Source organism: Lyngbya sp. PCC 8106 (genome assembly GCF_000169095.1).
Lineage (GTDB): Bacteria > Cyanobacteriota > Cyanobacteriia > Cyanobacteriales > Microcoleaceae > Capilliphycus.
On the sequence record NZ_AAVU01000010.1, the window covers coordinates 1 to 57,671 of the forward strand.

The 57,671-nt window shown below is 41.5% G+C and carries 57 protein-coding genes and 1 tRNA gene (1 of these 58 running past the window's edge); 24 read left to right on the top strand and 34 right to left on the bottom strand.

Annotated features, from left to right (window positions below):
* Window positions 1-603: DUF1499 domain-containing protein (locus tag L8106_RS08615; protein WP_009783872.1), on the top strand; the 603-nt coding region annotated here is incomplete at its 5' end.
* A gap of 122 nt (window positions 604-725) precedes the next feature.
* Here the strand turns inward: L8106_RS08615 and psbD are convergent.
* Window positions 726-1,784 carry a photosystem II D2 protein (photosystem q(a) protein) gene (psbD, locus tag L8106_RS08620; RefSeq protein ID WP_009783873.1) on the bottom strand — a complete coding sequence of 353 codons (1,059 nt, stop codon included), beginning with the start codon at window positions 1,782-1,784 and terminating at the stop codon, window positions 726-728.
* A 123-nt stretch (window positions 1,785-1,907) separates the two neighbouring features.
* Between psbD and L8106_RS08625 the strand changes: the two genes are divergently transcribed.
* From L8106_RS08625 to L8106_RS08650, 5 genes are all read left to right on the top strand, one after another.
* Window positions 1,908-2,474: a photosystem I assembly protein Ycf4 gene (locus L8106_RS08625; protein WP_009783874.1), complete on the top strand. Its 567-nt coding sequence runs from the start codon at window positions 1,908-1,910 to the stop codon at window positions 2,472-2,474.
* A gap of 8 nt (window positions 2,475-2,482) precedes the next feature.
* Entirely contained in the window at window positions 2,483-3,268 is a 786-nt protein-coding gene (locus L8106_RS08630) for a peptidylprolyl isomerase (protein ID WP_009783875.1), read from the top strand.
* A gap of 135 nt (window positions 3,269-3,403) precedes the next feature.
* The gene (locus L8106_RS08635; protein WP_009783876.1) at window positions 3,404-3,679 is read left to right on the top strand and encodes a hypothetical protein; all 276 of its coding nucleotides are present in this window, start codon (window positions 3,404-3,406) and stop codon (window positions 3,677-3,679) included.
* A gap of 224 nt (window positions 3,680-3,903) precedes the next feature.
* Complete coding sequence (locus L8106_RS08645) at window positions 3,904-4,287, top strand: hypothetical protein (protein ID WP_009783877.1); 384 nt, start codon at window positions 3,904-3,906, stop codon at window positions 4,285-4,287.
* Window positions 4,288-4,293: 6 nt separating this feature from the next.
* Window positions 4,294-4,689 (top strand): hypothetical protein, encoded by a 396-nt coding sequence (locus L8106_RS08650; protein WP_009783878.1) that lies wholly within the window; start codon window positions 4,294-4,296, stop codon window positions 4,687-4,689.
* Between the two features lie 96 nt (window positions 4,690-4,785).
* Here the strand turns inward: L8106_RS08650 and L8106_RS08655 are convergent, their stop codons facing one another.
* Window positions 4,786-6,771, bottom strand: coding sequence for a peroxidase family protein (locus tag L8106_RS08655; protein WP_009783879.1), 1,986 nt, complete (start codon window positions 6,769-6,771; stop codon window positions 4,786-4,788).
* Window positions 6,772-7,163: 392 nt separating this feature from the next.
* Here L8106_RS08655 and L8106_RS08660 point away from each other — a divergent pair, with 392 nt between their 5' ends.
* Complete coding sequence (locus tag L8106_RS08660) at window positions 7,164-8,303, top strand: beta-ketoacyl-ACP synthase (RefSeq protein ID WP_009783880.1); 1,140 nt, start codon at window positions 7,164-7,166, stop codon at window positions 8,301-8,303.
* Between the two features lie 28 nt (window positions 8,304-8,331).
* Here L8106_RS08660 and L8106_RS08665 read toward each other — a convergent pair whose 3' ends face one another.
* Complete coding sequence (locus L8106_RS08665; protein WP_009783881.1) at window positions 8,332-8,628, bottom strand: Txe/YoeB family addiction module toxin; 297 nt, start codon at window positions 8,626-8,628, stop codon at window positions 8,332-8,334.
* A complete protein-coding gene (locus L8106_RS08670; protein ID WP_009783882.1) occupies window positions 8,612-8,902 on the bottom strand; it encodes a type II toxin-antitoxin system Phd/YefM family antitoxin in 291 nt (96 codons plus the stop codon). The genes L8106_RS08665 and L8106_RS08670 overlap by 17 nt, the downstream gene beginning before the upstream one ends.
* Before the next feature lie 155 nt (window positions 8,903-9,057).
* Here L8106_RS08670 and L8106_RS08675 point away from each other — a divergent pair, with 155 nt between their 5' ends.
* Window positions 9,058-9,534 carry a hypothetical protein gene (locus L8106_RS08675; protein WP_009783883.1) on the top strand — a complete coding sequence of 159 codons (477 nt, stop codon included), beginning with the start codon at window positions 9,058-9,060 and terminating at the stop codon, window positions 9,532-9,534.
* Between the two features lie 88 nt (window positions 9,535-9,622).
* Here the strand turns inward: L8106_RS08675 and L8106_RS08680 are convergent, their stop codons facing one another.
* On the bottom strand, window positions 9,623-9,964 hold the full coding sequence (locus tag L8106_RS08680) for a helix-turn-helix domain-containing protein (RefSeq protein ID WP_369748097.1): 342 nt from the start codon (window positions 9,962-9,964) through the stop codon (window positions 9,623-9,625).
* A gap of 252 nt (window positions 9,965-10,216) precedes the next feature.
* Here L8106_RS08680 and L8106_RS08685 point away from each other — a divergent pair, with 252 nt between their 5' ends.
* Window positions 10,217-10,834 carry a hypothetical protein gene (locus tag L8106_RS08685; RefSeq protein WP_009783885.1) on the top strand — a complete coding sequence of 206 codons (618 nt, stop codon included), beginning with the start codon at window positions 10,217-10,219 and terminating at the stop codon, window positions 10,832-10,834.
* 44 nt (window positions 10,835-10,878) lie between these two features.
* Here L8106_RS08685 and bchB read toward each other — a convergent pair whose 3' ends face one another.
* Window positions 10,879-12,405, bottom strand: coding sequence for a ferredoxin:protochlorophyllide reductase (ATP-dependent) subunit B (gene bchB, locus L8106_RS08690; protein WP_009783886.1), 1,527 nt, complete (start codon window positions 12,403-12,405; stop codon window positions 10,879-10,881).
* Window positions 12,406-12,756: 351 nt separating this feature from the next.
* Here bchB and L8106_RS08695 point away from each other — a divergent pair, with 351 nt between their 5' ends.
* Window positions 12,757-13,212 (top strand): DUF29 family protein, encoded by a 456-nt coding sequence (locus L8106_RS08695; protein ID WP_232228447.1) that lies wholly within the window; start codon window positions 12,757-12,759, stop codon window positions 13,210-13,212.
* Between the two features lie 28 nt (window positions 13,213-13,240).
* On the opposite strand, the gene L8106_RS08700 is transcribed toward L8106_RS08695, so the two are convergent.
* Window positions 13,241-14,143, bottom strand: coding sequence for an alpha/beta fold hydrolase (locus tag L8106_RS08700; RefSeq protein ID WP_009783888.1), 903 nt, complete (start codon window positions 14,141-14,143; stop codon window positions 13,241-13,243).
* Window positions 14,144-14,504: 361 nt separating this feature from the next.
* Between L8106_RS08700 and L8106_RS08705 the strand changes: the two genes are divergently transcribed.
* The 3 genes from L8106_RS08705 (at window position 14,505) to L8106_RS08715 (ending at window position 16,356) form a co-directional block, all read left to right on the top strand.
* Window positions 14,505-14,810 (top strand): Mo-dependent nitrogenase C-terminal domain-containing protein, encoded by a 306-nt coding sequence (locus L8106_RS08705; RefSeq protein WP_009783889.1) that lies wholly within the window; start codon window positions 14,505-14,507, stop codon window positions 14,808-14,810.
* Between the two features lie 272 nt (window positions 14,811-15,082).
* Window positions 15,083-15,280, top strand: a complete 198-nt coding sequence (locus L8106_RS08710) for a heavy-metal-associated domain-containing protein (RefSeq protein WP_009783890.1) — start codon at window positions 15,083-15,085, stop codon at window positions 15,278-15,280.
* Between the two features lie 53 nt (window positions 15,281-15,333).
* The gene (locus L8106_RS08715; RefSeq protein WP_009783891.1) at window positions 15,334-16,356 is read left to right on the top strand and encodes a cysteine hydrolase family protein; all 1,023 of its coding nucleotides are present in this window, start codon (window positions 15,334-15,336) and stop codon (window positions 16,354-16,356) included.
* A 45-nt stretch (window positions 16,357-16,401) separates the two neighbouring features.
* Here L8106_RS08715 and L8106_RS08720 read toward each other — a convergent pair whose 3' ends face one another.
* Both L8106_RS08720 and ribD read right to left on the bottom strand, forming a co-directional pair.
* Entirely contained in the window at window positions 16,402-17,076 is a 675-nt protein-coding gene (locus L8106_RS08720) for a hypothetical protein (protein ID WP_009783892.1), read from the bottom strand.
* A 93-nt stretch (window positions 17,077-17,169) separates the two neighbouring features.
* Entirely contained in the window at window positions 17,170-18,276 is a 1,107-nt protein-coding gene (gene ribD, locus L8106_RS08725; protein WP_009783893.1) for a bifunctional diaminohydroxyphosphoribosylaminopyrimidine deaminase/5-amino-6-(5-phosphoribosylamino)uracil reductase RibD, read from the bottom strand.
* Between the two features lie 193 nt (window positions 18,277-18,469).
* Here ribD and L8106_RS08730 point away from each other — a divergent pair, with 193 nt between their 5' ends.
* A complete protein-coding gene (locus L8106_RS08730) occupies window positions 18,470-19,075 on the top strand; it encodes a Uma2 family endonuclease (RefSeq protein WP_009783894.1) in 606 nt (201 codons plus the stop codon).
* A gap of 155 nt (window positions 19,076-19,230) precedes the next feature.
* On the opposite strand, the gene eis is transcribed toward L8106_RS08730, so the two are convergent.
* From eis to L8106_RS08750, 4 genes are all read right to left on the bottom strand, one after another.
* The gene (gene eis / locus L8106_RS08735; protein WP_009783895.1) at window positions 19,231-20,412 is read right to left on the bottom strand and encodes an enhanced intracellular survival protein Eis; all 1,182 of its coding nucleotides are present in this window, start codon (window positions 20,410-20,412) and stop codon (window positions 19,231-19,233) included.
* Window positions 20,413-20,576: 164 nt separating this feature from the next.
* On the bottom strand, window positions 20,577-21,002 hold the full coding sequence (locus L8106_RS08740) for a ferredoxin (protein WP_009783896.1): 426 nt from the start codon (window positions 21,000-21,002) through the stop codon (window positions 20,577-20,579).
* Complete coding sequence (locus L8106_RS08745; RefSeq protein WP_009783897.1) at window positions 21,002-21,388, bottom strand: DUF1257 domain-containing protein; 387 nt, start codon at window positions 21,386-21,388, stop codon at window positions 21,002-21,004. Before L8106_RS08745 ends, L8106_RS08740 begins: the two co-directional genes overlap by 1 nt.
* A 43-nt stretch (window positions 21,389-21,431) precedes the next feature.
* On the bottom strand, window positions 21,432-21,641 hold the full coding sequence (locus tag L8106_RS08750; protein ID WP_009783898.1) for a DUF2997 domain-containing protein: 210 nt from the start codon (window positions 21,639-21,641) through the stop codon (window positions 21,432-21,434).
* Window positions 21,642-21,960: 319 nt separating this feature from the next.
* Here L8106_RS08750 and L8106_RS08755 point away from each other — a divergent pair, with 319 nt between their 5' ends.
* Window positions 21,961-22,962 carry a hypothetical protein gene (locus tag L8106_RS08755; RefSeq protein ID WP_009783899.1) on the top strand — a complete coding sequence of 334 codons (1,002 nt, stop codon included), beginning with the start codon at window positions 21,961-21,963 and terminating at the stop codon, window positions 22,960-22,962.
* Between the two features lie 141 nt (window positions 22,963-23,103).
* On the opposite strand, the gene L8106_RS08760 is transcribed toward L8106_RS08755, so the two are convergent.
* From L8106_RS08760 to L8106_RS08780, 4 genes are all read right to left on the bottom strand, one after another.
* Window positions 23,104-23,742, bottom strand: coding sequence for a hypothetical protein (locus L8106_RS08760; protein WP_009783900.1), 639 nt, complete (start codon window positions 23,740-23,742; stop codon window positions 23,104-23,106).
* 193 nt (window positions 23,743-23,935) lie between these two features.
* Window positions 23,936-25,066 carry a type II secretion system F family protein gene (locus L8106_RS08765; RefSeq protein WP_009783901.1) on the bottom strand — a complete coding sequence of 377 codons (1,131 nt, stop codon included), beginning with the start codon at window positions 25,064-25,066 and terminating at the stop codon, window positions 23,936-23,938.
* Window positions 25,067-25,198: 132 nt separating this feature from the next.
* A complete protein-coding gene (locus L8106_RS08770) occupies window positions 25,199-26,302 on the bottom strand; it encodes a type IV pilus twitching motility protein PilT (protein WP_009783902.1) in 1,104 nt (367 codons plus the stop codon).
* 356 nt (window positions 26,303-26,658) lie between these two features.
* Window positions 26,659-28,665 carry a GspE/PulE family protein gene (locus tag L8106_RS08780; protein WP_009783905.1) on the bottom strand — a complete coding sequence of 669 codons (2,007 nt, stop codon included), beginning with the start codon at window positions 28,663-28,665 and terminating at the stop codon, window positions 26,659-26,661.
* A 499-nt stretch (window positions 28,666-29,164) separates the two neighbouring features.
* Here L8106_RS08780 and grpE point away from each other — a divergent pair, with 499 nt between their 5' ends.
* From grpE to L8106_RS31345, 6 genes are all read left to right on the top strand, one after another.
* Window positions 29,165-29,932 carry a nucleotide exchange factor GrpE gene (gene grpE / locus L8106_RS08785; protein WP_009783906.1) on the top strand — a complete coding sequence of 256 codons (768 nt, stop codon included), beginning with the start codon at window positions 29,165-29,167 and terminating at the stop codon, window positions 29,930-29,932.
* 174 nt (window positions 29,933-30,106) lie between these two features.
* Window positions 30,107-32,191, top strand: coding sequence for a molecular chaperone DnaK (dnaK, locus tag L8106_RS08790; protein ID WP_009783907.1), 2,085 nt, complete (start codon window positions 30,107-30,109; stop codon window positions 32,189-32,191).
* 110 nt (window positions 32,192-32,301) lie between these two features.
* Window positions 32,302-33,441, top strand: a complete 1,140-nt coding sequence (gene dnaJ / locus L8106_RS08795; protein WP_009783908.1) for a molecular chaperone DnaJ — start codon at window positions 32,302-32,304, stop codon at window positions 33,439-33,441.
* A gap of 67 nt (window positions 33,442-33,508) precedes the next feature.
* Complete coding sequence (locus L8106_RS08800) at window positions 33,509-33,766, top strand: sulfurtransferase TusA family protein (RefSeq protein WP_009783909.1); 258 nt, start codon at window positions 33,509-33,511, stop codon at window positions 33,764-33,766.
* Window positions 33,763-34,932 carry a small ribosomal subunit biogenesis GTPase RsgA gene (rsgA, locus tag L8106_RS08805; RefSeq protein ID WP_009783910.1) on the top strand — a complete coding sequence of 390 codons (1,170 nt, stop codon included), beginning with the start codon at window positions 33,763-33,765 and terminating at the stop codon, window positions 34,930-34,932. The genes L8106_RS08800 and rsgA overlap by 4 nt, the downstream gene beginning before the upstream one ends.
* Window positions 34,933-35,278: 346 nt before the next feature.
* Window positions 35,279-36,916 (top strand): adenylate/guanylate cyclase domain-containing protein, encoded by a 1,638-nt coding sequence (locus L8106_RS31345; protein ID WP_009783911.1) that lies wholly within the window; start codon window positions 35,279-35,281, stop codon window positions 36,914-36,916.
* A gap of 85 nt (window positions 36,917-37,001) precedes the next feature.
* On the opposite strand, the gene L8106_RS08815 is transcribed toward L8106_RS31345, so the two are convergent.
* The 5 genes from L8106_RS08815 to L8106_RS08835 form a co-directional block, all read right to left on the bottom strand.
* Complete coding sequence (locus L8106_RS08815; RefSeq protein WP_009783912.1) at window positions 37,002-38,234, bottom strand: ATP phosphoribosyltransferase regulatory subunit; 1,233 nt, start codon at window positions 38,232-38,234, stop codon at window positions 37,002-37,004.
* A gap of 91 nt (window positions 38,235-38,325) precedes the next feature.
* Window positions 38,326-39,219, bottom strand: coding sequence for a DnaJ domain-containing protein (locus L8106_RS08820; protein WP_009783913.1), 894 nt, complete (start codon window positions 39,217-39,219; stop codon window positions 38,326-38,328).
* A 293-nt stretch (window positions 39,220-39,512) separates the two neighbouring features.
* A complete protein-coding gene (locus tag L8106_RS08825) occupies window positions 39,513-40,343 on the bottom strand; it encodes an inositol monophosphatase family protein (protein ID WP_009783914.1) in 831 nt (276 codons plus the stop codon).
* The gene (locus L8106_RS08830; protein WP_009783915.1) at window positions 40,340-40,915 is read right to left on the bottom strand and encodes a thermonuclease family protein; all 576 of its coding nucleotides are present in this window, start codon (window positions 40,913-40,915) and stop codon (window positions 40,340-40,342) included. Before L8106_RS08830 ends, L8106_RS08825 begins: the two co-directional genes overlap by 4 nt.
* Complete coding sequence (locus L8106_RS08835; RefSeq protein ID WP_009783916.1) at window positions 40,905-41,273, bottom strand: 2Fe-2S iron-sulfur cluster-binding protein; 369 nt, start codon at window positions 41,271-41,273, stop codon at window positions 40,905-40,907. The genes L8106_RS08830 and L8106_RS08835 overlap by 11 nt, the downstream gene beginning before the upstream one ends.
* Window positions 41,274-41,468: 195 nt before the next feature.
* Between L8106_RS08835 and L8106_RS08840 the strand changes: the two genes are divergently transcribed.
* A tRNA-Ser gene (locus L8106_RS08840) sits at window positions 41,469-41,555 on the top strand.
* 349 nt (window positions 41,556-41,904) lie between these two features.
* Here L8106_RS08840 and L8106_RS08845 read toward each other — a convergent pair.
* The 8 genes from L8106_RS08845 to L8106_RS08880 form a co-directional block, all read right to left on the bottom strand.
* A complete protein-coding gene (locus L8106_RS08845) occupies window positions 41,905-42,825 on the bottom strand; it encodes an NF038130 family PEP-CTERM protein (RefSeq protein WP_009783917.1) in 921 nt (306 codons plus the stop codon).
* 512 nt (window positions 42,826-43,337) lie between these two features.
* On the bottom strand, window positions 43,338-44,513 hold the full coding sequence (locus L8106_RS08850) for an LL-diaminopimelate aminotransferase (protein WP_009783918.1): 1,176 nt from the start codon (window positions 44,511-44,513) through the stop codon (window positions 43,338-43,340).
* A 277-nt stretch (window positions 44,514-44,790) separates the two neighbouring features.
* Window positions 44,791-45,282, bottom strand: coding sequence for a BON domain-containing protein (locus tag L8106_RS08855; protein ID WP_009783919.1), 492 nt, complete (start codon window positions 45,280-45,282; stop codon window positions 44,791-44,793).
* 136 nt (window positions 45,283-45,418) lie between these two features.
* Window positions 45,419-46,858, bottom strand: a complete 1,440-nt coding sequence (locus L8106_RS32890; protein WP_009783920.1) for a general stress protein — start codon at window positions 46,856-46,858, stop codon at window positions 45,419-45,421.
* 335 nt (window positions 46,859-47,193) lie between these two features.
* Window positions 47,194-47,805, bottom strand: a complete 612-nt coding sequence (gene hpsU / locus L8106_RS08865; protein ID WP_009783921.1) for a hormogonium polysaccharide biosynthesis acetyltransferase HpsU — start codon at window positions 47,803-47,805, stop codon at window positions 47,194-47,196.
* Between the two features lie 49 nt (window positions 47,806-47,854).
* Complete coding sequence (locus L8106_RS08870) at window positions 47,855-48,814, bottom strand: glycosyltransferase family 2 protein (protein WP_009783922.1); 960 nt, start codon at window positions 48,812-48,814, stop codon at window positions 47,855-47,857.
* 228 nt (window positions 48,815-49,042) lie between these two features.
* Window positions 49,043-49,975: a glycosyltransferase family 2 protein gene (locus L8106_RS08875; RefSeq protein ID WP_009783923.1), complete on the bottom strand. Its 933-nt coding sequence runs from the start codon at window positions 49,973-49,975 to the stop codon at window positions 49,043-49,045.
* A 41-nt stretch (window positions 49,976-50,016) separates the two neighbouring features.
* Window positions 50,017-50,676 carry a heme-binding protein gene (locus L8106_RS08880; RefSeq protein WP_009783924.1) on the bottom strand — a complete coding sequence of 220 codons (660 nt, stop codon included), beginning with the start codon at window positions 50,674-50,676 and terminating at the stop codon, window positions 50,017-50,019.
* A 237-nt stretch (window positions 50,677-50,913) separates the two neighbouring features.
* Between L8106_RS08880 and L8106_RS08885 the strand changes: the two genes are divergently transcribed.
* Both L8106_RS08885 and L8106_RS08890 read left to right on the top strand, forming a co-directional pair.
* Window positions 50,914-52,164: a retropepsin-like aspartic protease gene (locus L8106_RS08885; protein ID WP_009783925.1), complete on the top strand. Its 1,251-nt coding sequence runs from the start codon at window positions 50,914-50,916 to the stop codon at window positions 52,162-52,164.
* Window positions 52,165-52,230: 66 nt separating this feature from the next.
* Window positions 52,231-54,306 (top strand): pentapeptide repeat-containing protein, encoded by a 2,076-nt coding sequence (locus L8106_RS08890; RefSeq protein WP_009783926.1) that lies wholly within the window; start codon window positions 52,231-52,233, stop codon window positions 54,304-54,306.
* 200 nt (window positions 54,307-54,506) lie between these two features.
* Here the strand turns inward: L8106_RS08890 and L8106_RS08895 are convergent, their stop codons facing one another.
* The 4 genes from L8106_RS08895 to devC all read right to left on the bottom strand — a co-directional run.
* Complete coding sequence (locus L8106_RS08895; RefSeq protein WP_009783927.1) at window positions 54,507-55,046, bottom strand: DUF421 domain-containing protein; 540 nt, start codon at window positions 55,044-55,046, stop codon at window positions 54,507-54,509.
* Window positions 55,047-55,180: 134 nt separating this feature from the next.
* The gene (locus tag L8106_RS08900) at window positions 55,181-55,717 is read right to left on the bottom strand and encodes a DUF421 domain-containing protein (RefSeq protein ID WP_009783928.1); all 537 of its coding nucleotides are present in this window, start codon (window positions 55,715-55,717) and stop codon (window positions 55,181-55,183) included.
* Window positions 55,718-55,955: 238 nt separating this feature from the next.
* A complete protein-coding gene (locus L8106_RS08905) occupies window positions 55,956-56,666 on the bottom strand; it encodes a DevA family ABC transporter ATP-binding protein (protein WP_009783929.1) in 711 nt (236 codons plus the stop codon).
* Between the two features lie 142 nt (window positions 56,667-56,808).
* Window positions 56,809-57,671: the 3' portion of an ABC transporter permease DevC gene (devC, locus tag L8106_RS08910; protein ID WP_009783931.1), read on the bottom strand. 214 nt of this gene lie beyond the right edge of the window; only the last 863 of its 1,077 coding nucleotides appear in the window; the start codon falls outside the window, past its right edge — the gene reads right to left on this strand; it ends in the stop codon at window positions 56,809-56,811.

Below are 57,671 nucleotides of genomic sequence, written 5' to 3' on the forward strand. Positions count from 1 at the left end.
GCGATCTGTGTTGCATCTATCTCACGTTTTTGTATAACCCTTCAACAACACCCATCAAATCATCACATGAAGATCTTCTCTCTCAAACTCTCTCAGACTAATATTTTCACCTTTATTGTGGCTATAGTGCTGGTAATCTCCAGTTTTTTTGGGCTAATTCCAACTGCGGCGGCGCTTACGACTTCACCTCCTCCAATGATCGCGAGTCTTTTTTCTTTTTCTGGAACTCGACCCAATAATCTAGGGATTCAAGAAGGTCAATTAACAAATTGTCCAGATTCACCCAACTGCGTTTCTAGCCAAAGTACAGATGCGGTTCATCAGATCGCTCCCTTGGTCTATGAAGACTCGGCTACTGAAGCATTTGAGCGGCTAAAAACGATTATTCAAAATATGGATAATGCCAAAATTATTCGTGAGAGTAAAGATTATCTTTACGCTGAATTTACTTCAGCAATTATGGGATTTGTGGATGATGTGGAATTTAGTCTTTCGGAAGCGGATCAAATTATTAATGTGCGTTCAGCTTCCCGTTTAGGACAGTCAGATTTAGGGGTTAATCGGAATCGAGTGGAAACAATTCGAGCTGTTTTTCAGTCTTAAGTCTAACTCACTTGTCAAGAGATATAGCGTTTGCAAACATTAAAACCCCCTACTAACTTAGAGGGGGTTTCTGATAATTCGAGTTTTAAACTCGTTTCAAACGGTGAAGAGTATTCATACCCTTACAGTGCGTTACCACGAGGTAGAACCTCTTCAGGGAATACAAAGTTTTGGTGAGGTTGATCGACGGGAGCCATCCAAGCACGAATCCCTTCGTTCAACAAAATGTTCTTGGTATAGAATGTTTCAAATTCGGGATCTTCAGCCGCCCGCAATTCTTGTGACACGAAGTCATAAGCCCGCAGGTTGAGTGCTAATCCGACAACACCGATGGAACACATCCACAGTCCAGTCACGGGGACGAACAACATGAAGAAGTGTAACCAACGCTTGTTGGAAAAAGCAATCCCGAAGATTTGTGACCAGAAACGGTTTGCGGTCACCATGGAATAGGTTTCTTCTGATTGAGTCGGTTCAAACGCACGGAAAGTGCTGGCTTGTTCGCCGTCTTCAAACAGGGTATTTTCCACCGTTGCTCCGTGAATCGCGCACAGTAGCGCACCACCGAGTACACCCGCAACACCCATCATGTGGAAGGGGTTGAGTGTCCAGTTGTGGAATCCTTGGAAGAACAGAATGAAACGGAAGATTCCAGCGACCCCAAAGCTAGGAGCGAAGAACCAACCTGACTGTCCTAAAGGATACATCAAGAACACGCTGACGAACACAGCAATAGGTGCGGTGAAGGCGATAGCGTTGTAAGGACGGACACCAACCAAACGGGCGATTTCGAGCTGACGTAGGCAGAAGCCAATCAGTGCAAACGCACCGTGTAGGGCGGTGAAAGCCCACAAGCCACCGAGTTGACACCAGCGAGCGAAGTCCCACTGGGCTTCAGGTCCCCACAGGAACAGCAGGGAATGTCCCAGACTGTTAGCGGGGGTACTGACAGCGGCGGTTAAGAAGTTGCAGCCCTCTAGGTAGGAGCTAGCTAAACCGTGGGTGTACCAAGAGGTAACAAAGGTGGTTCCGGTTAACCAAGCACCTAAAGCCATGTAGGCGCAAGGGAATAGCAGGATACCAGACCAACCCACAAATACAAAGCGATCGCGTTTCAGCCAGTCATCGAGGACATCAAACCATCCTCTCTGTAACTGAGGGCGTTCGACTGCTATAGTCATTTGAGAACGATCCTTAGTTGATTTACTAAAAGACTATGCTTTCTAAGCAAGTTAACATAACTATATATTACAGTTAACAATATTTGCAAAGATATTCAAGTCTCAAGATTTAAGATTTTTTTTATGAGCATACAAACCCAAAGCACCAGTGACCGCATCATACACAAGACCATTTTAGGCTCCCGTCGCACCAGTAACTACTTCTGGGCAAGCGTTATCGCCGTCGGAGGCACTGGTTTTTTACTGTCTGGAATCTCTAGCTATACCCGAGTTAATTTACTCCCCTTTGCGGATCCGACCCAACTCATCTTTTTACCCCAGGGCTTAGTGATGGGACTTTATGGTTCTGCTGCCCTATTATTGGCTTTGTACCTCTGGCTGGTTATCCTTTGGGATGTGGGCGGTGGCTACAATGAATTTAGCAAGGATACAGGCAAAATTCAGATTTTTCGGTGGGGCTTTCCGGGGAAAAACCGCCAAGTTGAGTTTACTTGTAAAACCGAAGATGTACAATCAGTGCGAGTAGACATTCAAGAAGGGTTTAATCCTCGACGCGCTCTGTACCTCAGACTCAAGGATAGACGAGAAATACCTCTAACTCGTGTGGGTCAACCGATGCCCTTGTCTGAGTTGGAAAATCAAGGCGCTGAACTCGCTAAGTTTTTGCAAGTGCCGTTGGAAGGATTATAGGATTTAGCATGAAGCGATTGAATATTCGACAGTTGTTACTGTCTATACTGTTAGCGGGTGCGCTGATGGTAGCCGGATGTAACGGAACGGCAACAGAGTCAACCCCTTCAGATAATGTAAATGCAGTGGGTGATTCTCCTTCGGAGACGCTTGGCGAACAAGCAATTTCACCCGTGGCTCAAGCTCAAAATTCATCAATGAGTAATCTACCCAAATTAGAAGGCAAAGCAACAGTCGTGATGACGGTCAACGGATCGCCGATTACGATTGAAGTAGACGGAACGGCGGCTCCTGAAACCGCAGGTAATTTTGTGGATTTGGTTAACCAAGGGGTTTACGATGGGGTCGCATTTCACCGAGTTGTACGTGAACCTCAACCCTTTGTGGTTCAAGGCGGTGATCCCCAAAGTAAAGATCCCCAGGTGCCGATGGCTCGTTTGGGAACTGGCGGGTTTATTGATCCGACAACTTCCCAAGAACGCTACGTCCGCCTAGAAATTCAACCAGAAGGCTCTGATATGCCCGTCTACAGCCAAACTTTTGATGAAGCTAAGATTAAAGCTCAACCGAAGTTAAAGCACTCTAGAGGCGCAGTCGCGATGGCTCGTTCTCGTTTACCGGATTCTGCATCTTCTCAGTTTTATTTTGCTCTAGCCGATTTACCTTTCCTCGACGGCAGTTATGCTGTTTTTGGCTATGTTACCGATGGCATGGATGTGATCGATAATATCCAACAAGGCGATCGCATTGAATCAGCTAAAGTTGTGTCTGGATTAGACAATCTTAAAAATTAATTAAGATTTCCCAGATGGGTTTGGGGGCAAGTTAGATAATTTGTCCCCTTTTGGGTTACTTACGTCAAATGAAAGGAAAAGGCTATAAGACCAGGGACTAGAGAGGAAAAGACTATAAGCAGGGGAGTTAAATAGTTGAGCAATAATGAGCAGTTATCGAAGCTGTATCAAAAGCTGCACGAGCAGAATGTTCAAGACCGCCGTGATCGCGAAGCTTGGGAGAAAGTTAATTGGGAGGTCAAGGAAGTTCTAGCAGAAGCTAGAAACGTCACAAACTTCCGTAAATCCTTTAATCGGTGGATTCGGACTAAGGAAGGTCAAACTGTTAAGAAAAGCTTTTCATTTCTCAGCAAGAAAATGTGCTTACTGCAAAGCTCTCTTGAACTACAAGAAGAGTCGGCTTATCTGTGACCATTCAGAGGTACATCATTTAGCACCATTGGCACTTTTACAGAGATATGCTGAAGCTAATCTAGATGATGTCAAGTTAGAGACTTTAATGGATTTTGTGATATCCCCTAAGTACCTTTGGCTAGTTCATCCCAAATGTAATAAGAAACTGGGAGAACAGATTGCTGATTTACCTGAGTTACAGTTTTTGAGAGATTTCTTGTCATAGGAGAATAAGTTAAGAAATGACTGATAAAGAAAGATGGATTAGAGAAGTAGCTCAAGAAATAGGATGCACAATAACCTCTGTAAGACAAGCTGTCAAAAATATAGGAGCAGAAATTAAATCTAAGTATGATGTTGTACTCTGCTATGCACAGTGGTCGGTTCCAAAACTCAAGGATATAGACAAACAGGAAGCAGCTTATAAGAGGAGGATTAATTATTTAGAACAGCTACTCCGTGATGTTACATCTTCTACAGACAAGATGAAAGACGAGTATAATGAACAAATGCAGAGAAAAAATCAATTGCTTGATACGCAAAATGAAATAATTGCTGACAGAGATAGAAAAATAGCAGAGATGCAGGAATTACTTAGAGGATTGCCTAAAGCTAGTGGGGAATAACGAATTATGGATAAAGTACCTTTTTTTGTCACTCAAGATGATTTGAGAAATCATGGATTGTCTGACTATTTAGTAAGACAAATTGTGAAAGGGCTAGATTTTGTCAGAAGAAAAAATGGTCTTAGGCTTTATTCTACACTAGATGTAGTTGCAGCAATAGAGAATAAGCTTGCTCAACCTAAAACTCGCAACACAACCCACGAGAAGCTCAAACCTGTGCTTGCAAAGTTAAAAGGGGAATCAAATGTGATTAAAGTAGATTTTCTACAGAATCTATCCCTGGAAGAACGAGTGAAGGTTCTTCAATCTCGCATAGAAGCTGCTGATCAAGATCTGGAAAACACTGTGTTGAAAGAATACGAAGAAGTTAGACGAAAAATTCAGGAAGCTCTATCGAATTAAAATTAGCTTGAGGAACACTTCAGATAAGCAGGAAGAGGCTTCTTTTCAAGTAGAACGGAGTAACCTGGCATTTATGCTACTCCTTCCTCAAATCCCTTACACTAAGAAAGCGTTGCTTTGAATACTACTAATCGCAGAATTGGCAACAATTACATCAGAAAGGGTTGTTTCGGCGACATCAGGAGCAAGTACCGATAACAAGTTGTCATTTTCATAATAAAAGCGATCGCCATCTCGTAAGCGAGTAAATTGATCCACAACAATGACTTGAAACGTTTCTCCAAATAACGATCCATTAACATGATCTTCGGCGAGTCCTCCCACCCACAAATCAATATTATCAACATCAGTATAAGCACTTTCTAATTGCGCTTGTACAATCGGATCAGAAGTAATCTCACCAAAATTGGTAATCGGATCTAAACCCAATTCTTCACGAACTTCAGTATAACTCGGTAAACCATGATCACGTCCTCTTTGAATATTTAGTGAAACTAAGTCTAAACCGCCCGATCCCGGTGCGCCAAACAGAAAATTCCGCACATCATCAATAACTTGAGTATCAACTTCTTGTGCTTCTTGAGAGGCTAATCCTAACAACAGAGAATCAACTCCACCTTCAACAACTAAATCGGGATTAAAGAAGGTGTCTCGCAGCGATAAACCCTCATTGGTTCCGTTTTGCAAAGTTGGCGAAAGCATCGTATGTCCAAAGCGAAAAGCTGCTGTAGAAAATTCATTGCTAATTCCGCTATCAACCGTTACATTGTAGCCGTCATATCCATCTAAAGCGTTAGAACCGACTAATAATGGTACAAATTCATTGTAAGTAATCGCTTGAATTTCTGCACCCACAATTCGACGAGCAGACTCATAAATAAAATCACCTTCACTCAGTCCAGATTCTGCAAATAAGTCCAGTAATTCTGCATCTCCATTATCCAACCTAGTCGCAATATCATCGGCGAGTCGATTGTGTTCCCGAACAAATAATGTATGAGTCGCCGTTAACCCCACTTGTTCGTTAGCGCGAACATCTCCAGCAACAAAAATAGAATCATTTGCAATCCCAAATGGATTATCATTGTCTAACCCATCAGTATTAAAAGGAAGTAAAACCTCTCCACTCTCACTAACACTCGTTTTCAGCTTCCCAGTACCATCATTGGTGCGTAATGCTTCGGCTCGTTCGCTATCAGATCCATACACATTAGAACCATCAATATAAGCAGTTATTTCATTAATTTGTTCTCTGGGACTATCTATTCCGGTATCGAAATCATAAATAGATCGAGTTAAGGGAATTTCTTGAGTTCCGCTATTAAATGGATCAAAAGATGGATCACCAAGAGGAACAGAAATATTAAAAGATTCACCAGAAGTTCCTGGAGTTAAATCCATATCATGATCAATAAACTGTCCCCATTGCCAAAACCAATCACTCACCCCTGTTTCATTTGGAATGGACTCAGATTGATCAAAAATTGTATTACTAACTTCCCTCGGACTTACTAACGAAGACGGATCGCCCCCTCGGGGTTCAGAAATTTCATCATTATAAGCCGATTCACTTAACCGAATTAACTGCGAGTCTGGAGTTCCCCAATCAGGATTTACTAGATTATTATTTAAACCCTCAATTGAGCGAAATTCAATAGGAACAATATCATCCCAAACTAGATCATAAGAATTTCCGGGCTTACCAATAGACTTGACTTTAATATAATATACACCCGCAGTTGGAGAGTCGAAGTTAATACTTTCGTTGTTAGTTTGTGAAGTTGAACTCGCAATTTCATTACCATTAGCATTATGAAGGAAAAGATCAATATTTCCATCTGCATGAGTAAATTGTAAGTCAACCGATAAACTCGTTGTACCTGGACTTACTTGAATTTTATACCAGTCGGGGTTTTTGGCGATCGCAAGTCCTTGAATTTCACTCAAAGGGGTTTGTTCAAGACTCGTTAAATCATAGGCTTGTCTGCGAGAATTATTATTTTCATAGACATCATCATTACCGGAACCCTTAGAAGAACCGTTGCCATTTCCATTTCCATTTCCATTTCCATTGTTTTGCATCTGCTTCTCCTCTTGGATTTATAACTTGATCTGTGGCTTGATCTAACATATGTTTAGACAAGAGGAAGATATGCAAAAATTGGGAGTTGATCTTAAAATCAGGTGACTGAAGGAAAATAAAAAAACGCTCAATCATCCGTTATATAAGACTTTAGTCAATCGATATTCATCAAAAAAACTTTGTAACAATTTGTAAACCGCGTCAGCTCGCAAATGGACTGAGGGATCAATCTCAACAAGCGTTAACAGAAGTTAATAAAGGCTCCGCTATGTTGAAAATAAAATCAATAATTTAGCCCCTTAAGTCGATATAATAATAACCAAGTTAAAATACAATAATTTTGACTGGAACAGTTAGCGTATCATCAATTTTAGGAAATATTTGACTCAGCGTGAACGAGCAAGTTGTAGTTACAGGTATTGGTGTAAAGTCGGCTTTGGGAACACTCCAGACTAGCTGGAAAAAACTTCTCTTAGGTCAATCTGGAATTAAAACCTATCAACCTTTTCCTAAACTAAAATCTAGACCTTTAGCATTAATTAACCCCAAACCCTCTCATCTCACCGAATTAACTCAAGCAATATTAATAGATACGCTAAAAGATGCGAATTTAACGCCTCCTTTACCTGATTGTGGGGTGGTGATTGGTTCGAGTCGAGGATATCAAACCCAATGGGAAGAATTTGCAACTCAACAATATACTCAACAAAAATCTATTAATTCTTCTGTTCCTATTCCTAATTATTTCCATCACATGGCGGCAATTAATACCGCTCATTATATAGGTTCAAACGGGCCAGTATTAGCACCAATGGCGGCTTGTGCAACGGGTTTATGGACTATTGCTCAAGCTTATGAGTTAATTCAAATGGGATACTGTGAACAAGTGATTGTCGGTGCAGTAGAAACACCAATTACTCCGCTAACTTTAGCAGGTTTTGAGAAAATGGGTGCTTTAGCGTTAACAGGATCATATCCTTTTGATCGACAGCGAGAAGGCTTTATTTTAGGCGAAGGAGGTGCTATATTTGTATTAGAATCAATGGAGTCAGCAAAACGTCGTTCTGCTCGAATTTATGGTCAAGTTTTAGGGTTGGGATTAACGTCTGATGCAAGTTCTAGTAATCGACCGAATTTAGACGGTAAAAGTGCGATAACTGCGATTAAAAATTGTCTGAGTCGGAGTGATTTATTCCCTCAAGATATTGATTATATTCACGCTCACGGCACCGCAACTCAACTCAACGATCAACATGAAGCCAATTTAATTCAAAAAATATTTGATAATCATGTTGCGGTGAGTTCAACCAAAGGCGCAACAGGTCACACGTTAGGCGCATCGGGAACGTTAGGAATGGCGTTTTGTTTGATGGCGTTACAAGACCAAGTTTTACCGCCTTGTGTGGGATTAAAAGAACCAGAATTTGAGATTAATTTAGTCAGAGAAGCAAAAACAGCTAAAATACAAAATGTGTTGTGTTTGAGTTTTGGCTTTGGGGGACAAAATGTGGCGATCGCACTGGGGAAATAATAGTTTTTTAGAATTTATTTGTGCTAATTTAATAATAATATCTGGCTTGAATAAAATCAATTCTGTCGTTACTAACGAGGTAAACAATACGGTGTTCCTGTGTCAGTCGCCTTGACCAAGCATTTGAGTCCAAATACTTTAAAGGTTCTGGTTTACCTATTCCAGTAAAAGGCTCGCGAATAATAGCTTCTATTAGCTTAAAAGCACGCAAAGCAATTTTACGATCTGTCTCAATCCAATAAACAATATCTTCTCTAAAATTAGGATGAAAGACAGCATCTCGAATAGGAGGGTTTTGAGGAGATTGTTTATCCTTCTTCGCCAATCTCTAACTCCTGATATAAATCATTAATATTTTGAGTTTTAAGAGTTCTTGACTTGGCATTTTGTAATGCTGTCAGTAAACGTTCTGCGTTTTTTGGCGATCGCAATAAATGTGCTGTCTCCATTAAACTACTGAGTTCATCAGCAGCAATTAAAGCAACCTTTTCGCCATCAGAGCGAGTAATAATGACAATATCTCGATCATCAACCACTCGATCGCAAAGTTGACTGAGATTAGCAATTGCATCATTCAAGGCGATTTGATGGAAGGTCATAAGATAATTGCTAAATGGCACTTTGATTCCTATTCTATTATAGCTCAATCTTTGCAATTGACTTTAGAAAAAGCGATCGCACTGGGGAAATAAACAATTTTAGGATAGATTGTCTAGAGTTTATTGTAAAATAGATCAGAATTTTTATAAAACTGATGGAAAACAAGATTAACACTCCTTCTCAATTCACCTTTTTAGAACGCATAGAATCTTTAAAAGCCGGAATACTCTCCGGGAGTATGACGTTTTTAACATTTAGTCTGTTAATTGGTTTTAATATTTTAATTCTTGCTAATCAGTTTGAGGTAATTGAGGAAATAAAAATCACCGTTGATATTCGCTTAATTATTCGAGGTGCAATTGCATTTATCAGTGGTTTTTTATTTGGGGTAACTTATCGTTATGTTGTGCGATCCGATCACAACCCTCACCTCAATTCGGGGGCGGTTTTAGCCTTTGGACTGGTGCGGGGTTTGGGTGAACTGGATGGGGGACTCAATACATCAGAAAATGGGTGGTTTTTTGTGGTTGTTGTCGCCGAAAGTATTTTGTTATTTGCTGCGGCTAGAATTGTCTTAGATTGGGCGTTAAAACAGGGTTGGGTAAACACCTTTAATTCTAACTCAAATTAGGGATAGTTTTTTTCTCACTTGTTGTCGTTGCTCTAGCCCTCTTTTTAAGCGCTAAAGCGCAATAACGAACTGAGGGCTTTATATTTGTTTATTTTTGAACACCTAATGAGTTGTAGTCTGGAAAACAAAAATCCGGAAATTCAGCATCCTTTTCTTCCAATTTCGACAAAGAAGCTTTAACTTTTTCTCGCTCTGCTTCTAACTCACTGTCACGTTCTATTTCTTTCCATTCTTCTCTATTAGTCAACTCATAAACATCTGTTTTACCTTTGCGAATTGTTTTCTTTATCATACCGAGACTTTCCAACTCTTTTAAGCCGTACTGTGCTTTTCGGACACTCATTTTACAGATACGAGAAATAGTTTGTAGGCTAGAGTAACACTGACCACGACGAGCAATATGTGCGTAGAGTCTGAACTGATCACAGATCCGGTTATCCTAAAATCCTTTTATAGCAAGGGCTTTGAGTTTTTTTAAGATTACCTGGGTAAAGCAGATTTGGTATGATACAGATTTACTTTATATGTCTGCTATGCGTGTGTTCAAACTTTCCTACAGGACTTGCTTGCAAAATCACGATCAGTAGGTTATAGTAAAAATGTAGTTAACTGAATATTACAGTTAATTATTTTAATTTATTATTTTTTGAATTTACTATTTTATTATAAGGACTATTATAGCATGGTTAATTATAACTCTAATTCAAACGAATCGCAAACGCTTGCAATTCAAGCACTCTACTCTTTGCTGAAAGCGGAAACTCATCTACTGAAAGCTTTACGGGAAGCTGCGAAAAACTCAAGTGAGATAGAGGTTAATTCTGTACTTCAAATCATTGAGGAAGTGTTAAAAACTCAGCAAGCTGAATCTAAGAAAATTGCTGAATTTTGTGAAAATCGGAAAAAAGCATTAATTCTTGCTCAGATCGAAAAAGAAGGTATTAATATATCATCTCCGGGCTTGAAAATTTTGATTCAAGATGCCAATTTTCAAAACTTAAAAGATGCTCTTTTAGAGTACAAGGAGTATTCGAGCAATAAGAAAGTTTGGAATCCAGAAGGTTTATTCTACTATTATCTTAAGCAAAAAATTATTTATGCTGAGGTAAAGAAAGCGGGTATTAATCTTACTTCCGATATCCAGGATTTGATTAACAATAAAGAGGTTAAGTATTCCCGCCTGAAAGAAGCACTTTCGGAATACAAGCAGTATTCAAAGAGCCATCAAGTTAATGATTCAGCAGACTTATTTTACCGGATTGTGACCAAGAAAAATCAGGGCGGTGCAGCTTTGGCATAGGTTGCTCTAAATTGAGGGTGGGCGATGAACCCACCCCAACACAATTAAGCCCCAACCGATTCTTTTGCGGCGTACATCACCTCTAACGTAATCTCAGATAAACCGCGTTCACGGGCGAATTTCTCGGTATTTCGCTTCACTTTACCGCGAACAAACCCCGGAACTTTGTTTAATTCTGCTTTCGCATCTTTCGCCCAATTCAAATCAGATTCTGCTGAAATTCCTTTGTGAATCACTTCTTTTGTATCGTGTCCGCCAAAGATTTCTAACAGGTGATCTTCCATTCCCAACGTAAAGGAATTATAGACCAAATCAACCACCTGATTTGCGCCTTCGTATCCCACAAACGGACGATAACCAACCGGGAAGTTTTGAATATGAATGGGCGCCGCAATTACCCCACAAGGAATATTTAAACGCTTCCCAACATGACGTTCCATTTGAGTTCCAAAAATTGCCGAAGGTTCCAACCGGGCGATCGCATCTCCAATCTCACCATTATCCTCACTAATCAAGATTTCATCGCAGTATTCACCCACTTGTTCTCTGAACCATTCCGCGTCATATTTGCAGTAAGTTCCCGCTAATACCACCTTAATTCCCATTTCTCGCGCCAGAATTTTAGTTAAAGCTGCGGCGTGAGTATTATCCCCAAATACAACTGCTTTTTTACCCGTTAAATTCTGACAGTCAATGGAACGGGAGAACCAAGCCGCCTGAGAAACAAACCGAGTTTGATTGTCAATATAGTCTTCATAATTTACATTCGCCCCTTGTTCATTTAACACCTTTTGAATCATCCGAATACAACGGGCAGTTTCTACAATTCCCATCGGTGTAATATCAATATAAGGCATGGCGAATTCTGCTTGTAAATATTTCGCCGCCATCACACCCACTTCTCGATAAGGCACCAAATTAAACCAAGCGCGAGGTAAGTTTTTCAGGTTATGAACGGAAGCGCCTTCTGGGATAACTTCATTGACTTCAATTCCCAAGTCAGCCATCAACCGTTTTAACTCAGTACAGTCATGGTTATTATGAAAACCAAGGGTTGTCATTCCCCAAATATTAACAGAAGGTTTTTCGGTTTTTCCTTCGGGAAGTTCGCCTTTTTTTCGAGCTTTTTTGAGATAAAATTCAACAATTTGATGTAACGTGCGATCGGCAGCTTGCAATTCATTCGCACGATAATGATTGACATCCGCGAGCATTACATCGCCTTTAGAATCAATTTGAGCGCGTTCTACAAAATTTTGTAAATCTTCTTGTAAAATACTAGAAGTACAAGTCGGAGTCAAAACAATTAAATCTGGTTTTTCTTCTTGATCCTTGCGAATAATATTATCAACGACTTTTTCTTGAGAACCCCGTGCTAAAACGTTGCGATCAACAACACTCGTCGTTACTGGGGTATAGTTCCGTTCTCGTTCAAGCATCGAACGCATGACGTTAAAATAGTCATCTCCCAAAGGGGCGTGCATAATGGCATGAACATTTTTAAAAGAACTGGCAATGCGAAGAGTACCAATGTGAGCGGGGCCTGCATACATCCAGTAAGCCAATTTCATAAAATTTTTCTCCGTGTTTGTGTGATTTGAGAATAGCCTGTTGTGATTTTCTCAAATATTATGCTCATCAAAGTCGAGAATCATAAAACTTTAAATTTCCCCTTTGATGACAAGTTGATTTGTACTCAGGATTTAGTGTGCCACTAAAGCAATACTTTTATTGTTTAATGACAAAAATCTTAATCTTTGACTCAGTTCTGTAAACTTAAGTATCATAATTGATACAAAACGAAAAATAAGCTAAAAATTTTAAGATTTTAGAAATTTCTACGAAACTATAATTTTTTATATCATCTCAAGATCAAGTTTTCTAATTTGTTATCCTAGAAATCGCATATTTCTGAAAAATTAATGATGAAAACCAAAATAGATTGGGATAATTTAGCGGCCGCTTCTGAATATCAGACGGCGATTGAAATTCAAAAACGATTACAGGAGGAAAAGTGGATGGAAGCAGATGTTGGTTTAGGTGTTTTAATTGAATCAATGGGAAAATCTAAGAAATTAGCATTAAAAAGCCAACTGATTCGATTAATGAGCTATGTGATAAAATGGAAATGTAAACCCCAACGCCGTTCGCCAACTTGGGCGGTAACAATTTTATCCACTCGCAATGAAATTGAAGATATTCAAGAAGAAATTCCCAGTTTAAATCGAGACTATTTAGAATTAGTTTGGGAACAATGCTTTGATAAAGCCGCCAAACAAGCTGAAGTCGAAATTGGGAAAAAATGTGGTTTAGCTTCACTCTCTTGGGAAGAAGTGTTTGAACGAGAATACAATTTATTTTACCTGTATGAGAATTGACTGCGGACTAAGTTCAAGGTTATTCCTGTTAATTTTTTGACGATGAACGCTCAGATGTTAAGATCCAATTTAATAAAATCGGATTCACTAATTCTGGCGCTTCATCTTGCGGACAATGACCGACTCCTTCCAAGGGAATAAATTCTTTTACTGTGTCAAACTTTCCATATTCACGGCCTAATTCTATCGGTTCCCACGGATCATCTGTTCCCCACAACATAATCGCTGGACAGGGTAAAATCGGTAATAAATCTTCAGGTAAAGGCCCTTGAGAATAGCTTGTAAACGCTACAAATACATCCACTGCACCTTGATCCTGTGCTGGAACTAATAACATTTCTACCAATTCATTTGTTACCGCCTCGGGTCGTTTGTAGGCTTGTAATAGAATTCTTTTGACTGTTCGAGGAGTCGCTAACTGTTTAAAAAATAACTGACTTACCCATTTTAGACCCAGAACTTTTTGAGCAATACCCGCCCCAAAACTCCGATACCAGGGAATTTCTGATCGTTTACGTTCATGGAGAAGTCGAAGGGAACAGTTGAGTAACGCGACTTCAATCACAAGATCAGGATAATCAACCGCAGCCTGCATCACCGCAATACAACCAATGGAATTCCCGACTAAAAATGCCGGAGTTCCAACCACTTCTCGACAAAAATCAGCAATTTGTTCAGCCCATGTTTCAAAGGTATAAGAGAGTTCTGGCGTCGGAGTGGGTTTTGCTGAACCGCCAAACCCTAACAAATCGATAGCAAAAACACGACAACTCGCCGCTAATTCGGGGATATTTTTACGCCAATGTCCCCACGATGCGCCGAAGCCATGCACCAAAATCACCGCAGGGCCAGTGTTTCCTTCCGTGTAGTAACAAATCGGAAAGCCTTTCCACGTCCAAGTTTGCGGTTGAGACAACGTTGAGAGCATCATCAGGACTTAATTGCAGACAGAGCAACAAACTATAAACCTTCTTTATTATTCCACAAATTGCTTTGATCAGGTTTGCTTATGATTATTTTCAGTATAAACAAGACTAAATTTATTGATTAGGTTTCATTAATTCATGTTCGGCTCAAGTCAAAATCTATGAATTTAGAGATAGAATTTGCCCAAACATAAGCATAACTCATCTTATACTTTTGCTCAACAATGACTGATTTATAAAACTTTTACAATAGTTAGAAAATTTTTGTTGGTTTCTTTACCCATTTTCAGAAAAATGTTTGTATAGTAGTTAATAGAGAACAGAAAAAAGCAAATTTGAGTTCATTTTAAACAGTTAGAGATAGCCATGAATAACACAGCCATCAACAACACAGCCTACAATAATACAACGGTTAATCATCAAGTTACACGTTTGTTGAATCCTCTGCGTCAATGGCTTGACAGCTTAGAAATTCAAAATCAAAAATTAGCTTTACTTCTCTATAAAGCAATTCCTGCTCAATGTCCGTTTGAACGAGAATTCAAAATTGCAGGTCGGACTTTTCTGAAAATTCCGCCATTATGCAAACTCAATCCTCTTTATGATCAAGTTGTGGGTTTGCGTTTTCGAGCGATGTGTTATTTAGTCGATGAATGTGGAATGAGCATCTAACTTTGGCTCTGGAAACAGTGAGATCAATTCTGATTCCATCAATTGAGTTAGATTGAGAACCAAAACAAAGATTAGAGATTTGAATAGATACCATTAGGGAAGTTTAATTTAGAGTGGATCATCGATTTCACGATATAACTTAAGGTGAGTCGAGACTTAGAGGAGATAAAAATCAGCTTCATTCCCCTTGTTTACATTTTTGTCTAAAGAAAGATGGCAGCGATCGCAAATTCTGCTATTTTAGAAAGTATGTTGAGTTCATACTTGAAATTATGTCACTAGAACTTAAAGTCCCGAGTATGGTTTGTAATGGCTGTGTAGACACTGTTACCAAAGCAATCAAAGGTTTAGATTCAGACGCCAAAGTGGAGATTGATTTGTCCACAAAAACAGTCAAGGTGGATGGGAAACCCACGGACGACTCTATTAAAGAAGCAATTACCTCAGCAGGTCATACGGTAGAAGGTTAAATCATCTCTAACAGCTACACTTGTTGATCACTTGCTGATTTTTCCGAAAACCGATGACATCATCCACTCGCCAACAACTCCCCATTCCTTCCCATTTTGATGCGAATAAGGTTGGAGAGGTTTGGCGTGTCCCCTACCAACAACGGGCGATAGAGGCTCAAAAATGGACAACACAACACAACATTCAACCCGCAGCTACAGATGAAATGCGAGTCTGTTTGTTGTTGATTGATGTTCAAAATACCTTTTGTATTCCCGAGTTTGAGTTATTTGTTGGCGGAAAATCGGGTCAAGCCGCAGTCGAAGATAATGTTCGTTTGTGTGAGTTTATTTATCGCAATTTAGGAACGATTAGCAAAGTGATCGCTACCTTAGATACTCATCGGGCGATGCAGATTTTTCACCCAATTTTTTGGGTAAACGACAAAGGAGAACATCCCGAACCTGCGGTGACATTAATTCAATTTGAAGATGTCAAAAATGGAGTGTGGAAGGTTAATCCGGCGATCGCGGAAAGTTTAGCAGATGGAGATTACCAAACCCTAGAAAAACACGCCTATCATTATACCAAACAATTGAGCGATGAGGGTCGATTTCCCCTCACGGTTTGGCCTTATCATTCGATGTTTGGAGGAATTGGTCATGGGTTAGTTTCCGCAGTCGAAGAAGCCATTTTTTATCATACCATTTCCCGCCAAAGTCAAGCTGATTTTGAACTCAAAGGTGATCATCCTTTAACCGAGAATTATTCAGTCTTTAAACCCGAAGTTTTAGACAGTTTTGGAGGTCGTTCTATTGCTCAGAAAAATGATCGTTTAATCCAAAATGTTTTAAACTTTGATCGAGTCATTGTCGCCGGACAAGCCAAAAGTCATTGTGTCGCTTGGACAGTAGAAGATTTACTCGCAGAAATACAACAACGAGATTCCAATCTCGCCCAGAAAATCTATCTGTTAGAAGATTGTACCTCGCCTGTCGTTGTACCAGGAATCGTTGATTATACCGAACAAGCCGAAACTGCTTTTCAACGCTTTGCAGAAGCGGGAATGAATCGAGTTAAATCAACAGAAATTTGATCATGGTGGTGATTGATTTCACCGAGAGTTTAAAGATCAAAACTTCTAGATTCCCTGCGGTTCAGTCTCCAATTGCTCAGGAATTTCTTCCGGTAGTGGTTCCTCTTGTTCAACTTCAGGTGTAACCTCTGGAGGTGGATTTAAAAGCGGAATTCGAGGTAAACTATTCGGGAGATTATTCAACGTTGCAGAAACCAAAGCATAGCCCAAATAAGCAGGTAAAACAATAGCCGTTAAAAAAGCGATCGCCGCTAACCAAGAGGTAAAATCAAGAGAAGATCCATAATGAGTTCGATAGGGATCAAAGCGAGGTAATTCGTCACTACTTTGATCATACTCGTGATCGCGTAAATTGGCAGGCCGTTTAAAGCGAACTCTGCGATCATCCAATTTTTCCAACATTATCCAACCCACTTCTGCTTCTTCTTCACACAGTTTATGAAAAATAGCCGGATTCCGAAATAAATCACGATTTGCTCGTACTATTTTATACTCAGATTCAGACAAAGCCGGATCATCAAGCTGTTTTTGATGCTCGGAATGACTATTAGGTTGTAACGGTTTGGATGCTTTTGCATTAGCGGATTCGTAAGGTGTCAAGGTTTCCTCCTCAATTTGTTGCTTTAACGTTTTTTGTTCCGAGTAGATCCAACTGCTAATTAAAACGGCTTCAAAACCCAAACTACTCACCAATAAGCTCAGAAATAAAACTTCGATCATAGGATTTCATTGTTAATCATCATTTTTGTTCCTGAGTCAAAAAGGAATGATTGATAACATTAATTTCTATTCATTATCTGCATCAAAAGGGGATCAGAGATAACCTTCAATTAAATAATCTGAGCCAATGGAGTGTAGGGTAACTCGTTTTAAAGTTAACGCCTCATTCATCTGAGTTAAACCCAAATCTCCCACGGGAGAGGAAGCCGTTTTTCCCCCAATAATCTTAGGCGCAATAAACGCCAAAATTTTTTGAATCGCACCCTCTGCAATCGCTTGTGCGGCGAGTGTCCCTCCACATTCCCACAACACGCTTAAAAATTGACGTTCATACAAATGAGCCATCACGGTTTTAGGCGTTAAAGGAGACAAAACAACCACTTCAACTCCTTTTTTCTGTAACTGTTCTTGACAATCGGGATCAGCATCCTTTGTTGTAAAAACTAAAGTATTTGCTTCTGTAATATCCCATAAATTCGCTTGTAGAGGGAGATCCAACTTGCGACTCATCACCACTCGTAGAGGGTTGGGTTCACCCTGATTATGAGTGGTTAAATGAGGATTATCTCGACGCACCGTATTTCCCCCAACAATCACCGCATCACAAGCCACCCGCAATTGATGAACCTGTTGTCGCGCCGTGGGACTGGTAATCCAAGCACTATGACCTGTTGTCGTGGCGATTTTGCCATCAAGAGTCATCGCATACTTGAAAATACCCAAGGGTTGATGATGAAGAATACGATGAATAAATCCTTCATTTAACTGTTGACAAGCCTCCTGTTCTACACCCACAATTACCTCAATTCCAGCTTGTTTTAATCGTTCAACTCCCTGACCTGCAACTAAAGGATTGGGATCAATCATTCCCACGACAACTTTAGCCACCTTCGCCTTTATTAAAGCTTCAGTGCAGGGAGGGGTTCTTCCGTAATGATTGCAAGGTTCGAGGTTTACATAAACCGTCGCGCCTTTCGCCTGTTCTCCGGCGTCTCGCAACGCAAACACTTCTGCATGAGGTTGACCTGCTCCCGGATGAAATCCCTCTCCGATAATATTATAATTATCTTGAACAACAACAGACCCCACTAATGGATTCGGTGCCGTTTTTCCTAACGCCTGACGCGCCAGTTCCAGACACCGAAGCATCATCTGGCGATCAAATTCTGGGGATATCAGGGAAGCGTTCAAGGGGGTCATCGGTTCGTTTACAAGAATTTTTAATTAGAGTGTAGCGAATTCTGAGAAAGTAGAGGAAAATACAGTCACCAGTCTTTAATTCAGTTTACAGTGAACAATAACCACCTGACCAAGTACCGTGCAGTACCATGCTACTGATAACTGATAACTGATAACTGATAACTGCCTTTTGCCGATTGCATGGTTGCCTCTTATGACCTACACTCCATCTAAACTACTAACCTTTGAGGAGTTTATTACCCAATATGGGGATAATACTCGCTATGAACTCATTGACGGAGAACTCCGAGACATGGACCCAACTGGGCCTCACGAAGCAGTTGCAGGAAATATTGCAGGTAGAATCTATGTCGAAATTTTTCATGGGAATTTAAACTGGTTAATACCCAAAAATTGTTTGATTAAACCTCTATCTGCTGAAGCAACAGCACTGCGTCCTGATGTTATTGTTTTAGATCAAGCACAACTTAGTCAAGAACCCCTTTGGCAAAAAGAACCCGTAATTTGTAATGGGAATACCATTAAGCTTGTTGCTGAAGTTGTCAGTACAAATTGGCAAGATGATTATGCCAGGAAAGTAGAAGAATATGCTTTTTTGAATATCCCTGAATATTGGATTGTGGACTTTCGGGGTTTGGGTGGTTTGCAATTTATTGGCAATCCCAAACAACCCACTTTCACCGTTTGTCAATTAGTTGATGGGGTGTACCAGCAGCAACAATATCGCTTAGGAGATCGGATTTATTCTAACCTGTTTCCCAATTTACAACTGCAACTCGACAACATTATGCCAACTTAATTTCATTTACTTTTTCCACGGCCATCTAGTCCCCATCTCTGTTAACGCTGAAAAAATCAGGTAAATCACCAAAATTCCCACACCCATTAAAAATGGAATCAAATCATCAGGCATAATTAGATTAATAGAATTGGGTTAATCATCTCAAGATTAGTCTAGAAAAAATCAGGCATTGCTGGGGAAGTTGTCATCGGAAACAAATACTCAGCAATTCGCAATGCTGAATCTGTACATTCGAGCCAACCCATTTTTTGTAACTGTCGAGGCCCTAGTAATCCGGCATAAAGTGGAGCTAATGACCCGATTTTCAGGTGAAATTCTCCTCGACCTCCTCGCTTAACCTGTGCGTTTCCGGCAGCAACTTCTAGCACAAAATTGCCTTGATTTTCTTCAAGCAAATCATCAATAACTGATAAATGTAATTCCGTTTCAAGATTGACTGAATAGGCGCGAGACTCCAACGCCGTCACTAAATCAACAATTCTCAACATCCACTGTTCATAGTTTACCAGTTTGGCATTTTGTTCGGCGAGTAGCATCAGTTTGGGTTCTACAGCACCCCCATACCATCGACATTGATCAACTTGAGAACGATGACTTGCCAAAAATGAAAATAGACAATTTGTGGCATCCGCACTCAACGTTACCCAGTCGCGAATTTCTAGAGATAAACTACCCAGAACTCCTTTTTGCTGAAAAATCACATAACCTTGAGGCAAACTAGACGAACCGATCCAATATCCATAAACTTCTTCACCTTCTGCGGCTTTAATAATATTTTTCCAAAAAGCTGGATGCCGATCTAAATAACCATTCATGTGATTAACTTGTTGGTTATACACATCAATTAACGCCTCTATTTCTAGACGCTTCATTCTCTCTAATTTCAGTTGAGAGGGTCTAGATTTTAGCGTTGATAACGGTAATTCCCATAAACATCGAGTTCCGCCATATTCATATCCCACGCCACGATAAAGCGATTGAACCGCAGGATAAAGCGTGGAAATTGCCACCTTTTCAGCGTGCAGTTCTTTGAGGGTTTCCCGCAACAACTCTAAAGCCATTCCTTGACCTCGATATTCCGGCGCTATCCCCACCGCAGCAAGTCCCGCCATCGGAATACAACGATCCCCAAACCATTGACCCATGCGATAGATTGCCAGTCCTCCAGCTACTTTTTTGTTGTGGCGAATTAGGCGAAAATTATCTAATCCAATACTACTTCCATAATCTTCCCATTCCGTCTGAGGAAAACCAAAACATTGACAAAGTATTTTTCCTAAAAGTTGGCTTTCATCGTGATCGCTAGCCACCGAAACTTCCCGCAAATTTTCCATAAAAAAGTTTTCTAAAATAGCAGCTAAAAGTTAAACAGCAGAAGTGAATACTGATCACTGAAATCAATGTAAACAGTCTTTCCAGAAAAAACACCAGACCTCACCTGTGGGTGTTGCTGGTGTATCAATATCAATCAGCATAATTGCAAATCGGCGGGGCGATTTTATTCTTTGCGTTTTCGATTAGCAATAGAAGCCTCAACTGGAAATCCCACCACTGGGATCACTTGATGCTGACGTTCCGCTTCGAGGTTTTTCAACTCTTGATAATCGACCCAGTGAATGCAATCGACAGGACAAGTCTCTATTGCTTCCTGAATCATTTCTTCGGGATCACCATCTTGCCGAAATACTCGACTTCGCCCATAATCAGGCTCCAAATAGAAGGTATTACGGGCAACATGGGCGCAGTGTTTGCAGCCAATACAAGTCGGTTCATCAACATAAACCCCCTTTTGCCGCAAGACACCCCCCAACTCTGGCTCTAAGCCTGAACGCTCTGGTACATCCCGCAAACCCCCTCCAAGTTCCGGTTCCAACCCCGAACGTTCTGGTGTTGAGTTAATCGACGATGCAGACCATTGAGACATTATGCACTCCAGCGTTGGACAACGAGACGAATTGAACCGTCTTGATTTTGCTGTTGTTCAGCAATTTGAAAACCTTGTTTGTTGCTTTGGCTGACAACTGTTTGATAAGCATAGCGTTGAGTGACTTTGTTCACAAACAATTGAACCGGGATAGGCTGCTGCCAAAATTGTAGGTCAGCAACTAATTCATATTCGCTGCCATTCCAGCAAAAGCCGATATCATATCCATTGTCTTGTTCAATGGTAATCTCAGCCGGACGAGTTTGACCTTGGTAGCCTCGAACTTCTTTTGAGCCAGATTTCCAATCAATTTCTAAATCAGATAAAGCCGCTTTTAAAGAAGTCAGATTGCGAATTTGTGTTTTGATTTGACTAAAGTGTGACATAGACGCTAATGTTGAACGAATTGAATGAATTCGTCGGTAAAGTTTACCAATTGCTAAAGTTAACCTGGGCAGTCGCCGTTTGAGATTGATTCTGAGTTTGTGCAAAATATTCAGAAGTTGTCTCCTGATTTAGCACTACACCCAATTCAGCTTCAATGGCTTTCGTAACCTCCTCACAGGAAGCACCGACAATGCCAGTGACTTTTTCCTGGACTCGGCCATCGGGATAGATCACGAACTCTAAGGTTTCCATAGATTGAGCAGACTGCTACAAGAGTTGCGGGACATTAATCGACACTGCTCGGGCAGTGACAACTGTTTTGGCGATCGCTTCATTATTTTAATGACTGCAACATCCCTACATCAATTTTGACGAATGGATCTAAAGCGAGTCATAGGTTCACAAAAGTTATTAATAGCTGAAGCAATCCGAGAATTATATGTTAAGTTTCGCGTACATTTCTCCCAGAGTCAAGGGAGTAAGGTATGAGTCTTCCTTGCGTTGTATTCCCAATGATCACCGATAATAAAAGATTGTCTGATCCAAAAATTCTGTTATGAGTCAAAGACCAATGACCAATTTCACTTCATCTCCCATGCGGGTTGGTATACTCGGATTTGGAGGTTTAGGACAAGCAGCGACAGCCGTGTTAGCTCCCAAACAGGAAATGCTTTGGGTGGCAGCAGCCGATCAAAAAGGCTATGCTTATTCTCCAACCGGACTCAATCGCGATCGCTGTGTTGGTATCTACCGAGATCAAGGTTCTCTGGGTTATCTCGAACCGAATGGCACCCTCAGCAACCAAAGCATCGAAGAATTAGTCAAAACCGCCGTTGGAGTTGATGGCTATTTTCTCGCCCTACCGAACCTACCGAACAGCTTCATGGCGTCTGTGGCGCGTCAGTTTATCGAACTGGGTTGGCGAGGGGTGTTGGTAGATGCCATCAAACGCACATCAGCCGTCGAATTATTGCTCGAACTTCAAGAAGACCTGCAACAAGCCGGAATCACCTACATGAGCGGTTGTGGTGCCACTCCAGGGCTGTTAACCGCCGCCGCCGCTTTAGCCGCCCAAAGCTATAGTGAAATTCACAGCGTTAATATTACCTTCGGTGTAGGAATCGCCAATTGGGAAGCCTATCGCGCCACCATTCGCGAAGATATTGGTCATTTAAGCGGCTACAATATCGAACAAGCCAGAGCCATGAGTGATGCCGAAGTCGAAGCTTTACTCGATGAAACCAACGGCTTACTTAAGCTCGAAAACATGGAACACGCCGATGATATCATGTTAGAATTAGCCGGAATTTGTAGCCGCGATCGCGTTACCGTTGGCGGAATTGTTGATACTCGCAATCCGAAAAAACCTCTGAGTACCAACGTCCAAATTACAGGCCGCACCTTTGAAGGAAAAATCTCAACTCACACCTTCACCCTTGGCGATGAAACCAGTATGGCGGCTAACGTTTGCGGGCCTGCGTTTGGTTATCTCAAAGCTGGAATTCAGCTTCACGAACGAGGAATTTACGGCTTATTTACCGCAGCAGAAATTATGCCTCAATTTGTCCGTTAATTCACCTTAAAACTTAACCTAGCTTTTACATAAGTAGGAGAGTTTTACAGTTTACAATTATCAGTGACCTGTGTTGTCGGAGCAATTCATAAATTGCCAGTACCAGTTATGCAGTCGTTTTCACGGTTTATTATTGACTGGTCACTGGTCACTGTTAATATCTCCCCAAGATTTCCACTCCGGATGATGTTCAAGATCAAACTCATCGAGTTCATCAATAGACTGATAATCTGAAGGATCTACCGTTGTATCTAATGCCGGAATGACAAACGGTAAATTTGCACCTTGTAATCCTCGTTTAATGCGTTCAGGTGTTTCTGAAAAGAGTACAAACAAAGGATAAATCTTCTCAGCCTCTTGGGAATAAATATGGCTATAATGATGAGGCATCACCCATTCATAGCCTTGATCTAAGCAAACTTGAGTCAGTCGCCAACGCATCAATAAGTCTGAAAAATCTTCATTGGGGTGATGAATAAAGATAAAAATTTCCACCCCAATTTTGACTTTCCACTCCGGATCACACATAATAATCCCTAAATCACAGGGTAAACACATTGCTTGTCCGGGTGTAATACTAACTCCAGATTTTCCGGTATAAGAAACCCCATCTCGTAAACGGACAATCGGTAAAGGGATAGTAATTAAACTTTCATCGGGGCGACGCATACTCGGAATCATTTCCAAGTAAGTTCGATGCTGCTTTAAAAGTGCGATTGCTGCTTCTGCATTACTGTATTCAGCAAGCAGGGTTTCATAATGAGATTGTTGAACAGGCATCTTAATTTAAAGTAAAGGGCAGTCAAAAAGTAAGGTGGAGTTTGTTAAGAGATTAAGCTAATTTAAGATAAACCGATCATTTTTACTCTGTTTGTTCTCTCAAATTAGCTTGTTTTTTTAGCTCCTATTCTCATTTTAACTTCTACACAATTACGATGAGAGTTGTCTAAACTTAAATTAGGTTTTTTGAAATTTACAACGCCTCGAATACTTTAAACATGGGCAAATACATAGACAGCAAAACCGATGCTACAATTCCACCCACAACCACAATCATCATCGGTTCTAATGCACTGGTTAAACCTTTTACAGCTTCTTCAACTTCTGTCTCATAAAACGCCCCCACTTTCATCAACATTTTATCGAGTTCCCCCGATTCTTCTCCAATCGCAATCATCTGAATCGCTAAGTTTGGGAAAACGTTACCTTCTTGCAGGGCTAAACTAATTAATCCCCCTTGTTGAATTTCAGTTCTCGCGTGTTCAATCGCATTGGCAATGGCTTGATTTCCAGCTACATCTCGCACAATTTCTAGCGAGTTCATAATCGGTACACCTGCCCGAGTTAAACTTCCGAAAATTGTACAAAAACGAGCGACCGCAGACTTCTCAATCAGTGGCCCAAACAAAGGAAGTTTCAGAAAAATCTTATCCATCGCTAGATGGCCAGCCGGGGTTTTATAAAAGGCTTGATAAGCCAAAGAAAGTCCAAATAAACTCCCAATGACCATTGCTTGAGGAATCGGCGGCCAGGTTGTACAAAAATCACTAATACTCAACATAATGACCGTAAACAATGGCAACTCAGTCCCAATTTGCTCAAAAATCCCTGCAAAGGTTGGAAGGAGGAAAATTGTCATCGCAAAGAAAACGGCAAGGGCAATAAATAAAACCGTTTTCGGGTAAGACATAGCGGATTTAATTTCACTTTCGGTTTTGTGGTTTTTCTCCATCATCACCGCCAGACGTTCTAAAACTTCATCGAGTACACCCCCAACCTCTCCGGCTGAAACCATACTGATAAACAACATATCAAAGACATCAGGAAACTTCCGCATCGATTCTGAGAGGGCATTTCCTTCTTCTACATCCGCTCGAATCGTAGTTAAAGCCCGTTTTAGACGAGCATTATCACATTGTTCTGATAACACACTCAAACAACGAGCCATCGCAATTCCGGCGTTAAACATCGCCGCAAATTGACGGGCAAAAATCGCTAAATCTTTAACCGTAATCTGGGCGAGAGCCACGTTAATATCTTCTTCAAGTTTTTTGAGATCAAAACCTTGCTTTCTCGAGTGAGTCCGAAGTTTATTAGTGGTCATTGCTCCCCTTAAATCCAACTTTTTTTTGAGCTAAATTCTATTATAAATTGGGATTTGGGATTAGAAAATCGGCAATTATAAGGCTCAACTTTTGACCTGAACGGCTTCTAATCCTGATCCCGAGTTCTAAAATTAACGAGCTTTAGCTTTTTGTGCTGCTGCTTTCGGCGCAGGGCCGATTAAACGTTCAAGTTCTTCGGGTTTTGAACTCTTACTCATCGCGGCATCCCAACTTACTTTTCCTTCTTGGAAAATTTTAGCTAATGCCATTTCCATTGTTTGCATTCCCAATTTTGCCCCCATTTGAATTTGAGAGTAAATTTGAGTTGTTTTTCCTTCCCGAATTAAGTTCCCCATCGCTGGAGTATTCAGCATAATTTCTACCGCCGCACAACGACCTCCGCTCAGAGTCGGAACGAGGTTTTGGCTACAAACTCCGACTAAAGACCCAGAAAGTTGCGCTCGAATTTGCGGTTGTTGAATTGGAGGAAATACATCCAACATCCGGTCTACTGTTGCAGAAGCAGAGTTTGTGTGTAGTGTGCCAAAAACTAAGTGACCTGTTTCTGCGGCAGAAATTGCCAAACCAATAGTATCTAAATCCCGCATTTCACCAACCAGAATAATATCTGGATCTTCCCGCAAAGCAGCTTTCAAAGCATTGGCAAAAGTTTTTGTATCTTCCCCTTTTTGTCGTTGGTGAAACAAGCTTTTAATATTGGGAAAAACATATTCAATTGGGTCTTCAACAGTGAGAATATGTTCGCTACGGGTACGATTAATTAAATCCAATAACGCCGCCATTGTTGTCGTTTTACCCGAACCCGTTTGACCTGTGACCAAAACCATTCCCCGAGGTCTTTCAGTCATATCACGAATCGTTTGGGGAACTCCCAATTTATCCGCGTTCGGAATTTTCGACGCTAACGCCCGCAAACAAGCCGCCCAACAGCCCCGTTCTCGATAAACATTCACCCGAAACCGAGCCAGTCCTTTTACCCCATAAGCGCAGTCAAGTTCCCATTCCTGTTCAAGTTGCTTCCGCTGCATATTATTCAGCATTTGAAAGATGAGAACCTGCACATCTTCAGGAGCAAAACATTCTCCAAACTGAGTTTGAGGGGTGAGTTTACCACTGATACGGAAAAAAATTGGCGCACCTGCTTGGATGTGCATATCAGAGCCACCTTGTTCAATCAAGGACTCCATCACATCTTCAATCATCAAACCAGCCATAATATTGAATCCTCCAAATGTAAAAAATCAAAAGTTAAAAGGTAAAAGGCAAAAGCTCATGTGGCAAAAGGCAAAAGGCAAAAGGCAAAAGCGCAAACTTGCGGCCCGGCGGAATAGTCGCGAGCAAAGTTTGCAAGAGAGGCAAGAGGCAAAAGGCAATAGCTCATGTGGCAATAGGCAAAAGGCAATAGCTCATGTGGCAATAGGCAAAAGGCAATAGCTCATGTGGCAATAGCTCCCCATCTCCCCATCTCCCCATCTCCCCATCTCCCCATCTCCCCATCTCCCCATCTCCCCATCTCCCCATCTCCCCATCTCCCCATCTCCCCATCTCCCCATCTCCCCCTATCCCTACTCTAATCGGTAAAACGGGGCGTCATGCAATAGGGACAATCGAGCCATTCGGGTTTGAGTTCGGCAGAACAACCTTTACAAGTCAAGCCCTGCTTGCGTTTAGCCTTCAGTTCAGCTTCTAAACCGGAATCGGTGAATGTTACCCGTTCCACTTCTTCAAAGGTGGTATAGCCTTCACGCACCAGTTGTAAACTGTAAGCCAGCAAAGTTTTCATTCCTTCTTCGACTGCGGCTTCCTTAATTTGTTCAGTGGGGGCGCCTTTGGTGATTAACGTTTGCAGGCGTTCAGTGACTTTCAGGAATTCGTAGACCCCAACCCGACCTTTATATCCTAAACCGCTGCACTTTTTACAGAGTTCACCGCGATCACTTAGACTTTTACGTTGGTCAGCCGCGATGGTATTCGCCCGAAAGAACTCAACATTCAACTCTCGCGAAGCCGATAAGCCATACCGTCCGAGTTCTTCAGGGTGGGGAGTATAGGGAACCCGACATTCGCTACAAACGCGACGCATCAGACGTTGGGCGAGGATTCCCAGTAACGCCGCTGACACCATGAACGGTTCAACGCCCATTTCATCTAAACGGGCAATCGCGCCTGCTGCGTCGTTGGTGTGTAGGGTTGTTAAAACCAAGTGTCCAGTCAAAGCCGCTTCAATCGCCGTTTTCGCCGTTTCTAAATCTCGCGTTTCTCCTACTAGCAACACATCAGGGTCTTGTCGTAGGAAAGCCCGGAGAATATTGGCAAACGTTAAGTTTTTTTCACGAATCACCTGACATTGAGTAATCCCCGGAAGGGCGTATTCAATCGGATCTTCGGCGGTACTGATGTTAATTTCGGGGTCATTGAGTTCAGAGAGCATCGAGTACAACGAGGTTGATTTTCCCGAACCCGTTGGCCCTGTGACTAAGATTAATCCAAAAGGTCGGCTTGCGGTTTCCCGAACCATTGCTAAGGTTTCTTCATCGGTAATCATTTTGTCAAGTCCCAACTGAGTTGAGGAACTATCCAAAATCCGCAGTACAATTTTTTCACCGTAGCGGCTCGGTAAGCTATTCACCCGAAAGTCTACAGTTCGGCCCTTAAAGCGACGACGAATCCTGCCGTCTTGGGCTTGGCGACGTTCAGCGATGTCTAGTTCAGCCAGAATTTTAAAGCGAGAGGTAATTGCGGGAATGACTTTTTTCGGAAATTTGAAATATTCTTGCAAAACCCCATCTTTCCGCATCCGAATCCGCATTTCGTATTCTTGCGGTTCGACGTGAATATCAGAGACTCCTTCAGATAAGGCTTTGGCTAAGATCACGTTCACCGCTTTAATCACCGGGGCGGTTTCAGCTTGTTCGATTTCATCGGCTAAATCAGCACCACCGCCTTCATCGGTGACATCTTCTAAGTCCATCTCCTCAAAGTCGCCGGAGGTAAACTGAAGTTTTTCGTCTTCTAGACGGGCGGCGGCGGCTTGTTTGCGTTTGAGATCTTCTTCGCCATAGGCTGAGATCAGTTTGTCATAGTCTCCTTGGGTGATGACTTGGCGCTTGAGATGCCAACCTTTCGGACGCAACAGTTGGTTTTTGAGTTCGTCTAAAGCGTTGAGGTTGTCCGGATTGACCATTGCCATCAAAATCATCGGAGGTTCAGTTTCGAGGATTTGTAATGGAATGAAGCGATGGCGTTTGCAGGTTTCAACCGTGGTTTCTAGCGTGTTGAGCATTTGTTCGATTTGCTCGACGGAAACCTGTTCGACTTCGAGGTCAAACGCATCAACACCGTAGATAATTTTTTGCTCAAAAAGCTGTTGTTTTTTATACTGACGTGCGAGTTCTGGCGGTAGAGGTTTCCCGGTCACCGATTCCAAAACTTCTGTTAACGGTTTCCCGGCTTGGCTGGCTTTCAGGGCTTGCTGAAGTTGTTCTGGGCTGATGTATCCCGATTGAATTAACTTATTACCGAAAGGCGTGGTGCTGGTCGCAACTAGGGCGGTACGTCGCCGAGATGTATTAGTCATATCTGAGGTAACAATCTCTTAAAGATATAGGATTCCCAAAAAGTTTGAGAAAGTTTCTAGAGCTAGTCTCGAACGGCTTGTATCTTCACTGGTTTAGCGAACTTCAGAAAAAGAGCAAGCCGAGAGTATCGCTGCGGTTAAATCCCTGATTCTCAGCCAGTTCATGTGCTAATTGTTACCCGACTTCAGCGCGGATTAATTAAGCCCTGTCAGTCAACTTCTCAGCCCAATTGGGGATCTCTTCGCAGAGCTGAGGGTTCCGATTGCCAATTTCGGTTGATCATTGTTAATCATGACAAGCTGATTAGGGTACGATCTAGATGACTGTGCTAAGTTCAGAGAAACCTCTTCTCAGATGATAGCTTTTGCTAACTTCCATCGCTGTGATTTACGATATGATTTTGGTTAAAATTTTTGAATAGATAGAAGCGAATTGGAGGATTGCGAGGGCGAACTCAGCACAGACAACAAGTATTGAAGCTCCATCGCTCAGTTTTCTATGATCAACCAAGACCAGCAAGAAGAGATGATGTCAAATCCAACTACTGATACCCCAGAAGCCACAACCAATCAAAATGGTATTCCGTCAGAGGCTGAAAATGTATCGCCTGAAGTCGTCGAGGATCAAGCCGCGACCCCTGTTGAGGTTCAATTAGACGACCACACCTCCCAGGAGTTACCTCCCGATTTTCCTGAATCCCAAATGCAAGAAGAATCTAGCACAAGTGAGCAAATCCAGCAGGAATTAGTCGCTCTAGCCCAAGCCAATCAGGCGCTAACCGCTCAACTCGACGAGATCAACACCCAGTATCGACGCCTCGCTGCGGACTTTGAGAACTTTCGCAAACGGACTCAAAAGGAAAAAGAGGATTTAGAGGTACAAATTAAGTGTAATACCATCAAAAAACTATTACCCGTGATTGATAATTTTGAGCGGGCTAGATCTCACATTAAGCCTCAAACTGAGAGCGAAATGAATATTCACAAAAGCTATCAGAGTGTTTACAAGCAGATGGTCGAAAGCCTCAAGCAGTTGGGTGTATCGGCGATGCGTCCTGATGGAGAACCCTTTGATCCCAATCTACATGAAGCGGTGATGCGCGAAGCTTCAGAGACTCACCCGGAAGGTACAGTCATCGAAGAAATGATGAGAGGCTATATGATCGGTGAACGGGTTCTCCGCCATGCGATGGTGAAAGTTGCCACCGCTCCGGAGTCTTCTAGCTCATCGGAAACGGACTCAGAAGCCCCTGCTCCACAGGAATAGGGTTTATGGGCGGGTGTTCTGTCAGCACTCGTTCTCAGCACTCAATTTCTGTCGTCAACAAAACCTCAATCATTGCTAACTTAGCCTGGGTTAGCTAATGTTGGTTTTGTAAAATCCTCAAGACATTGAATATTCTCGAAGGCAATCTTTGCACACTTTCATCGCCGAGACGTTATGGGAAAAGTCATTGGCATCGATCTAGGCACAACAAATAGTTGTGTGGCTGTTCTAGAAGGCGGTCAACCCACGGTGATCGCCAACTCCGAGGGCGGACGTACAACTCCGAGTATTGTGGGATTTGGGAAACACAATGAACGCTTAGTCGGTCAACTCGGAAAGCGACAAGCCCTGACGAATGCCGAAAATACAATTTACAGTATTAAACGCTTCATCGGGCGTAGATGGGAAGACACCGAACAAGAACGCAAAAGGGTTCCCTATGAATGCGTTTCGGGAAAAGATAACACGGTAAACGTCCAGATTCGAGACCAAGTTTACACCCCGCAAGAAATTTCGGCGATGGTGTTGCAAAAGCTCAAAGAAGAAGCGGAAAGCTATTTGGGAGAGTCGGTTGATCAAGCTGTGATTACGGTTCCTGCTTACTTCACTGATGCTCAACGACAAGCCACCAAAGATGCGGGAACCATTGCGGGTTTAAAAGTCCTGCGGATTATCAATGAACCCACGGCTGCGGCTTTATCCTATGGTTTAGATAAACAAGATCAAGACCAGAAAATCTTAGTCTTTGATTTGGGAGGGGGGACATTTGATGTCTCGATCTTGCAATTGGGGGATGGTATTTTTGAAGTCATGGCGACGGCTGGAAATAACCATCTGGGCGGAGATGACTTTGATAATTGTCTGGTTCTCTGGATTGTTGAGGTTTTCCGTGAACGGGAAGGTATTGATCTTTCGAGCGATAAAATGGCGCTCCAACGGATGCGTGAAGCCGCAGAAAAAGCCAAAATTGAACTATCGAGTCGCACAACAACTTCCATTAATCTTCCGTTTCTGACGGCAGATGAATCTGGCCCGAAGCATCTCGAAGTTGAATTGAGTCGCAGCCAATTTGAGGAATTGGTCAAGGAGTTGATTGACAACACGATTCAACCTGTAACGCAAGCTCTGCGAGATGCGAGTCTCCAACCCGATGATGTGGATCGGATTATTTTGGTGGGGGGTTCCACTCGTACTCCGGCTGTCCAACAAGCAATTAGCAATTATTTTTCGGGGAGAACTCCCGATCGCTCTGTGAACCCGGATGAGGCGGTGGCGTTGGGCGCTGCTATTCAAGCTGGAGTCTTGGGCGGTGAGGTCAAAGATCTGTTATTGCTGGATGTAACACCCCTGTCTTTGGGTTTAGAAACTTTAGGTGGCGTCTTTACTAAGACAATTGAGCGTAACACCACCATTCCCACCAGTCGCGCTCAAATGTTTTCAACAGCCGTTGATGGACAAACTTCAGTGGAAATTCATGTTCTTCAAGGAGAACGGGCGCTCGTTAAAGATAATAAAAGTTTGGGTAAATTCCTCTTAACGGGAATTCCTGCCGCTAAACGGGGGGTTCCGCAAATTGAAGTGGCTTTTGATATCGATGCCAATGGAATTTTAAAGGTTTCAGCCATTGATCTCGGTACCGGACGAGAACAAAGCATCCAAATTACCAATACAGGCGGTTTGAGTGAAGCCGAAATTGAGCGGATGCGACAAGAAGCCGAACTATACGGGGATGAAGATGAACAACGCCGACAAATTGTTGATCTGAAAAATCAATGTGCAACTCTGTTTGAAAACTGCAAAGAAACCCTCAAACAAAACCCGCAACTCCTGACTGCCGAACTCAAAGAGCGTATTCGGACTGAAGCTGCGGCTCTGAAAAAAGCAGTTGCTAACCCCGATGTGACTTACGACGAAATGAAGGAACGGGTAGATGCTTTCCAAGAAATGCTCTACGATCTCGGTGCGGCGATTTACGAGAAAACCGAACCTGAGTCTGGGGTTGCACATTCCCCCGAGGAAAGCTTGCCAGTGGTAGACTTAGAAGAGGATGAAGCCGTCTCTGAAGATTTATCCTCTGAGGATGATGTGATCAGTACCGAATCAGCTTTTGGGCTAGAGGAGGTTTCTGAGGAGGATAATGCGATCGCCGCCGAACCTGCTTTCGGGCTAGAGGACATTTCTGAGGAAGTGGCTTCTCAAGCCGGAGAGATTTTAGATCCAGATCCGGGCAATCCTTTTCTGACCAATTCCACCAGTTAGTCTGGAGTTGGGGAGTTTGAACGGGTTTGAAGTTCAACACTTCGCAGTTCTGAGTAACTCCTGGGCGTTTTTTGTCGTTATTGTGATTTAGATTTCACCAATAAAGTTCTATGGCAGCCGATTATTATGAAACACTTGGTGTTGCTCGCAACGCAGACAAAGAGGAAATTAAGCGGGCTTATCGTAGGCTAGCTCGCAAATATCACCCCGATGTCAATAAAGAAGCGGGAGCAGAAGAACGCTTTAAAGAAATTAATCGCGCTTATGAAGTTCTCTCTGAACCGGAAATACGAGCGCGTTATGACCGTTTTGGTGAAGCAGGAGTTGCCGGGGGAGCCGGAGGAGCAAGTGGCTTTAACCAAGACTTCAGTGACAGTTTTGCCGATATCTTTGAAAGTTTTTTCAGTGGTTTTGCGGGGGGGGTCGGTGGCCCACAACAAGGAAGACGGCGAACTGGCCCGGCGCGAGGTGATGATTTACGGCTAGATTTGCCCCTTGACTTTAAAGAGGCTATTTTTGGCGGCGAAAAAGAAATTCGCATTAAACATCTCGAAACCTGCGAAACCTGTAACGGTAGTGGTGCTAAACCGGGGACTCGTCCTCAAACCTGTTCAACCTGTGGCGGAAGTGGTCAAGTTCGTCGCGCTACTCGTACCCCGTTTGGGAGTTTTACTCAAGTTTCTGTTTGTCCGACTTGTAATGGTGTCGGTCAGATGATCGAAGAAAAATGCACCACTTGTGCGGGTCAGGGTCTGAAGGAAGTCACCAAAAAACTGAAAATCAATGTACCGGGTGGTGTTGATAATGGTACACGCTTGCGTGTTGCCAATGAAGGAGATGCCGGAAAGCAAGGAGGCCCTCCTGGAGATTTGTATGTCTTTTTGTCGGTGTCGCCTGATCCTCACTTCAAACGAGATGGGATTAATATTCTCTCGGAGGTGAAGATTAGTTACTTACAAGCCATTTTAGGTTGTAACTTGGAAGTGGAAACGGTGGATGGGCCGACTACGGTGAAAATTCCCGCCGGAACTCAACCCGGAACGGTTTTAACGCTAGAAAATAAAGGTGTTCCCCGTTTGGGAAATCCGGTGAGTCGAGGCGATCATTTACTGACGATCTCGGTGGAAATTCCCACTCGGATCACCGCCAAAGAACGAGAACTCTTAGAAGAACTGGCTAAAATTCATGGTGAACGGACTGGAAAAGGAGGCTTAGAAGGGTTTCTCGGGAATCTATTTCACCAAAAATGATCCGTGAAAAAGCCTGTGACTTCAGAAAAAACTGCACATTTGTTTTGATGCTGAACTGATAACTAACATGACCCATTCCACAACTTCTACACCCGATGCTCAGATGGATTTGCGAGGGACTCCTTGCCCTCTCAATTTCGTGAGAACTAAATTAAAATTAGAACAAATGGCTCCGGGGTCATTGTTAGAGGTTTGGCTGGACTCTGGTGAACCCATTGAACAAGTTCCCGATAGCTTGACTATGGAAGGCTACCAGATAGAACAAATCGAAGATCGATCCGGTTTCTTTGCCATTCAAGTTCGCCGCCCACAAACTCCAGTATGAGTTTAGTTGAGCCGGATCATGTTGTTAACCAAGAGGCTCATCAGGTGATGGGGACTGTGGTTGCTGTACAGGCGAACTTCTATCAAGTGCAGTTAACACTTGCCTCTTTAAGTTTACCGGAAGCGCAGGGATTCACGGAGCCTTTTTTGCTGTGTACTCGCCGCACTCGCTTGAAAAAAATTGGTCAGAAGGTGATGGTCGGCGATCGCGTGATGATCGAAGAACCAGACTGGACAGGGGGGCGAGGGGCGATCGCAGAGGTGCTTCCTCGTCAGACTGAACTGACTCGTCCTCCAATTGCCAATGCTGACCAAATTTTACTCGTATTTGCGGTTGCAGAACCGGATCTCGATCCGCAAGCGTTGAGTCGATTTTTAGTGAAAGCCGAATCAACAGGGTTAGAAGTTTGTTTGGGTTTAAATAAGTGTGATTTAGTCACTTCCCAACAGTTGCAACATTGGCGTGAACGCTTATCAAGTTGGGGTTATCAGCCCTTTTTTATCAGTGTTTATCAAGGTGTAGAATTTATTCTAGAGCATGACAACGAAATCCAAAGGTATTCAATTTCTGATTTTAAATCAACGATTAATCATTCTTTGATTGATCAGCTTACAGACAAAATAACGGTCATTTGTGGGCCGTCTGGAGTTGGAAAATCAAGTTTAATTAACCTCCTCATTCCTGATATTGATTTGCGAGTTGGAGCGGTTTCTGGGAAATTAGGACGGGGAAGACATACCACCCGACACGTTGAATTATTTGAACTTCCCTCCAAAGGATTATTAGCCGATACTCCGGGGTTTAATCAACCGCTATTGGAATGTGAACCCCAAGAATTAGCCGATTATTTTCCCGAAGCCAGACAAAGATTAGCAACCGGAAATTGTCAATTTAGTGATTGTTTACATCGAGACGAACCCAATTGTGTTGTCAGAGAAGATTGGGAACGTTATTCATTTTATCTTGATTTTTTAGCGGAAGCAATCAAACGTCAAGAAGCACTACACCAACAACCGGATGCAGAATCGAGTTTTAAATCAAAAACAAAATCTGGTGGAAAGCAACAAGACGAACCGAAGTTAGAAAGTAAGAAATATCGCCGTTCTTCTCGACGCATTCAACATCAAACCTTACAAGATCTTTGTGAAGAAATGGAAGATATTTAATAAAAATTATTAATTGTCTAGTTATTTTTACTCAAGATATCTCGCTTCTCAGAGAAATCAAATTTTTTAGCCTGACAACCCGTGAGGTGACGCACTTCAAAAAGTAGAATATAATTGAGCTGTAGGTAGATACAGGCTAAGAAACCATCCTAATCGGAATAATTCTTGGAAGACTCAATTTCAGGATTTCCGAAGGGTTATGACTGACATTCAAAGATTGAGAAAAAAACTAATCTGTCTGTAGAAAATAACTCTTTCTATATCAGGGTTTACATTCGTATGAAATCAATCAGTAAATAGGATTTGATTAACGTTTAATTTCCCTTAAATTAGGGAAAAAGCCATTATGCTCCCTCTGAATTTATTATCAAAAGATGTTGATAAAACTTGGAATCAACAAAGCATTAGTCGTCGGTTTAAATTAGCATCTGTTACCCTGTTGGGGTTGGTGACTGGAGTAACGTTAACCAGTCTGATATCGCTTCATTTTGTACGTCAGAAAACTGAATTAGCGATGGTCAAGTGTATTGAGCTACAACAGTTAGTTTTTAAGATGAATCAAGAGTTAGAAGAAACAAACGAGCTTGAACAAGGTTTTTTTCAGGAAATTCTAACTTTAGGGGTTGAACGCGCTCGTCAAAATCATCTCAAAGATCACGACAACAATATTGCTCAGATTCAGAATATTAGTCAACAAATTAGACAGTTGATTCAGGAACAGAATTCGAGTCGAAATTTACATAAAAGTCACGATGATTTATCAACATACAATCAAGCAATTGAGCAGTATCATACTGAATTTCAGCAATCTGATCAGATAGCAGAAGAATTAGGAAATAAAAATATTGGTCTGATTACAGAAAATCAGGAAATACTTCAGCTTTTGCATAAAAACATACAATATACAGAGAATGTTGATGTTATAGACGTTTACCATGATTTAATCGCCAGCGCTCAAGCTTACTTTTTAACTCGTAAACCGATAGAACAACAAAATCTAAATCTAGTTATTAATCAATTAGAAGAATTAATTAAACAGGATATATACCTGACTGTTGATGAAACAGAACAAGCCCTAAACTATCTATCTCGCTCTGAATTATACTTCCAAAAAATTGGTTTATTAGAAAATAATATTAATCAAATTAGTGAAAAGTTTAAAAAAGAAAGTGAAGTCATTTCTAATCAATTGATCTCTCTGTCGAATGAAGAGATACAATTTGCTCATCAAGAAATTAGAAGAACCTCTCAGCAAATGACTGTTATTCTACTCAGTTCTGTCATTGCAATGGTTACTTTATCGGTTGTCATTTGGCGCTCATTTCAGTCAGCTTTAAAACAGTTAGAAGTTGAACAGGAAAAGTCTGAGCGTTTATTATTAAATATTTTACCAGAATCCATTGCTTTGCGTTTAAAAAATAAACCTGAAACTATTGCAGACAATTTTGAAGAGGTGACCGTTTTATTTGCCGATATTGCGGGTTTTACTCAGCTTTCAGCGAAGATATCACCGACAGAATTAGTCAATCTTCTCAATGAAATCTTCTCAGAATTTGATCAGATAACAACTCAGAATAACTTAGAAAAAATCAAGACAATAGGAGATGCTTATTTGGTTGTCGGGGGTTTACCCAATCCTCGTAGTGATCATGCAGAAGCGATTGCAAAATTAGCCTTAGAAATGCAAAATAAATTAATTGAATTCAATCAAAAACATGATCACAATCTTCAGCTCAGAATTGGTATTAATACCGGGCCAGTTGTTGCGGGAGTCATTGGTGCAAAAAAGTTTATTTATGACCTTTGGGGTGATACGGTGAATATAGCGAGTCGGATGGAATCTCACGGAATTATCGGAGAAATTCAAGTGACTGAAGCCACATACCAACGCTTACAAGATAAATATAAATTTGAAAAACGGGGCTTGATTAACGTTAAAGGAAAAGGAGAAATGAGTACATACTTCCTGAAAGGAATAGCATGACCAGAAACTCTTAACGAAGTATCCGGTGTTTTCACTTCCCTTTTCTAAGATCTAGGTATCGCCATTTAAACTCAACTGACCCCAACTAATTTACCCTTTCTATTCTCGGTATTCCTTCCCCATTCACCCAAACAATTTGATGAATTCCCCGACGGCGAGCATAATCTCGTAAATCGTCTACATTTTCCCGATAACCTAACTCCATTTCCACTCTGACTAATTGAGTTGATTGTCTTAATTTCTCTGCATAAGTAAAAGCCGCAGCATAGGCTTGAGGAGTTTCGGCGACAACCAACCAATCATTTGAGGGAGTTTCTTGAGGAAGTTGATTCATCCCCAATAAGACTTGATGCAAGTCTTCAATATTAAAAGAAAATCCAATTCCCGGTTGCGTTTCTCCTTGAGGATGATAAAGTCCTAAAAGTTCGTCGTAGCGTCCTCCTTGAGCTAAAACTCGCGCTCCTGAATCAGTCTTGCTCACCACCTCAAAGACAATACCCGTGTAGTAATCAAAGGTTTGAATTAAACTCAAATCCAGGACAACTTTCGGGGGAGACATCTGAGTAGAATCACAGTTTTGCAACAAGTCAATTAAAGATTTTAGATTATTCAAAGCCTGTTGTTGCTCAGAGTCTAACTCTAACTGTGCAACCTGTGAGAGAACATCTTCCGGTTGTCCCCGCAAGTCAAATAGAAATAGCGCCCGTTCTCGCAACTCCTGCGACATGGGTAACGTTTCGAGAGTGATTCGATCTAAATTAGCGATCGCCTCCCGTACAGGCTTTTGGAGCTTGGCTGGAAAAGCAGATAAAAGCGATCTCGTCAGTCCCGCTTCACCTAAGATTAAATGACAGTCACTTAATCCCACACCCTGCAAACACTCCAACAATAACAGGACAATTTCGGTATCTGCAAGCAAACCCCCTGCACCCAATAACTCAACGCCTGCTTGATAAAATTCCTGTTGACCGCCGTAGTTAGTTTTGCCCCCCTTGCGGAAAATATTAGCATTGTAATATAGGCGTTGCGGCCACCAACTAGCACCCGCCATCCGAGTCACAACGGTACGAGCGATAGAAGCGGTAAGTTCAGGTCGGAGTCCAAGTCCCTGCTCTTCGGCTTCGAGTAACTGAATAACAGTAGACCGTTGAACCGCTCCTCCCGCCATCAGAGTATCTAACCGTTCCAGGGTAGAGGTAATAATGCGATGATAGCCCCAGCGGTGAAAGACTTGCTGTAAGCGGTGTTCTATCCAGAGTTTTTGAGTAACGTCAAGCGGAAGCAGATCTCGCGCACCGAGAGGGAGTTGATGAACCATAACCTCAGTTTTAGAGTGTAGTAGATAGGAGATGTTAGCAAGGGGAAGTTCGGTGTTAGGATATCATTTTTTGGTGTTCTCTCCTTCTTATTTATTTCTTCTTGCCGCCAAATAAACCCCCAAACAAACCACTTCCAGATTTTTGTTGAGATTGTTTAACTTTAGTCGCCGTTTTTTCGAGTTGTTTTTTCGCCTCTAGCGCCTGGGGCTGCTTAGGATTAAGCTGTAACGCCCGTTTAACGTGAGGAGTGGCTAACTTGGGTTGATTTTGTCCGAGATAGGCTAAACCCAGTAAACCATGACCCCGACTATTTTCAGGTTCTTGTTTGAGTGCATCCTTGAGTTCTATAATGGCTTGAGCATAGTTTTTAATCGCCATTAACTTTTCTGCACGATTACAAGCTTGGTCAACCACAGAGTCTTTTTTCGGAGGAGTAGATGTTGCCGTTGGAGTCTCAGATTTAGGTTGAGGTGTCGGTGCAGGCGAAGGGACTGCTGAACCGCCTTTTGAGACTTTTCGCAATAAATAGACTTGATTTAATTCACTAATTTCACCGACAATATCTAAAACATTTTGAGGAGATTCAAACTGTTTTTGAGCCAGTTGTTCGAGTAAAGCTTCGTAAGTTTGTTGATAATTCGTAGCCGATAAGAGTTGTTTAGCAATTTCACTCTGGAGTTGTAGGGTACGCTGTTCTTTAACGACTCGTTCACCAATTGTGTTTAAGAGTAGTTCGTATTCTTTGCGTTCGCTTTCCTTAGAAAATCTGTTATATGCAGGACTGACTAACTTTGCTAATAATTGTTTGGCTAATTCTTTTTCCTCGGGATTTTTGAACGGACAAGTATCGGGATGTAAACGACGAGCGATCCTTGTATACCGTTTACGAATAGCAGAAAACTCTGCACTCAAGGGAACCCCTAAAATAGCATGACTATCGGTGAACCCGAGTTGAAATAGTCCCTGTTTAACTTCAAAAGACATCATACCTTGCCTTCCTTACTGATCTAGCAATATTAACTGATTTCACCGCTTCAAACCTAATATTAACCTGCTATTTCCGAGAAATCAGCACAACATCGGACTTCACGGTTTAAGCTGACTCAAAGTTCCCAAGTTTAGGGGGAATTTCAAGCTACAGCCTTTAAGAATTTGTTGTTTCTTATCGATACACCAATCAAGTTAGTGTTTTAATTTTAGACCTAACTTGCCGATTGCTCTATAAGATCCTAATCACATTTTAACTAAACTCAAGTCATTTCAGTAATATGTTATTGCTATGACCATGACGATAAGGGCGGCGTTTCCATTAACGCTTGACTTAGACTCCCGTGTAAATGACTGTTGGTGGCGAGAATACGACCAGATTTTAGGTCTAGAGGGCTGCTATCATAGGTAGTAACTTTGCCTCCGGCTTCCTCTAAGATGACAATACCCGCCGCAATATCCCAAGGAGACAGTCCCCGCTCCCAATATCCATCTATACGCCCACAAGCCACATAAGACAAGTCCAACGCCGCAGAACCGCCCCGACGCACGCCTTGAGTCAGATGAGTCAGATGACAAAATTCAGCATAATTATTATCCGATGTTTCCCGGCGATCATAAGCAAACCCAGTCACGAGTAAACTATTGGCTAAATTGTTAGTTTCGGAAACATAAATAGGTTGACGGTTGCGAGTTGCACCCAAGCCTTTAGCTGCTCGAAAAAGTTCACCCCGCCAAGGGTCAAGAACCGCTCCGACAGACGGAACACCGTCAATTAATAAAGCAATAGAAGTGGAGAAAAAAGGATATTGATGAGCAAAATTTGTTGTTCCATCTAACGGATCAATTGCCCACAGAAACGAGCTATCACGATTTCCTAATTCACCCGATTCTTCTGTGAGAATAGCATGATCCGGAGCATGACGCTTGAGAATATCGAGAACCGCAGCTTCTGAGGCTTTATCAGCTTCCGTAACTAAATCTCCTGAACGACCCTTTTCTTGGATATCTTTGAGATTTCCTAAACAAGATTGTAAGACAGCACCCCCAGCTTCAGCAGCAAGCGTGGCAATATCTAAGAACGTTTGGAGTTGATCGGGAGTTGTTTTTGTTGTGTTCATTGTTGCTCATTCTGACGGCGAAACTCAGTCGGAGTTAGACGTAACGGTTGTTCGGGGTTCCAAATTCCTTGACCCAGAATTCGGGCTTCATACTGAGCATAGAGCAAACGTTGGCTATATTTTGTATTGGGAATACGTTCGTCTGCTAGAACATAACCCTGTTTAACCAGTTGTTCATTGAGCAGTACCCCATCCAACCACACATAGGCTAACACGCGATTGTAGGGATCGCTTTGTTCACGATCAGACTCTAGTAACACTTCTTTTCCGAGAGCAATTTCTTCTAGATAACGTTGTGCCAGCAGTCCCCATGGATCTTGTTTTAAGTCCGGTGCGGCAATACCAATTAATCTTACTGCTTTTAGTGCCGGGACTACACTGCGAGGATCAATAATTTCCAGGGTTTGTCCACTGACGACTCGTTCGACTCGACTAACTACCCCCAGTGGGGGCGGTTTAGGCGTTGAACAACTGACAAGAAGGAAGCCCAAAGCGACGACTAAAATCAAAGACAACAGGGAAAAGATCTCTCTTTTTTGAGATAGTAATGTCCACTGTCGATTATTCTTCATCTAAAGGCAATCCTGCTCTGACTTTACCTTTTCCGAAATAGCGTCCAAACTGGAGTTCATAAACTTCGTCTTCGTCTTGGGTTTCTACTTCCAAGTCCGAACGGGGATAACTGACGCACAGCAAAGCATAACCTTTTTTTTGCAGTTCTGGCGAAAGTCCCATTGCTTCGGGTTGATACAGTTCACCGGAGATCACTCGCACCGCACAGGTGGTACAAGCACCATTTCGACAGGAATAGGGTAAATCAATGCCTTGATTTTCGGCACATTGAAGGATATAGCGATCTTCTGGAACTTTAGCGGTGTAGAGTTGGTTCTTCTGGCGGTTATGAATGCGGATAGTGTAATAACGGGACATAAAAGGTTTTTTGTCGCTTTCAGGATAAATAGTCGATGGCAAGATTTAGGATCTATTGTCCCCTCGTTATTATATCGGACTGATGTCAGTCTCAAAATTCTGGGTTGAAAATTTTCTGGCGATCGCCCTTGCAAAATCTATAGCTATTCTGCTAACATAGTCTTCTTGTGAGGAAATTATAAAATATTTGCCTCTGGAGAGGTGGCCGAGTGGTTGAAGGCGCAGCACTGGAAATGCTGTTATGCAGTAATGTATACGAGGGTTCGAATCCCTCCCTCTCCGTTCCCAGTAACAATAAAGTGGTTCAGCATTTCTAAAAAGGCTTCTAGAGATGCTTCACTTCGTTCAGCATGACATTCATCAGGGTTGTGTCATTGTGAGTGAAACGAAGAATCTCAATCTGTTCAGCATGACATTCATCAGGGTTGTGTCATTGTGAGTGAAACAACGAAGAATCTCAATCATCTATTAAGATGCTTCACTTCGTTCAGCATGACATTCATCAGGGTTGTGTCATTCTGAGTGAAACGAAGAATCTCAATCTGTTCAGCATGACATTTTGATTGAAACAAAAAAAAGGGAGCGGTTTAGCTCCCCAAATGACTCAGACTATAACCAGAAATCGCAAGATTTAAGCTTTTTTAGCGTTGCGCTTGGCTGCTGCGAACAGTCCACCGACAGCCATTAAACCTAACATTGTAGAGGGTTCGGGAACGGCAGCAACAGGAGGCTGACCTTCTAAAGTCCAAGTGTAGAGACCTGTATGAGAGGAAGTATCGCCAGGTGCTGCGTCTGCGGCTAAAATTCCAGTTTGGGTCGCTCCGAAGCTGTAAGCATAGTGAACTTCATCGCCGATCGTCACTTTAGCCACTTCACTAACTTGCAGGGGATTAAAACCACCAGGTTCCTCTAGATTAACACCGAGTAAATTATTAACCATACCCATTGCTGTATTCGCCAAGGATTCACCTCCCAACTCCTCAGTTAGCATAGGCATAACATAAGGTGCGTTGAGAACGTTGTAATGTCCAACCATGCTCAATTGATATTCACCCGTTACATCATCTTGAACGAAGGAGCCAATATTCGCATCTCCAGAACGAGCCAGTCCTCCTTGAATTGCACCGGCAACAGCTTGACCTATGTTAATAGAGCCTATAAGTGGAATTGAAACTGTAGCGTTATAGACGTCGGAGTAAGCGTTGCTGAAATCATTCAACCACTGTCCACCAAAGATATTCCAGTCTGCTGCGGTCACGCTTTCAACTTTAACGTTAACTCCGTTCAGCATACCGCTAAAGCCAACCCGAGACATTCCCATTTCATCATTTGCGGCTAGCTCAACATTGGTTAAAGAATCGCCATCCATTAAAGCCGAGATTGCATCAGCTTCTACTCCGTTTGTAATGGTGTTGTAGTTATAAGTTCTGTAGTCAGTACCATCAAATTTAACGTTTGTGAGGTTAGCTGCAAATGCTGGAGCTACGCTAATTGCACTCATTCCAACGATTACGGAAGCACCGACAACAAACTTGTTTAACAATCCAGACATGATTTTTTCTCCTGAGTTTTGAATGATGTAATTTGAAGGAAGTTTTTTGGTGATGATGAATCTGTTTTAACTTAGATTTTCCTCGTTTTTTTGTGATTCATATCACCATTTATTGTGAGAATTAGTGAGTTTGTTTAGAGATGACCCATAAGAGTTGGTAGGGAGAGCGACTAGCCTTAAAATAGAGATGATTGAACATCTTCCTTACTTGTTTCTTGATTTTTCCCTTTCGGTCTACAGCCATTATAAACAGACTTTTACCGAGAAAGCTATAAACTTTCCATGAATTTATTCTAGTCTTTGTGAAGCTAAATTAAATCAGTAATAACACGTAAATTTAAATTTTTAAAAGATCTACGTGAAATTACGGAGAAGTGAAAAAACAGAGAATTATTGATAATTGAATTTCGCGAATAATGCGGAAGACTTCCTGAAATTAGGTGAAAAAAACCCGATTTCTCAAAGAAACCAGGTTCCGAGGATATCCCTCACTCAGATAAAGAAGGGAGTCGTTAGCGAGTTTTCTGCAAAAATTGGGCGATTCTCTCAACTGCTTGGGTTAACATCTCGGGTGAACGAACAAGGGCGAAGCGAACATATCCTTCTCCCGATTTCCCAAAGCCAACCCCCGGAGAAGCTGCAACCCCAGTCTGTTCAACCAGTCGAGTACAGAACCCCACAGAGTCTTGAGTCCAAAGTTCCGGTAACTTCGCCCAAACATACATTGTCGCCCCAGGAGTCGGAACATTCCAGCCCATATCCCGCATCGCCCCCACAAATACATCTCGTCGCTGTCTGAAGGTATTAACAGTGTGTTGGACAAACTCCTGGGGTTCATTTAAAGCCGTAATGGCGCCGTTGAGAATCCCCTGATATTGGTTAAAATCAATCACAGCTTTGACTTTTCGCAGGGCTTGAATTAATTCTCGATTACCAATGGCGTAGGCGATCCGAAATCCTCCCATATTGTAGGACTTGGAGAAGGTAAAAAATTCGATCGAAACGGTTTTTTCCCGATCTGCTTGGAATATAGAAGGCGCGACTGCATCCTCAAACACAAAGTCACCATAGGGAAAGTCATGGACAAGAACTAAATGATGCTGCTGACAAAACGCTACTGCTTTCTCAAAAAACGATAACGGGGCGATCGCAGTTGTGGGATTATGAGGATAACTCAATACCATCATTCGGGCTTGAGTCAAAACCGCCTCGGGAATATCTTCTAAGATCGGTAAAAAGCCGTTTTCTGCTAACATCGGCATGGTGTAGACTTGACCGCCTGCTAAATATACCCCCCCAAAATGAGAAGGATAACCGGGATCTTGTAATAGTGCAAAATCACCGGGATTGAGAATGGCTAAGGGTAAATGGGCGGTTCCCTCCTGACAGCCAATGAGTTGTAAAACTTCGGTTTCTGGATCAACAGGAATATCATATTTGCGTGTGTACCACTTTGCTACAGCTTCCCGAAAGGGTTGGGTACTATGAAATAAAGCATAGCCATGAGTGGAAGGATCAGCAAGTGAGTCTCGGATGCGATCTAAAATGCGATCGGCGACGGGTAGATCAGAGGAACCGAGAGATAGATCGATGAGATCTCGCCCAACAGATAATGCTCTAGCTTTGGCGCGATCCATATCTGCAAAAACGTTAGATTGCAGCAGTTGTAAACGGTTAGAAAAGTGCATCGTGATCAGGACTGATGAGACAACAAATTAGGAGAAGGTTCAAGAGAATGGGTTTCTCTATCCTCTATAGGGTAAGGTAAAAAATTTTTCCCTTTCCTGATTTTGATTGATTGTTAATCTATAGGCAATAGTAGAAGGCAATCTTGCTCTAGTAGAATATCTTCAGCTTTATGCGTAGCGCTATATTAGCGTGTCTGAATGTCACTGAATCAAAAAGAAAGACGCGCCCTAGCACGTCTAAAAATGACTTCAAGATAGAAGATTTTAAGATTCAGTATTAGTTCTGTATGTTGTCGTTATCTTCTTCTGGTTGAGCAGGAGCAACGATAGCTTGATTATTGACAGACTGAACTCCTTTGATCTCTTTCGCTAAGGGTTCAATGCGGTCTAACTGTTCTTCTGTGGGAACCGTTCCAGATACAATGATCATTCCTTCTTCGGCTTTAATCACTAATTCACTAGCGGGTAAATTGGCTTCTAATTTACTGCGAACTTCGCTGGCAATATCATCACTATCCCGATCTTGAGCGGCTCCGCTATTAAAAGCATTATTACGCTGTTCTCTGGCTCGGATATCAGAATTAAGCTGATTTCTCCGAACTTCGCTTTGAGCGTCTTCTTGAGCGTCTTGTACTTGTTCGGCTTCGGGGATATCTGGAGTTGTTTCTACAGTATTCGGCGCGTCTGCACTGGTTTTAGCATCATCAGTACAAGCCACCGTACTTAAGAGCAAAGCGCTACCAAGCAAAAAAGAAGTTAATTTTTTCATGGTCTGTTCCAAACTAAAAGGTTGGAAATAAAGATTTAAAAATTACAAAAATTAGGGAGTGAAAAGGAGCAAGCTATTCAGTCGCCTTGCTCCACAATTTAAGTTTTTAGAAGGAGAATAGTTTTCTCAATCTCCTCTAGAATTTGCGATCGCGATGATCAACGACTTTCACTTTAGGATCGCGACTGATCACTTGAGCGTGTTCGCTATCGGTTTCAATTCGTCCTGAAGTTGAAGTATTGTGATTGACTGTAGTGGGATCGTAAATTCCAAACTCTTGAATTCCTTGACGGTTGAGAATGGATTGAACTTGGCGCAGATCATCATCTGTACCCTTAACAATCACTAAATAATGACCTTGACCAACTTGATTATGATAATGTTTGGCGCGATCTTCAAAAATTCCTAAACCTGCATAGTTATCTACATGATCCATGCGATTAATATCAGGAATCCGATTCATCTGATCAGAATCGTGAGCCACAACAGAAACATTCCTCATCGGAAAATCAACATTTTTGAGTTCTGTCAGGGCATATTCAGCTTCTTGACGAGTAGAAAAGATGCCGACTCCATGTTTGTAAGGAGACAACTCAGAACCTGTTTTAGCTGTGCTAAAAGTATGAATATTGGTATCTGATCGCTCATTTTCAGGTCGTTTAAAAATAGCCCATTCTTGAATTTCTCGACGGCTTAATAGGGTTTCGACGCGCTGGATTTCTTCTTGGGTTCCTTCAACAATTACCAGATAATCTCCCCGATCAAAGCGATCATTGAAGAAACGGTTGCGATCGCCCAAAAATCCTAAAAATCGGTTATCAAAGCGGTTATGAATGTGAAAACCGTGACGGTTGGGATGATGGTCATAGTCACGCCCGATCACATAAACTTGATGATGAGGAAAGCCTGCATTGATCAGTTCATCGAGTGCTGCATCGGTATCTCGGCGACGGGGAAATATACCAATCGCCCGATAGTCGTGATGTTGAGGGGTTAGAGGTTCATCCGTTTGGTGAGGATACTCTGAGGCGGGAATGTCAAAAACACCCCAGTCTTGAATTCCTTGACGGCGTAAGACGGTTTCGGCGTTTTGGATTTCATCGTCAGTTCCGTCGATCATCACCAGGTAATGTCCCTTTGACACTCGTTCGTTGTAGGTTCTAGCGTGTTCTTCCGGGATTCCTAAGCCAATGAGCGACCCTATTAAACCGCCTGCTGCTGCCCCAATTGCCCCACCTGCGGCTGTTGTTGCAATCGTTGTCGCGGCTGCACCTGCAAGCATAATTGGCCCAATACCAGGGATAGCCAAAGCACCCAGACCGACTAATAAGCCTGTTAAACCGCCTAATGCACCACCTGTAAGCGCTCCTGTTTTGGCGCCGTCATCGGCTTTATTTCCCTGATGTTGATCGTGAACTTCTGTTTCACCGATGCGGTCTGGTGCTTCTGAGTCTTGTGCAATGATGGATACTCTATCCATCGGAAAGTCAGAGTCTCTCAGTTTGTGGAGTGCCTTTTCTGCATCTCTACGGTTGGGAAATGTACCTACTGCTCTTTTATTAGCTCTTAAAACCATTTGTTTTCCTCCCTGAGGGGAATTAATTTTATTTTAGAACGCCTTTTTTTAGGAGTTATTCTTACAATTTACTGGAGGAAAACTGAATTGACCTCTATCTAAGTAGACAAAAATATTTTTCTTTCGGTATATCTTTTGATAGACGATGATTCTTTAGAGATCATCTTTTCGTTGTTAAAAAGTTTGATTTGTTTGAAATAAGTATTAATGAAATGATTATTGTGATGTTTTTTATCTGAATTCGATAGCTTTTCCTACATCTCAACTTTTTGTTTAACTTAATTATTATACAAATTATATATTTTTGTATCTATCTTTGAGATTAATTCTAAAGTTTAGCTTGGGCTTTTTTCTGACTTTTCGACTGAACTTTTAACTTCCATCAAACGTGCATAGCGAGGACGACAAGGGGTGCCGATACAAACTTGACCAGGGGGCATATCGCTAAACACACTACTACGGGCGGCTATAACTGCATTAGAACCAATCACGACTCCTGGGGCAACAAAGCAGTCTGCGGCAACCCAAGCGCCATCTTCTAGGCTAATAGAAGCGGTTTTCAGTCCAAAAGCGGGGTCTGTAATCTCGTGACTTCCGGTACAAAGATAACTTTTTTGGGAAATAACGCAGTGCTGACCGATATTAATCTGATCTAAACTATAAAGTACAACATCATCACCAATCCAACTATAATTTCCGATTGTCACTTTCCAGGGATAGGTAATTCGAGCGGTTGGACGGATGAGAACCCCTTGACCAATTTTTGCTCCAAACCGCCTCAATATCCAGCAGCGAATTCCACTCAAAGAATGTAAGGTGAGGGGAAACGTAACCGCTTGCACAAACCACCACAATAAAATAAACCAACCGGGTTTTCCTCGATCAAAATTCGATTGGTCGTATTGACGTAAATCAACCCAGGATGTTGTTTGTTGAGTCTCGATCATAATCAATAATCAGGTAGAGAGACGTTATCGGTAACGCCTCCAAAGGTTACTATTTCTGAACCGCTTGGGGAACAGAGGGGACTTGATTTGTGTTATTTTCAGTTGGTGCTTTACTAACGTTTAAATGACCGCCAAATGTCCGCAATTCATAAAGTTTTACACCAATTTGATATTCATATTGACTGAGCAACCGACCATAAATATAACCCGCTCGACCATCTAAAAAACCGAGTCGTAGGATATAAAACAGGACAAATCGCAAAAAGGGTTTAAAGGGAAGTCTGACCCAAACTTTTTTTAAGAATCGTTTGCGTTGAACTGCATCTCCAAACAAGTTAGCCCCAATCGTATCACTCTCATCTTGTCCGGTCAATATATTATAGTAAACGCGAGCTTCCCAGTTAGAATAACGATTATGTCGAGCAATCCAGTGAAACATATCTCGGAAGTCTTCATGGAGCATATCATTTTTCAGATAGCCGACTTTTTCGGAGCCTGACATGACAACGTGTTCGTGAACTTCGTTATCTCCGGTATTACGAACTCCTTCTGTTTTCAGGTTTTCGTAGCAACCCTGTTTGTGCTTAAATAAACGCAGATTCCAATCGGGATATTTGCCCCCATGACGAATCCAAGCCCCTAAAAAGAAAACCCGTCGATTGATGTAATAACCACAAAATTCAGGATTTTGAATCATCACTGCGATTTCATCCCAAAGTTCGGGAGTAATGCGTTCATCGCAGTCTACAATTAAGACCCAATCATTGCGAAAGGGTAAATTTTCTAACGACCAATTTTTCTTTTTCGGCCAGTTTCCGTTAAAATGAAATTGTACAACTTTCGCACCGTGACTTTCAGAGATTTCAGCAGTGCGATCTTCACTTTGAGAGTCTACCACAAAGATTTCGTCTGCTCTGGCAACACTGGCTAAACAAGCAGGTAAATTTTCTTCTTCGTCTTTAGCAGGAATCAGAACGGAAACCGGAATCTTAGATGCAGTTGAGGTCATAGCGAGAAGTTTCCAGTAGTAGTTTTACAAAAAAATTAGATGCGTGTCCAAAGTATTAAAAACTGTTGGATTTAGAGAACAATAGAGAATATATCAAGAGAATATGAGTATTGAATCTCTCCCCTTTCCACTCTAACCTTTCCCCTCCTGCCTTGCCGAATGATCAGTCTTGGCTATTTTTGTATATTTATCGGCTAAAGCAACCCTGATTAGCCAATTTCTTTTTTTCTAATGTTTTTGGGATTTCGAGGTGACAATTCCAGAAATGGCAGCCCCTAAATAACCAATCTGACCGTAAGCATACACGAAATTATCAAACCGTTGTGCAGGATCGCTTAAATTCTTAACGGATTTGTACAATCCTCTGACAATTCGTTCTCCCCCACGACCTAACTGACCCCAACCGGCTTCACCTGCGAGTTGTTCTCGGTAACATTCACTAATTCCTTGCCACCAGCCTCTTTCCATAAACCAACTGCGGTTGACTCTTTCTGGGGCGACGTTATGGGCGACTAAGGCTTCAGGGAGATAGGAGACTGTCCAGCCTTTTTTTAACGCCAATTCGGTCATGTGAAGTTCTTCGTTAGAGAGTAACCGTTTTCCCACACGGCCTAAGTTGGGGTCAAACCCGCCAATTTGGTCTAAAAAGCTGCGACGCAGGGAGTAATTTAAGCCTCTAGGGGTTAAACCGGGCTTGGTGATGTTAACGACTTCATTGCCTAAATCATAGGCCCCGAGATTACCTGCTAACGCTTCTGATAACCATGGGGGGGCTTGAATTCCTTCCGGCCATAATAGCGTTACTTTACCGCCTGCGATCGCTAATTTCTCGTTTTGTTGATAAGCTTGATGGAGTATCCCCAACCATTGTGGGGTGGCGATAGCATCATCATCAAGATAGGCGAGAATTGGGCTTTTGGCTTCTTTTGCCCCTCGGTTGCGGGCGACGGATAATCCTGTTACCTCTTCGTAAACGTAGGTTAACTTCGGATGATGTTGTCGGGCTTCGGTCACTTCGCGTGTGCCATCGGTGGAGGCATTATCGACGACAATCACTTCATAGTCTTCAAAGTCCTGTGTGAGTAAACTATCAATCGCCGCTCCCAAATAGCGATCGCGATTGTGAGTACAAATAATGGCTGAAATCTGAGGATCTGTCATAGCTTAGACTCCCAAGCGTAGCCTTTCTCAATCTTAAGCGATTATGGCTCAGTTTCAGGTGTTTTTTCTATTTCTTCTGTTTGTTCTGTTTCTTCGATAGGAATTTGAATTTCGCTACGTTTGAGGGCTTCGGGTATAAAGGGCGAGTCATAGAAAAACCGTCGAGGTTCTCCAACAATAGTATATTCGGGATTTTGTTTTAACCAATTGTGTAGTTTTTTGATATTTTCTTGATAACTCCTGTAGTCGTAGCTTCCTCGTAGACCTAAACTCACGACAGTCATCGGGGGAATGTCTTCGACTTTGATATTGTCTGCTATTTCTTTGGGGTAAGTGTCAGTGTCCCGGTAAAGGAAGGAAACCCAAGCTTCGCCCTCTCTGTTGGTATTATTGGGGTCTAGGGTAGAAATTGGATAACGGGTTTCTACAGGAGAGGTCATCGAAATTTCGTTATCATTGATATGGCGAAAAAGGGGATCAAAAGCCCGAAAGGTTGCCATCGATAAATCACCCGTATACCGAACTGTTGCTGATCGATAAGCTGGATAACGCTTCACTTCGATTTTACCTTCTTCTGTGGGCGCTGGAAAGCCTTTCGGTAAAGGTGCAGCAATGGCAGTATTGTAAGCATACAGTGCGATCGCTCCAATTGCTAAAATTCCGAGAGGTAAGAATAATTTTTTGAGTTTAACGGGAAACATTAGTCTGATTGTGTAAAAACAAATGAATTAAGTTCCGGACGGATGAACTTTTTTTAGGGTATCACAGTCAGAGAGGTTCAGGAGTTCGGGAGTTGATGATTAAGAACTCATTTAAAATAATTCTGTTTGTCATTTCTGGGAGTCGCGAAGAATTTCTAAAGGTCTTCTTTTCATTCCGGGTGACATTCATAACTGGTGACGGTTGACTGATTCAATAACCTTACATTAAATTTCAAGATGAAACGTTTCTCCCTTCTAACATCAGGTTTAACTCTCCTTACCGCATTGGGTAGCATTACATTCACTATTTTACCCTCAATTTCTGAAACTTCTCAAGAGCAGAATAATCGATTTAATCGCGACTATTCAACTCCTGTTTCTGAACCTGTTTCTGAACCTATTTCTCCACCCGGAGTTCGACCTCCAGCCCCGTCAGAAGACCTCGGAAAACAACTGGTTCAAGAACTTTCTCAATGTATGAGAAATGCGATGCCGAATAATGAACCTGAGTCTTTAGAGGCACTACAAGCCGCATCAATGCAATGTACAATTCGGGTGATTGTTCTCACGCCTGATGGCAAAGTTAGAACCGATGCTAATGATCGGATGAATGCCATTTTAACGGCGATGAATGTTACCCTTCCGGCTACAGTTAGTCAAGGACAAGCTGCGGTAAAGTTAGAGACAATTCCTGAGAGTTTTGTTTATACAGTTCCGGTCATTGTGGGCGGAAAACCTCAAAGATTTTTATTAGATACTGGGGCATCAAATTCGATTTTATCTGAACCGATTGTTCAACAGTTAGGACTAACAGGCACAACCCTTCCTAGTGATATTTTAGCTTATTTTGTGGTAGGTGATGACTGTTCTAATATTAAGGCAACTTTACACAGTTTACCTGCTATTAAAGTCGATGCGGCTACAGTAGAAGGAATGAATGGAATGGGATTACCAAAAACGGCTATTCCGGGAGATGTAGCGGGGGTTTTGGGGTTGGATTTTCTCAAAAGTTTTGATGTTGTGATTAATCCTAAAAATTCCAGTTTACAACTTTTACCCCGTTCAAATACTGTGGCTGGAGGTGTTCCGTTACAGGGAAAAATGGGAGTAATGATCACAGAAGTGTTTGTAAATGGTAAAGGGCCTTATAATTTTCTCTTAGATACGGGTGCGGATGTGATGGTACTTTCAAACCGTTTAGCTAATACTTTATCAATTGATTTAGCTAATGCGGAAAATATTGATGTTCGCGGGTTTTGTGGTCAAGAAATGGGTCAGAAAGTTAGCCTATCTTCTATCAAGTTACAAGGTTATGAGTCAACTAATTTAGATGGAGTTGTTTTAAATAATGAGTTGTTAGATTTATTAGGGGTTGATGGAATTGTGGGTCAAAATTATCTCAATCAATATCAACAACATTGGCGGTTTGGTGAACCGAATAGTCTGGGTTTTCCGGAAACTGGAAGCTTGATGTTGAAACGGTTGTAAGTTCGCGCCGGATTTTGAGGTAAGCTAGGTCAAGATACTCCCTTGACCTTCTTTTTTTTATGAACTATGTCTTCTCAGAACGAACCTGATTTAGTCACACGAATTTCACAACTTGAACAGCAGCAAGTTCAACTGAAAAAATATATTGCAACCCTCAAACGTCGTCTAGATGAACACAGTCAACAGTTTAATACAAGACCCGAACTCCAACAGTTAGCGGAGTTACAAAAACGTCTAGATGAATTGTGCGAAAATCGGGTTAGTATTTCTTCATCCCCGGAGACAGATAGACCCATTTCTGTTGATATTATCCCGACAATACCGTTATTAGAAACTGAGGTTATTTTATCACTACCAAAGTCAGAATTGGTGTTTGATCGTTCGGGAAGTCGGGAGGTTTTAATTGAGGCGTTAGAAACCGCAGAGGAACGGTTAATCATCGTCTGTCCCTGGTTAAATTGTAACAGCATTAATGAGAATTTGCTCGAAAAAATGCGAGATTGTCTCAACCGCAATTGTAAAATCGAGATTGGTTGGGGATATTTGGGCGATCGCAAAAAAATTGGCAAGGGTTGGCGCTATAATGCTCTGGGAGATTTACAACAGTTAGAACAGGAATACCCCGATCTATTTCGCTTGAAATTATTGGGAACCCATGAAAAATATATCGTTTGTGATTTTAGCTTTGCAATGGTTGGAAGTCACAATGTATTAACCTCTGGGGTTCAAAGTGCGGAACGAGAAGTCGGAATTAGAACAACAGATTTACAGATTATTCAAGGGTTAATTAACCGTTTTGATCAGAGTGAGGAAACGGAGAAAAGCGAGATTATTCAGCAGTTTTCAAATAATATTACTCAGTTAGATGAAGCGGAATATTTAGAGGGAATTGTCGAAACTGAAGATTTAGACGAGGATGAGGAAGATGAGGATGATGTTGAAGAAAGTCAAGAACCTTCCGTTACTGCTGAGGAGTTTTTAAGGCGTTATAACGAAGGGGAACGAGATTTTACTGGGATTAATTTAGCAGGTGTTGAACTAAAAAAAACGTATTTTAAAAACGTAAATTTAACTAACGCTAATCTTTTAGAAGTCAATTTTAATTATAGCAGTTTATGTAGTCTTAATTTAACCGGAGCAAATTTAAAAGAAGCTTCTTTAAATGAAGTAAAAACTGACATATATTACAATGATTATCAATTTGCTATTTTGGATCGAGCCAATTTAGAAAATGCCACTTTGTATAAAGCCGGACTGCAAAAAGGACAATTTCATAAAACTAACTTAACAGGAGCTAATCTTATTAGTGCAAATTTACAAAGTGCAGATTTAAGAAAAGCAAATTTAACTAGAGCAAATTTGAGTCATGCTGATTTATCTAAAGAAGTGAATCTTACCGAAGCTAATCTAAGTTATGCTAACTTAACTGGTGCTGACTTAAGTAAAGCTAATTTGAGAAAAGCTAATTTAAGCTATGCTAATCTCAGTCATGCTATTTTACTAGAAGCGAATTTCCAACAAGCTAATCTAACCGAAGCAAATCTTGAATCTGCTATTTATAATGAGACAACCTATTTTCCTATCGGATTTGAGATCAATAATGCCAAAGGTTACTATATTTCTTCTAAATCTTCATTACAAAATGCCAATATGTCAGGTAGAAACTTAAGTCAATTTAATCTAGCTGGAGCCAATTTAGAAGGAGCAGACTTAAGCCAAGCTAACTTAACGAATATAAATCTCAGTAGTGCTAACTTAAGAAATGCTAATCTTAACGCAGCAAAACTCAACTCTGCGAACTTAAGTGGAGCAATTTTAACAGGAGCAACACTTCAGGGAACAGAACTAATTCAAATTAATTTGAGTAATGCGAACCTTAGTGGAGTTAACCTAAGTCAAGCAAATCTTCAATTTGCTAATCTGAAATCTGTTAATTTAAACAATGCTGACTTGCGCGGAGTCAATATGATTCAAGCACATTTAGGTGGAGCTAATTTAATTTCAGTTGATCTTCGTGCAGCTAATTTAACTGGCGCAGATTTAACTGGCGCAGATTTAACCAATGCTAAACTAGGTGGAGTTAACTTAACTAATACCATATTAAAGGGTGCAACAATGCCAGATGGAACAGTTCACGAATAAAACAATATTATGTCATTCTGAGTCCTTCGCTTTGCGATTCGGATAAACTCCGTGAAGAATCCCTAATAGACCCTTCATTTCATTCAGGGTGACAATTTATTAGACCCTAAGACTCCTCCGTCGTCTGGCTTCGCCTACGTTTCACTCAGGGTGACATTTAACACTGTTAACTCAGGGTGACATTTAAAACTGGTGACTGATTAATAATCAACATCGAGAATATTAGTTAACGCAGACTTATCTGTAGATTGTTCAAACTTTTGCTTTTTAATAATCGTAATATTCCCCACAGGTTCCATGATAATTGCTTCGACATTCTGCAAAGAAACAATACCCTGCTGTCGAACCGTTTCTAATAAATTCTTCTTCGTTAAACGTTGTTCTCTCATTGCTTTATTAATAAACTGTCCGTCAAAATAAAGCAAAGAAGGACTCGCCATTACTAAATCAGCAAAACCTGAAGATTTAATTGTCAGCCAAGAAACAATATATTGTAATCCAATTAAAACCCCAAAAGCAGTGATACCTTCAGCTAAAGAAACCCCTTTTGCTGTTAATAATCGACCAAAGGTTGAACCAATCGCAACTATAATTACAAAATCAAACGCATTCATCTGGGCGAGTGTTCGTTTTCCTGATATTCGTAGCAGCAACAACAAACTAATATAGGCTAACGTCCCAATAATAATGATCCTGAAAATCGGTTCTAAACCTGTATAAAAGAAAACAACTTTATTCATCTAAATTGTGTTGAATAGGTCAGTATAAATAAATTAAATTTAGATTTTTTAAGAAGTTCAGAATAACAAAGGTGGGTTTTTACTTTGAATGACATTTTGGATAATCCCCACCTTTTATTTTTAATCAAAATCTGTTAAACTTGAGCAAGTTCTCTTTGAGTGACTGGATATCCTTGAACATCAACTAAAGCAGAACTCGATGTTCCTTGATTTTTTTCAATCACACTGAAGTTACCATTTGTTTCAAGAACGACAGCTTCCACATTTTCTATTGCTGAAATTCCGTGAGAACGAATAGCCGCCAACACATCTTCTTGTGTAATTCGTTCTTTTTTGAGCGTTTCTGCAATCATATTTCCTTGATAAAGCAATAAAGTTGGTTTTGCTTTAATTAATGCTTGCATCTGTTCAGAGTTCACCGATAGCCAACTTACAGTAAGTTGAAGAATGACTAATAAACCAAACCCGACTATTCCTTGAATTAAACTGGTATCCTCTGCTAACAGAATCATTCCCAGGATAGAACCAAATGCAATAGTAACGATAAAATCAAAAGCATTCCACTTAGAAAGTGTGCGTTTTCCTGAAACTCTGAGTAAAATAATCAGAACGACATAGGCTAGCGTTCCGATGACTAATGTATGAAATATAGTTGTCCAATTACCTGACAAAGCGGTTCCTCCCTGATAAACTAAAGTGATAGGAATACCTCTAGCTTAAGGTGAGAACCTGTAAATTACATCTCCTCTAAGGTAGACATCGCTCAGAAATTTACAGGAAAAGTAGTATACCCGAATAATTACGACAGGGGAAAATAGCAACAACTTTCCGACTTTCGTTATCCATCTCCCTAATCTAACGAGTGATGGCTACATCTGTCTATCTCTCAATATTTTTGTGAAATCCTGTTTATTTTGCGGTTGCGAGTTGATTACTTTTCAAAATTCCATCTTCCATATAAACAGTGCGATCAGCAACATCCAAAATCCGGTTATCATGGGTAACAAGTAAAATTGTACACCCTTGTTCTTTGGCGAGTTTTTGCATCAGCGTCACCACATCTCGTCCAGATTTACTATCTAAAGCGGCGGTAGGTTCATCTGCTAAGAGTAACTGAGGATGATTGACTAACGCCCTGGCAATTGCTACCCGTTGTTTTTGCCCTCCAGAAAGATTATCAGGATAATGATTTAAACGATTTCCTAATCCGACTTCTTGAAGAATATGAGTTGCCATTTCCTTCATTTCTTTCACAGAATATTGGGAATGAATTTCTAACCCCATGCGAACGTTATGCAAAGCGGTTAGGCTACCATGTAAATTGTGGGCTTGAAAGATATATCCAGCCTGACGACGAACTTTAACTAATTGTCTTGGAGTCGCCCCACAGAGTTCTTGTCCTAAAAATTTTAGGCTACCTGATTGTACTGATCTCAACCCTCCAATTAATGTTAATAGAGTTGTTTTTCCCGAACCAGACGGCCCAGTCATAATCACAATTTCACCTGCATAAATCTCTAAGTTAATATCAAACAAAGCCTGTTTTCGTTGTTCGCCAGAACCAAAAAAATGATCAAGATTTTTAATGTCGATTACAGGTTGAGAAAAAGTATTTATCATGATTCTAAATTATCAATTATTGAATGGGTTTAAAATCTTTCCTTAAAACATATCAGCCGGATCAGCCGATTGTAGTTTTTGGGTGGCAATCGCCCCGGAAAAAATACACATAATCATCGTTAAAATCAACACTGTAATTGCTCTAATAACAGTCATCTGAATCGGTAAAGCAGTAGCTTTTGCTGCTCCATAATATAAGCCGAATTGGTAAAATAAATCCAGGTACAAACCCTAGAAATGCTAAAATAATCGCTTCTTCAAAGACAATTGCTAACAAATAACGATGACGATAACCCATTGCTTTAAATGTGGCATATTCTTGGATATGAGCGCTCACATCAGTGGATAAAATTTGATAGACAATCACCACACCCACGATAAACGCCATCGCGGTTCCTAATGTAAAAATAAATCCAATTGGACTTTCTTCTTGCCAATATTTCTGTTCATCTTCGATAAATTCTGCTATTGTCATCACTTCAACATCCTCGGGAAGATGCGATCGCAAAGCTTCAACAACAACGACAGAATCAGCGTCAGGTTCAACCTGAATTAAACCCAAACTTACACTCCCTGCATCACGACGGGGAAACAACATCAGAAAGTTTTGATCGCTAGTAATTAAAATCCCATCTGTACCAAAAGAAGCCCCTAATGAAAATAATCCTTTGACTGTAATTTTCCGTCCTTCTGCTTCTGTAGAAACCCAATTATTCTCACTAACTTGGGTAATGACTTGATCATAATCCCCCCGAGATTTGCGATCAAATAACACCACATCAGGTATTTTAATTTCATCAAGCTGTTGATTCACTTCAGGAAGATTAAAAGCTGGATAATTGGGATCAAATCCAATCAGTTGTAAGGGATTATCCTGACGAGTTTGGGGATTTTTCCAGTTAATCGTTTGAGAATATAACCCATGGGCTGATTCCACACCTGGAACATCCATCGCCTGATACAGTCTTCGTCTGGCAAAAGTAGACAAATTTTGTGTATTTTTGG

Bases quoted from the DNA above. Each gene is read 5' to 3' on its own strand.
- L8106_RS08630 (WP_009783875.1), top strand. From the start codon at position 2,483: ATGAAGCGATTGAATATTCGACAGTTGTTACTGTCTATACTGTTAGCG.
- L8106_RS08740 (WP_009783896.1), bottom strand. From the start codon at position 21,002: ATGTCTCAATGGTCTGCATCGTCGATTAACTCAACACCAGAACGTTCG.
- L8106_RS08705 (WP_009783889.1), top strand. From the start codon at position 14,505: ATGAATAACACAGCCATCAACAACACAGCCTACAATAATACAACGGTT.
- L8106_RS08655 (WP_009783879.1), bottom strand. From the start codon at position 6,771: ATGCAAAACAATGGAAATGGAAATGGAAATGGAAATGGCAACGGTTCT.
- ribD (WP_009783893.1), bottom strand. From the start codon at position 18,276: ATGACCCCCTTGAACGCTTCCCTGATATCCCCAGAATTTGATCGCCAG.
- L8106_RS08700 (WP_009783888.1), bottom strand. From the start codon at position 14,143: ATGATGCTCTCAACGTTGTCTCAACCGCAAACTTGGACGTGGAAAGGC.
- L8106_RS08675 (WP_009783883.1), top strand. From the start codon at position 9,058: ATGGAAAACAAGATTAACACTCCTTCTCAATTCACCTTTTTAGAACGC.
- hpsU (WP_009783921.1), bottom strand. From the start codon at position 47,805: ATGATCGAGACTCAACAAACAACATCCTGGGTTGATTTACGTCAATAC.
- L8106_RS08715 (WP_009783891.1), top strand. From the start codon at position 15,334: ATGACATCATCCACTCGCCAACAACTCCCCATTCCTTCCCATTTTGAT.
- L8106_RS08890 (WP_009783926.1), top strand. From the start codon at position 52,231: ATGTCTTCTCAGAACGAACCTGATTTAGTCACACGAATTTCACAACTT.
- eis (WP_009783895.1), bottom strand. From the start codon at position 20,412: ATGGAAAATTTGCGGGAAGTTTCGGTGGCTAGCGATCACGATGAAAGC.
- grpE (WP_009783906.1), top strand. From the start codon at position 29,165: ATGATCAACCAAGACCAGCAAGAAGAGATGATGTCAAATCCAACTACT.
- L8106_RS32890 (WP_009783920.1), bottom strand. From the start codon at position 46,858: ATGGTTTTAAGAGCTAATAAAAGAGCAGTAGGTACATTTCCCAACCGT.
- dnaJ (WP_009783908.1), top strand. From the start codon at position 32,302: ATGGCAGCCGATTATTATGAAACACTTGGTGTTGCTCGCAACGCAGAC.
- L8106_RS08830 (WP_009783915.1), bottom strand. From the start codon at position 40,915: ATGAAGAATAATCGACAGTGGACATTACTATCTCAAAAAAGAGAGATC.
- rsgA (WP_009783910.1), top strand. From the start codon at position 33,763: ATGAGTTTAGTTGAGCCGGATCATGTTGTTAACCAAGAGGCTCATCAG.
- L8106_RS08895 (WP_009783927.1), bottom strand. From the start codon at position 55,046: ATGAATAAAGTTGTTTTCTTTTATACAGGTTTAGAACCGATTTTCAGG.
- L8106_RS08670 (WP_009783882.1), bottom strand. From the start codon at position 8,902: ATGACCTTCCATCAAATCGCCTTGAATGATGCAATTGCTAATCTCAGT.
- psbD (WP_009783873.1), bottom strand. From the start codon at position 1,784: ATGACTATAGCAGTCGAACGCCCTCAGTTACAGAGAGGATGGTTTGAT.
- L8106_RS08835 (WP_009783916.1), bottom strand. From the start codon at position 41,273: ATGTCCCGTTATTACACTATCCGCATTCATAACCGCCAGAAGAACCAA.
- L8106_RS08625 (WP_009783874.1), top strand. From the start codon at position 1,908: ATGAGCATACAAACCCAAAGCACCAGTGACCGCATCATACACAAGACC.
- L8106_RS08885 (WP_009783925.1), top strand. From the start codon at position 50,914: ATGAAACGTTTCTCCCTTCTAACATCAGGTTTAACTCTCCTTACCGCA.
- L8106_RS08720 (WP_009783892.1), bottom strand. From the start codon at position 17,076: ATGATCGAAGTTTTATTTCTGAGCTTATTGGTGAGTAGTTTGGGTTTT.
- dnaK (WP_009783907.1), top strand. From the start codon at position 30,107: ATGGGAAAAGTCATTGGCATCGATCTAGGCACAACAAATAGTTGTGTG.
- L8106_RS08645 (WP_009783877.1), top strand. From the start codon at position 3,904: ATGACTGATAAAGAAAGATGGATTAGAGAAGTAGCTCAAGAAATAGGA.
- L8106_RS08845 (WP_009783917.1), bottom strand. From the start codon at position 42,825: ATGTCTGGATTGTTAAACAAGTTTGTTGTCGGTGCTTCCGTAATCGTT.
- L8106_RS08880 (WP_009783924.1), bottom strand. From the start codon at position 50,676: ATGTTTCCCGTTAAACTCAAAAAATTATTCTTACCTCTCGGAATTTTA.
- L8106_RS08850 (WP_009783918.1), bottom strand. From the start codon at position 44,513: ATGCACTTTTCTAACCGTTTACAACTGCTGCAATCTAACGTTTTTGCA.
- L8106_RS08750 (WP_009783898.1), bottom strand. From the start codon at position 21,641: ATGGAAACCTTAGAGTTCGTGATCTATCCCGATGGCCGAGTCCAGGAA.
- L8106_RS08685 (WP_009783885.1), top strand. From the start codon at position 10,217: ATGGTTAATTATAACTCTAATTCAAACGAATCGCAAACGCTTGCAATT.
- L8106_RS08695 (WP_232228447.1), top strand. From the start codon at position 12,757: ATGATGAAAACCAAAATAGATTGGGATAATTTAGCGGCCGCTTCTGAA.
- L8106_RS08765 (WP_009783901.1), bottom strand. From the start codon at position 25,066: ATGACCACTAATAAACTTCGGACTCACTCGAGAAAGCAAGGTTTTGAT.
- L8106_RS08905 (WP_009783929.1), bottom strand. From the start codon at position 56,666: ATGATAAATACTTTTTCTCAACCTGTAATCGACATTAAAAATCTTGAT.
- L8106_RS08745 (WP_009783897.1), bottom strand. From the start codon at position 21,388: ATGTCACACTTTAGTCAAATCAAAACACAAATTCGCAATCTGACTTCT.
- L8106_RS08815 (WP_009783912.1), bottom strand. From the start codon at position 38,234: ATGGTTCATCAACTCCCTCTCGGTGCGCGAGATCTGCTTCCGCTTGAC.
- L8106_RS08755 (WP_009783899.1), top strand. From the start codon at position 21,961: ATGACCAATTTCACTTCATCTCCCATGCGGGTTGGTATACTCGGATTT.
- L8106_RS08730 (WP_009783894.1), top strand. From the start codon at position 18,470: ATGACCTACACTCCATCTAAACTACTAACCTTTGAGGAGTTTATTACC.
- L8106_RS08855 (WP_009783919.1), bottom strand. From the start codon at position 45,282: ATGAAAAAATTAACTTCTTTTTTGCTTGGTAGCGCTTTGCTCTTAAGT.
- L8106_RS08875 (WP_009783923.1), bottom strand. From the start codon at position 49,975: ATGACAGATCCTCAGATTTCAGCCATTATTTGTACTCACAATCGCGAT.
- L8106_RS08770 (WP_009783902.1), bottom strand. From the start codon at position 26,302: ATGGCTGGTTTGATGATTGAAGATGTGATGGAGTCCTTGATTGAACAA.
- L8106_RS08825 (WP_009783914.1), bottom strand. From the start codon at position 40,343: ATGAACACAACAAAAACAACTCCCGATCAACTCCAAACGTTCTTAGAT.
- L8106_RS08710 (WP_009783890.1), top strand. From the start codon at position 15,083: ATGTCACTAGAACTTAAAGTCCCGAGTATGGTTTGTAATGGCTGTGTA.
- L8106_RS08820 (WP_009783913.1), bottom strand. From the start codon at position 39,219: ATGTCTTTTGAAGTTAAACAGGGACTATTTCAACTCGGGTTCACCGAT.
- L8106_RS08800 (WP_009783909.1), top strand. From the start codon at position 33,509: ATGACCCATTCCACAACTTCTACACCCGATGCTCAGATGGATTTGCGA.
- L8106_RS08650 (WP_009783878.1), top strand. From the start codon at position 4,294: ATGGATAAAGTACCTTTTTTTGTCACTCAAGATGATTTGAGAAATCAT.
- L8106_RS08760 (WP_009783900.1), bottom strand. From the start codon at position 23,742: ATGCCTGTTCAACAATCTCATTATGAAACCCTGCTTGCTGAATACAGT.
- L8106_RS31345 (WP_009783911.1), top strand. From the start codon at position 35,279: ATGCTCCCTCTGAATTTATTATCAAAAGATGTTGATAAAACTTGGAAT.
- L8106_RS08780 (WP_009783905.1), bottom strand. From the start codon at position 28,665: ATGACTAATACATCTCGGCGACGTACCGCCCTAGTTGCGACCAGCACC.
- L8106_RS08870 (WP_009783922.1), bottom strand. From the start codon at position 48,814: ATGACCTCAACTGCATCTAAGATTCCGGTTTCCGTTCTGATTCCTGCT.
- bchB (WP_009783886.1), bottom strand. From the start codon at position 12,405: ATGAAATTGGCTTACTGGATGTATGCAGGCCCCGCTCACATTGGTACT.